The sequence below is a fragment of the Paraburkholderia sp. Ac-20340 genome, assembly GCF_017104965.1.
Taxonomy (GTDB): domain Bacteria; phylum Pseudomonadota; class Gammaproteobacteria; order Burkholderiales; family Burkholderiaceae; genus Paraburkholderia.
In genome coordinates this window covers 56,864-112,473 of the sequence record NZ_JAAGPR010000015.1, presented here as the reverse complement: position 1 = coordinate 112,473, position 55,610 = coordinate 56,864, and the positions used below count along the sequence as shown (strand labels likewise).

Annotated in this window: 51 protein-coding genes, 2 tRNA genes and 2 pseudogenes (2 of these 55 running past the window's edge); 21 read left to right on the top strand and 34 right to left on the bottom strand. The window is 65.4% G+C overall.

Going from position 1 to position 55,610, the window contains the following annotated elements; translation table 11 throughout:
- From G3N59_RS19410 to G3N59_RS37075, 8 genes are all read right to left on the bottom strand, one after another.
- On the bottom strand, nucleotides 1-1,251 hold the 5' portion of the coding sequence (locus G3N59_RS19410; RefSeq protein WP_346777906.1) for a sigma-54 dependent transcriptional regulator. The gene continues 501 nt to the left of window position 1, outside the view; the window shows 1,251 of its 1,752 coding nt (coding positions 1-1,251); its start codon is at nucleotides 1,249-1,251; its stop codon lies beyond the left edge, outside the window.
- A gap of 83 nt (nucleotides 1,252-1,334) precedes the next feature.
- Nucleotides 1,335-2,819 (bottom strand): hypothetical protein, encoded by a 1,485-nt coding sequence (locus G3N59_RS19405; RefSeq protein ID WP_241023599.1) that lies wholly within the window; start codon nucleotides 2,817-2,819, stop codon nucleotides 1,335-1,337.
- A gap of 189 nt (nucleotides 2,820-3,008) precedes the next feature.
- Nucleotides 3,009-3,866 (bottom strand): peptidase C39, encoded by an 858-nt coding sequence (locus tag G3N59_RS19400; protein WP_205984239.1) that lies wholly within the window; start codon nucleotides 3,864-3,866, stop codon nucleotides 3,009-3,011.
- Nucleotides 3,867-3,880: 14 nt separating this feature from the next.
- Nucleotides 3,881-4,567 (bottom strand): C39 family peptidase, encoded by a 687-nt coding sequence (locus tag G3N59_RS19395; protein ID WP_241023617.1) that lies wholly within the window; start codon nucleotides 4,565-4,567, stop codon nucleotides 3,881-3,883.
- Between the two features lie 127 nt (nucleotides 4,568-4,694).
- Nucleotides 4,695-6,278 (bottom strand): hypothetical protein, encoded by a 1,584-nt coding sequence (locus tag G3N59_RS19390; protein ID WP_205984237.1) that lies wholly within the window; start codon nucleotides 6,276-6,278, stop codon nucleotides 4,695-4,697.
- Between the two features lie 27 nt (nucleotides 6,279-6,305).
- Complete coding sequence (locus G3N59_RS19385; RefSeq protein ID WP_205984236.1) at nucleotides 6,306-6,917, bottom strand: hypothetical protein; 612 nt, start codon at nucleotides 6,915-6,917, stop codon at nucleotides 6,306-6,308.
- Nucleotides 6,914-7,426 (bottom strand): hypothetical protein, encoded by a 513-nt coding sequence (locus G3N59_RS19380; protein WP_205984235.1) that lies wholly within the window; start codon nucleotides 7,424-7,426, stop codon nucleotides 6,914-6,916. The genes G3N59_RS19385 and G3N59_RS19380 overlap by 4 nt, the downstream gene beginning before the upstream one ends.
- A 150-nt stretch (nucleotides 7,427-7,576) precedes the next feature.
- Nucleotides 7,577-8,095: a hypothetical protein gene (locus G3N59_RS37075; protein ID WP_241023598.1), complete on the bottom strand. Its 519-nt coding sequence runs from the start codon at nucleotides 8,093-8,095 to the stop codon at nucleotides 7,577-7,579.
- 597 nt (nucleotides 8,096-8,692) lie between these two features.
- On the opposite strand from G3N59_RS37075, the gene G3N59_RS19370 reads away from it, so the two are divergent.
- A complete protein-coding gene (locus tag G3N59_RS19370; protein ID WP_205984234.1) occupies nucleotides 8,693-10,084 on the top strand; it encodes a sigma-54 dependent transcriptional regulator in 1,392 nt (463 codons plus the stop codon).
- A 710-nt stretch (nucleotides 10,085-10,794) separates the two neighbouring features.
- Nucleotides 10,795-11,766 (top strand): thymidylate synthase, encoded by a 972-nt coding sequence (locus tag G3N59_RS19365; RefSeq protein WP_205984233.1) that lies wholly within the window; start codon nucleotides 10,795-10,797, stop codon nucleotides 11,764-11,766.
- A 69-nt stretch (nucleotides 11,767-11,835) separates the two neighbouring features.
- On the opposite strand, the gene G3N59_RS19360 is transcribed toward G3N59_RS19365, so the two are convergent.
- Entirely contained in the window at nucleotides 11,836-14,448 is a 2,613-nt protein-coding gene (locus tag G3N59_RS19360) for a DUF6600 domain-containing protein (RefSeq protein ID WP_205984232.1), read from the bottom strand.
- 247 nt (nucleotides 14,449-14,695) lie between these two features.
- Complete coding sequence (locus G3N59_RS19355) at nucleotides 14,696-15,403, bottom strand: helix-turn-helix transcriptional regulator (RefSeq protein WP_205984312.1); 708 nt, start codon at nucleotides 15,401-15,403, stop codon at nucleotides 14,696-14,698.
- A gap of 217 nt (nucleotides 15,404-15,620) precedes the next feature.
- Here G3N59_RS19355 and G3N59_RS19350 point away from each other — a divergent pair, with 217 nt between their 5' ends.
- The 3 genes from G3N59_RS19350 to G3N59_RS19340 all read left to right on the top strand — a co-directional run bounded on the left by G3N59_RS19350 (nucleotide 15,621) and on the right by G3N59_RS19340 (nucleotide 17,542).
- Nucleotides 15,621-15,758, top strand: coding sequence for a hypothetical protein (locus G3N59_RS19350; RefSeq protein ID WP_205984231.1), 138 nt, complete (start codon nucleotides 15,621-15,623; stop codon nucleotides 15,756-15,758).
- A 95-nt stretch (nucleotides 15,759-15,853) separates the two neighbouring features.
- The gene (locus G3N59_RS19345) at nucleotides 15,854-16,885 is read left to right on the top strand and encodes a helix-turn-helix domain-containing protein (RefSeq protein WP_205984230.1); all 1,032 of its coding nucleotides are present in this window, start codon (nucleotides 15,854-15,856) and stop codon (nucleotides 16,883-16,885) included.
- Between the two features lie 153 nt (nucleotides 16,886-17,038).
- Entirely contained in the window at nucleotides 17,039-17,542 is a 504-nt protein-coding gene (locus G3N59_RS19340; protein ID WP_205984229.1) for an acyl-CoA thioesterase, read from the top strand.
- Nucleotides 17,543-17,624: 82 nt separating this feature from the next.
- On the opposite strand, the gene fumC is transcribed toward G3N59_RS19340, so the two are convergent.
- Nucleotides 17,625-19,031 carry a class II fumarate hydratase gene (fumC, locus tag G3N59_RS19335; RefSeq protein WP_205984228.1) on the bottom strand — a complete coding sequence of 469 codons (1,407 nt, stop codon included), beginning with the start codon at nucleotides 19,029-19,031 and terminating at the stop codon, nucleotides 17,625-17,627.
- Nucleotides 19,032-19,216: 185 nt separating this feature from the next.
- The gene (locus G3N59_RS19330; protein WP_346777905.1) at nucleotides 19,217-20,827 is read right to left on the bottom strand and encodes a phospholipase D family protein; all 1,611 of its coding nucleotides are present in this window, start codon (nucleotides 20,825-20,827) and stop codon (nucleotides 19,217-19,219) included.
- Between the two features lie 274 nt (nucleotides 20,828-21,101).
- Here G3N59_RS19330 and G3N59_RS19325 point away from each other — a divergent pair, with 274 nt between their 5' ends.
- Nucleotides 21,102-21,449 (top strand): DUF2917 domain-containing protein, encoded by a 348-nt coding sequence (locus G3N59_RS19325; RefSeq protein ID WP_205984227.1) that lies wholly within the window; start codon nucleotides 21,102-21,104, stop codon nucleotides 21,447-21,449.
- A 48-nt stretch (nucleotides 21,450-21,497) separates the two neighbouring features.
- On the opposite strand, the gene G3N59_RS19320 is transcribed toward G3N59_RS19325, so the two are convergent.
- The 3 genes from G3N59_RS19320 to G3N59_RS19310 form a co-directional block, all read right to left on the bottom strand.
- Entirely contained in the window at nucleotides 21,498-22,466 is a 969-nt protein-coding gene (locus tag G3N59_RS19320; protein WP_205984226.1) for a bile acid:sodium symporter family protein, read from the bottom strand.
- 210 nt (nucleotides 22,467-22,676) lie between these two features.
- A complete protein-coding gene (locus tag G3N59_RS19315) occupies nucleotides 22,677-24,113 on the bottom strand; it encodes an MATE family efflux transporter (RefSeq protein ID WP_205984225.1) in 1,437 nt (478 codons plus the stop codon).
- 172 nt (nucleotides 24,114-24,285) lie between these two features.
- Nucleotides 24,286-24,507, bottom strand: coding sequence for an RNA-binding S4 domain-containing protein (locus G3N59_RS19310; RefSeq protein ID WP_205984224.1), 222 nt, complete (start codon nucleotides 24,505-24,507; stop codon nucleotides 24,286-24,288).
- 353 nt (nucleotides 24,508-24,860) lie between these two features.
- Between G3N59_RS19310 and G3N59_RS19305 the strand changes: the two genes are divergently transcribed.
- A complete protein-coding gene (locus tag G3N59_RS19305; RefSeq protein ID WP_205984223.1) occupies nucleotides 24,861-25,316 on the top strand; it encodes a hypothetical protein in 456 nt (151 codons plus the stop codon).
- A 231-nt stretch (nucleotides 25,317-25,547) separates the two neighbouring features.
- Entirely contained in the window at nucleotides 25,548-27,692 is a 2,145-nt protein-coding gene (locus tag G3N59_RS19300; RefSeq protein WP_346777904.1) for an ATP-dependent helicase, read from the top strand.
- Between the two features lie 51 nt (nucleotides 27,693-27,743).
- Here the strand turns inward: G3N59_RS19300 and G3N59_RS19295 are convergent, their stop codons facing one another.
- The 10 genes and pseudogenes from G3N59_RS19295 to fdxA form a co-directional block, all read right to left on the bottom strand.
- Nucleotides 27,744-28,493: a DUF4088 domain-containing protein gene (locus tag G3N59_RS19295; protein WP_205984222.1), complete on the bottom strand. Its 750-nt coding sequence runs from the start codon at nucleotides 28,491-28,493 to the stop codon at nucleotides 27,744-27,746.
- A gap of 242 nt (nucleotides 28,494-28,735) precedes the next feature.
- Nucleotides 28,736-29,059 carry an AzlD domain-containing protein gene (locus tag G3N59_RS19290; protein ID WP_205984221.1) on the bottom strand — a complete coding sequence of 108 codons (324 nt, stop codon included), beginning with the start codon at nucleotides 29,057-29,059 and terminating at the stop codon, nucleotides 28,736-28,738.
- 119 nt (nucleotides 29,060-29,178) lie between these two features.
- A pseudogene (locus G3N59_RS19285) lies at nucleotides 29,179-29,805 on the bottom strand (AzlC family ABC transporter permease); the annotation flags it as partial.
- A 195-nt stretch (nucleotides 29,806-30,000) separates the two neighbouring features.
- Complete coding sequence (locus G3N59_RS19280; RefSeq protein ID WP_205984220.1) at nucleotides 30,001-30,855, bottom strand: AraC family transcriptional regulator; 855 nt, start codon at nucleotides 30,853-30,855, stop codon at nucleotides 30,001-30,003.
- A 29-nt stretch (nucleotides 30,856-30,884) separates the two neighbouring features.
- Entirely contained in the window at nucleotides 30,885-31,361 is a 477-nt protein-coding gene (locus G3N59_RS19275; protein ID WP_205984219.1) for a CreA family protein, read from the bottom strand.
- Nucleotides 31,362-31,423: 62 nt separating this feature from the next.
- Nucleotides 31,424-31,765: a type II toxin-antitoxin system RelE/ParE family toxin gene (locus G3N59_RS19270; RefSeq protein WP_205984218.1), complete on the bottom strand. Its 342-nt coding sequence runs from the start codon at nucleotides 31,763-31,765 to the stop codon at nucleotides 31,424-31,426.
- Complete coding sequence (locus G3N59_RS19265) at nucleotides 31,762-32,064, bottom strand: type II toxin-antitoxin system ParD family antitoxin (protein WP_205984217.1); 303 nt, start codon at nucleotides 32,062-32,064, stop codon at nucleotides 31,762-31,764. The genes G3N59_RS19270 and G3N59_RS19265 overlap by 4 nt, the downstream gene beginning before the upstream one ends.
- Before the next feature lie 105 nt (nucleotides 32,065-32,169).
- Nucleotides 32,170-32,245 (bottom strand) — tRNA-Asn (locus G3N59_RS19260).
- Between the two features lie 68 nt (nucleotides 32,246-32,313).
- Nucleotides 32,314-32,389: transfer RNA gene (locus G3N59_RS19255), tRNA-Asn, on the bottom strand.
- 208 nt (nucleotides 32,390-32,597) lie between these two features.
- Nucleotides 32,598-32,921, bottom strand: a complete 324-nt coding sequence (gene fdxA / locus G3N59_RS19250) for a ferredoxin FdxA (protein WP_205984216.1) — start codon at nucleotides 32,919-32,921, stop codon at nucleotides 32,598-32,600.
- Nucleotides 32,922-33,309: 388 nt separating this feature from the next.
- Here fdxA and pncB point away from each other — a divergent pair, with 388 nt between their 5' ends.
- The 5 genes from pncB (at nucleotide 33,310) to rmuC (ending at nucleotide 39,263) form a co-directional block, all read left to right on the top strand.
- The gene (gene pncB, locus G3N59_RS19245) at nucleotides 33,310-34,512 is read left to right on the top strand and encodes a nicotinate phosphoribosyltransferase (protein WP_205984215.1); all 1,203 of its coding nucleotides are present in this window, start codon (nucleotides 33,310-33,312) and stop codon (nucleotides 34,510-34,512) included.
- Between the two features lie 98 nt (nucleotides 34,513-34,610).
- Nucleotides 34,611-35,282, top strand: coding sequence for a lactate utilization protein C (locus G3N59_RS19240; protein ID WP_205984214.1), 672 nt, complete (start codon nucleotides 34,611-34,613; stop codon nucleotides 35,280-35,282).
- Nucleotides 35,272-36,705 carry a sodium:proton antiporter gene (locus G3N59_RS19235; RefSeq protein WP_205984308.1) on the top strand — a complete coding sequence of 478 codons (1,434 nt, stop codon included), beginning with the start codon at nucleotides 35,272-35,274 and terminating at the stop codon, nucleotides 36,703-36,705. The genes G3N59_RS19240 and G3N59_RS19235 overlap by 11 nt, the downstream gene beginning before the upstream one ends.
- Before the next feature lie 63 nt (nucleotides 36,706-36,768).
- A complete protein-coding gene (locus G3N59_RS19230) occupies nucleotides 36,769-37,758 on the top strand; it encodes a D-glycerate dehydrogenase (protein ID WP_205984213.1) in 990 nt (329 codons plus the stop codon).
- On the top strand, nucleotides 37,755-39,263 hold the full coding sequence (gene rmuC / locus G3N59_RS19225; RefSeq protein WP_205984212.1) for a DNA recombination protein RmuC: 1,509 nt from the start codon (nucleotides 37,755-37,757) through the stop codon (nucleotides 39,261-39,263). The genes G3N59_RS19230 and rmuC overlap by 4 nt, the downstream gene beginning before the upstream one ends.
- A gap of 112 nt (nucleotides 39,264-39,375) precedes the next feature.
- On the opposite strand, the gene G3N59_RS19220 is transcribed toward rmuC, so the two are convergent.
- The 7 genes from G3N59_RS19220 to G3N59_RS37450 form a co-directional block, all read right to left on the bottom strand.
- Nucleotides 39,376-39,873, bottom strand: a complete 498-nt coding sequence (locus G3N59_RS19220; RefSeq protein WP_205984211.1) for a GNAT family N-acetyltransferase — start codon at nucleotides 39,871-39,873, stop codon at nucleotides 39,376-39,378.
- Nucleotides 39,873-40,148 (bottom strand): hypothetical protein, encoded by a 276-nt coding sequence (locus G3N59_RS19215; RefSeq protein ID WP_027817320.1) that lies wholly within the window; start codon nucleotides 40,146-40,148, stop codon nucleotides 39,873-39,875. Before G3N59_RS19215 ends, G3N59_RS19220 begins: the two co-directional genes overlap by 1 nt.
- Before the next feature lie 84 nt (nucleotides 40,149-40,232).
- A complete protein-coding gene (glp, locus tag G3N59_RS19210) occupies nucleotides 40,233-41,537 on the bottom strand; it encodes a gephyrin-like molybdotransferase Glp (protein ID WP_205984210.1) in 1,305 nt (434 codons plus the stop codon).
- 116 nt (nucleotides 41,538-41,653) lie between these two features.
- On the bottom strand, nucleotides 41,654-42,283 hold the full coding sequence (mobA, locus tag G3N59_RS19205) for a molybdenum cofactor guanylyltransferase MobA (protein ID WP_205984209.1): 630 nt from the start codon (nucleotides 42,281-42,283) through the stop codon (nucleotides 41,654-41,656).
- Between the two features lie 67 nt (nucleotides 42,284-42,350).
- Nucleotides 42,351-43,469 carry a GTP 3',8-cyclase MoaA gene (gene moaA, locus G3N59_RS19200; RefSeq protein WP_205984208.1) on the bottom strand — a complete coding sequence of 373 codons (1,119 nt, stop codon included), beginning with the start codon at nucleotides 43,467-43,469 and terminating at the stop codon, nucleotides 42,351-42,353.
- A 248-nt stretch (nucleotides 43,470-43,717) separates the two neighbouring features.
- Nucleotides 43,718-47,131, bottom strand: coding sequence for an Rne/Rng family ribonuclease (locus G3N59_RS19195; protein ID WP_205984207.1), 3,414 nt, complete (start codon nucleotides 47,129-47,131; stop codon nucleotides 43,718-43,720).
- Nucleotides 47,132-48,017: 886 nt separating this feature from the next.
- A complete protein-coding gene (locus G3N59_RS37450; protein WP_321817793.1) occupies nucleotides 48,018-48,146 on the bottom strand; it encodes a hypothetical protein in 129 nt (42 codons plus the stop codon).
- Here G3N59_RS37450 and G3N59_RS19190 point away from each other — a divergent pair.
- From G3N59_RS19190 to G3N59_RS19175, 4 genes are all read left to right on the top strand, one after another.
- The gene (locus G3N59_RS19190) at nucleotides 48,099-49,028 is read left to right on the top strand and encodes an RluA family pseudouridine synthase (RefSeq protein WP_321817786.1); all 930 of its coding nucleotides are present in this window, start codon (nucleotides 48,099-48,101) and stop codon (nucleotides 49,026-49,028) included. The genes G3N59_RS37450 and G3N59_RS19190 overlap by 48 nt on opposite strands.
- 114 nt (nucleotides 49,029-49,142) lie before the next feature.
- Nucleotides 49,143-49,802: an HAD-IA family hydrolase gene (locus tag G3N59_RS19185; RefSeq protein ID WP_205984205.1), complete on the top strand. Its 660-nt coding sequence runs from the start codon at nucleotides 49,143-49,145 to the stop codon at nucleotides 49,800-49,802.
- The gene (locus G3N59_RS19180; protein WP_205984204.1) at nucleotides 49,799-50,191 is read left to right on the top strand and encodes a Rieske 2Fe-2S domain-containing protein; all 393 of its coding nucleotides are present in this window, start codon (nucleotides 49,799-49,801) and stop codon (nucleotides 50,189-50,191) included. Before G3N59_RS19185 ends, G3N59_RS19180 begins: the two co-directional genes overlap by 4 nt.
- A 50-nt stretch (nucleotides 50,192-50,241) precedes the next feature.
- A complete protein-coding gene (locus tag G3N59_RS19175) occupies nucleotides 50,242-51,249 on the top strand; it encodes a S49 family peptidase (RefSeq protein WP_205984203.1) in 1,008 nt (335 codons plus the stop codon).
- A gap of 105 nt (nucleotides 51,250-51,354) precedes the next feature.
- Here the strand turns inward: G3N59_RS19175 and G3N59_RS19170 are convergent, their stop codons facing one another.
- Complete coding sequence (locus G3N59_RS19170) at nucleotides 51,355-52,077, bottom strand: SAM-dependent methyltransferase (protein ID WP_205984202.1); 723 nt, start codon at nucleotides 52,075-52,077, stop codon at nucleotides 51,355-51,357.
- The gene (locus G3N59_RS19165; protein ID WP_205984201.1) at nucleotides 52,074-52,724 is read right to left on the bottom strand and encodes a Maf-like protein; all 651 of its coding nucleotides are present in this window, start codon (nucleotides 52,722-52,724) and stop codon (nucleotides 52,074-52,076) included. The genes G3N59_RS19170 and G3N59_RS19165 overlap by 4 nt, the downstream gene beginning before the upstream one ends.
- 421 nt (nucleotides 52,725-53,145) lie before the next feature.
- Here G3N59_RS19165 and G3N59_RS19160 point away from each other — a divergent pair, with 421 nt between their 5' ends.
- The 4 genes and pseudogenes from G3N59_RS19160 to G3N59_RS19145 all read left to right on the top strand — a co-directional run.
- Entirely contained in the window at nucleotides 53,146-53,763 is a 618-nt protein-coding gene (locus G3N59_RS19160) for a DUF177 domain-containing protein (RefSeq protein ID WP_205984200.1), read from the top strand.
- A 140-nt stretch (nucleotides 53,764-53,903) separates the two neighbouring features.
- A complete protein-coding gene (gene rpmF, locus G3N59_RS19155; RefSeq protein WP_018441573.1) occupies nucleotides 53,904-54,083 on the top strand; it encodes a 50S ribosomal protein L32 in 180 nt (59 codons plus the stop codon).
- Between the two features lie 153 nt (nucleotides 54,084-54,236).
- A pseudogene (gene plsX / locus G3N59_RS19150) lies at nucleotides 54,237-55,238 on the top strand (phosphate acyltransferase PlsX); the annotation flags it as partial.
- Between the two features lie 173 nt (nucleotides 55,239-55,411).
- Nucleotides 55,412-55,610, top strand: the beginning of a protein-coding gene (locus tag G3N59_RS19145) for a beta-ketoacyl-ACP synthase III (protein WP_205984198.1). Its footprint extends 791 nt past the window's final position; 199 of the gene's 990 nt are visible here — the first part of the coding sequence; the start codon lies at nucleotides 55,412-55,414; its stop codon lies off the right edge, out of view.

The window sequence follows — 55,610 nt, the reverse complement described above, 5'->3', positions numbered from 1 at the left end:
CTCGTCCACGCGCAGCACGCACAGACGATGGAACAGGTCGGCGCGGAAACGTCCGTCGCGCATCGCCGATTCGAGATCCACGTGCGTGGCCGAAATGATGCGCACGTCGACGGGAATCTGTTCGTGGCCGCCGAGCCGTTCGATCTTGCCTTCCTGCAGGAAGCGCAGCAGGCTGGCCTGGCTTTCCAGCGGCAGATCGCCGATTTCGTCGAGGAACAGCGTGCCGCCGTTCGCGGCTTCGACCCGGCCGATCTTGCGCTGGTTCGCGCCCGTGAACGCGCCGCGTTCGTAGCCGAATAGTTCGGATTGCAGAAGATGATGCGGGATCGCGCCGCAGTTGATCGGCACGAACGGCGCCTTGCGGCGCGGCGAACGTTCGTGGATCGCCAGTGCGGTGAGTTCCTTGCCGGTGCCGGATTCGCCCGAGATGAACACGGTTGCGTCCGTGTTCGCCACCTTGCGGATGGTGCGAAAGAGCTGCTGCATCGCTTCGCAGGTGCCCACCATCTCGTCTTCGTCCTGATTCGCGCTGGCCGGCACTTCGTCGAGGTCGCAGAGCGTGACCATGCCGAAGGCGTGGCCCACGAGATAGTCGAGCGTGGCGGGCGCGACCGGCAGATTCACGTAGTCGAAGCAGTAGTGGCGGATCATGCGGCGCACTTCGGGATCGGTCAGGCGCTGCGCGTCGGTGAGCGCGATCCAGCCCACCTGTTGCAGGCGCAGCACGGCTTCGAGCCCGGCCAGATCGCGCGGCGCGAAGCCGGTCAGATCGACGATGCCGGCGCAGGTCGGCTCCTGCTTCACGAGCCGCGTGGCTTCGTGCGCGCTCTTGGCCGTGGCGACTTCCCAGCCGCGGCTTTTCAGATACGCGCCAAGCTGCGTGTCCGGCGTGCGGGCGACGTACAGAAGCATGCGGTCGATGTCGGCGATCGGACGGCCGTCGCCAGCGCGGCCGGTGGCGCGCTGCGTGGGCGAGGCGGCGTCCGCATCGGCGGTCTTCGTCGTTTTCGCTACATTCGTGATATTCGCCACGCCCGGTGCATCGCTGCCGCGCGCCGTCGTGGACGCTGCGTTGGCTGCCGCAGTGTCGACTGCCGCAGTGTCGACTGCCGCAGCATCGGCTGCCGCGGCTTCGGCTGCCGCGGCGCTCGCTGCTGCACTGGCTGCCGCAGCCGCAGCATCGGCCGCAGCCGCGACGGCTGCCGCAGCTTCCTCCGCCGTGAATGCGGCTCGTGGGGACTGCCCGACCACGGCGAGCCGCTGGCTCGCCCCGGCGAACGACGTCACATTGGCGCTCAGATGTGAGGATTCGCGCACGATTGACCTCGTATTCATCAGAAGGTGTAGGGGAACCGCACGCCGACCACGAAATTCGGCGCATCGGGCGTGAGGCCCACCGATACGGCGCCGTTGATCGTCAGGTGCTTGTTCACCACATGATTGAGCCCGAAGTTGAGCACCGAGGCCGTCGTCTCGCTGCCCGGCACGCCGGTCCAGCTGCCGCCCGGCGACTTGGTCTTCGACTGCGGTTCGATCGCCATCGTGTAGGAGATGCTGGCCGAATCCTTGTCGGAGAAGGCGAGTGCGACGCCGCCGCCGAACTGGATGATGTCGCCGAGCTTCACGTCGGCCGGCTGCGTCTGCCCGATCACCGAGGAGATGTCCGAGAACGAGCGCGAAATGTTGTACGTGTACGAGAGGCTGCCGAACAGCACGACCGGGTCATAGGTCTTCAGCACCGAGACGCCGGCCGTCACGTTCCAGAAACCCGTGCCGGTGGGCAGCTTGGTCGGCGCGACGAGGTTGGTGTTGTCCTGCGAGATCTGCTGCACCTTGATGCCGAACGGCGAGGTGCCGGTCGGCGTTTTCACGCGCAGGCTGCCGACCACGTCGGGCATATTGTTGGTTTCCTTCAGGAACTGGTAGTAGATCCCGAAGTTCACGTCGCCGATGGCGTTCGAGTTGACCGACGAATCGGACAGCGAACTGGCCGAGCCGCCCGCGCCGCCCACGATGAAGCTGCTGTGGCGGTAGACGTAGGGCACGTCGACGTCGATGCTCATGCGGTCGGTCAGGCCGTACCGCGTGTCCAGATCGGCCATGATCTGGTGCGACTTGGTCTCGCCCAGATTGATGTTGCCGAGGAAAATCGCGTCCAGCGCGAGGAAGCCCGAAAGCTGCAGCTGGCGCCGGTCGTAGTAGGTATCGCTGATACCCCAGTCGAGCGTGAGCTTGTGGTCGAAGAGCGGAGCATGTTCGCGCTGCACGACGGCCTGTTCGGCCTGGGTGCGCTCGGGCTCGGCGTTCTTCTGGGTTTCGCCCACGGTCGGATTGTTCGGATTCACGCCCACCGGCGCGCCTTGTTGCGGGCCGCTGGTGGCCGAGGTGCCGGTTGCGCTGCTGGTCGCGCCTGCGTCAGGCGAGGGCGGGTTCACCGGCACGCCGGTGGCGGTGCCCGTGAGCGAGCCGGGCGCGTTGGCGCCGGGCAAGGCTTGTGCGAGCGGCGGCAGCGGCACGGGCAAACCGTCCGCGCCCGGCTGCTCGGCGACGCTCGTGCCGGAGGACGCATCGGGCGCACCGGCGCCCGGCATGCCGCGACCGCGCTGCGACATTTCCAGGTTCGTCACCTGGCGTTCGAGAGACTGGATCTGGCGTTGCTGCTCGTCGACCACACGCATGAGCGTGTTGAGCCGGTCTTCGAGCGACTGGCCTTGCAGTGCCTGCGCGTGAGCGTTCTGCGCAAGCGTGAAAACCAGCACGGCTACAGGAATGGCGGCCAGCCGCATTTGCGGCGCTGCCGTCTTGAATATCGTGTTCATTTTTCTTCCCCCGGATCGAAATCGCCCGCCTGCCGGAACCCCCTGGTCCCGCGCCCGCGCACGTCGATGCACCTCCTCGATACGTCACGCAGGGCCTCGGCCTGCGTGTACTGGTCTCCTTCTTAGGTCTCCTCTGGGTTTTCTCGCGCCGCCCATGGCGGTGGGCGGCGCTCAAGGGTTAATCGGTTGTCAGCGGGTATTGCGCAGAGCCTGTAATACGCCGGCCTGCCGGATCATTTGCGCGCTCATCTGCTGCGTCTGCAGACTCAGTTGCAATTGATTGGCGACCTGCTGGTTATTGCCCGCGACCTGGAGCAGCTGGGCGATCGAGCCCGCCTGCGCCATGTTGCTCGGCATGATGTTTTGCGTGGCGACGCCCGCAGGGGTTTGCAACGTGACGGTGACCCCGTTGCCACCGAAGGCGATCCCGGCCTTGATGGTGCCGCTGGCGTTCGATGCTGCTGCGCTCGACGCATTCGAGCCGCCGGCGATCACGGCGGCGCCACCCGTACTGCTGGTGTAATCGATGGTCGCGGCGTTGGAGCCGACGTTGTTGTTGCCGGCCACCTGGGTGATCTGCGAGACGCCGTTGACTGCCACGTTTTGTCCGCCCGAGGCCGACGTGTTCGGTGTTGCGCCACTGTTGGCCGCCGTGGTGCCGCCTGCGACCGGGTCGGTGACCCTGGCGCTGGTCTGCACGCTGGCGCTGAGCTGGTTGGCGGTGTTCTGCACGACGGTAAGCGCGCCCTGGGCGGTGGCGGTGGCGCCGTTGGGCAGTTGCCATTGCGAAATGACGTTCAGGACCATGCCCGAAATCATGTCGTTGCCGGCGTATTTGCCGGTTTGATGAGCGAGCACGTCATCGTCGACGGCTTCGCAGTGCACGGGATGGGCATCGGCGCTGTCGGCGCCGAGGAAAGCGGGTACTGCAGGCAAAACGGGCAGCGTGGCAGCAAGGCTCTCTGCGGCGCACGCACCGTTCGAATAAGCGCAGGCGAGCGCGCAGATACCTGCAGCGATGCCAGTCTGTGAGAGGTTGCGATTCATGACTCTTGTGTACTTCAGAACATGACGGCCTTATCGAGGCCGTATTCAAAGAAGGGAGTCGGTGCCGCGCCGTTGAGCAGGGCGTTCTCGCGCAGCTTCAATGCGAGCGACTCGTTGTTCTGCAACAGCGGAGAGTCCTCCAGGAACGGTTTGCCGAGCACCGCGAAGACGAGTCCGTTCCATGTCTTCGCGAAATCGTCTTCAGCGACGATGCGGTTACCGAGCGCCGGGTCCGCAATGAAGATGCGGCCGTTCTCGGCGTGCTTGACGATCACGAAATGCTCGTAGCCATCGATATTCATCAGCACGAGCACGGGAATCTGCAGGTGATACAGGGCATCGGTATTGACGCGGAAGCCGCGCCCGCGCAGGCCGATCGTTTCGACGAACTTCTTCATGTCGAGCATGGAGAAGCCGTTCTTCACGACCACCTCGGGCGTGGAGTACACCATCATGCGGCGAATCAGTTCCGGTTCCGGGATGTCGATGCCATAGCCGTACTTGAGCAGCGTGGCGAGCGCGGCGGCGCCGCAGCTGTAGTCGTACTGCTGGTTGACGATGCTGCTGTAGCGGATATCGCGCATCGAACGCAACGGCAACTTGATCGGCACGCCGACCAGGTGGGTTGCATCGATCATCGATTGCGCATGGACAGGCACGAAAGCCGCGGTGGCGAAGAGCGCCAGCGCGACAGCACACATCCTTGACGCCGGGGACGATTCCGACCCGGACATGGTGGTCTCCTGCTTCTGGTTTATGCACCGGCCGCGTGTGGCGGCGACCGGTGCATCTGGGTACAGCCCTGTTTTGCGACTACTTCCGGACTGCTTAGTGGCCGTTGCTGATTGCGGCGATGGCCATGCCGTTGTGCTGCAGGTTGCCGATACCGCCGGCGATGTTCACACCGATGTTGCCGCTTGCGCCGGCGAGTGCACCTGCGCCCAGCGTTGCCGTGCCCTGGAACTGACCCGTAGCCGACATCGCTGCGTCCTGCACGTTGTTGTCGGTGGCGACCATGGCCGTCGTCTTGGCGGTGCCAGCGTTGCTCGACGTCGTGACCGAGCCGGCGAGGCTGTTGTTCTGCGCGTTGCCGATACCCGATGCGACGTTCACGCCCACGTTGCCCGAAACGCTGGCGAGCGAGCCATCACCCACCGACGCATTCAGGTTGAAGTTTTTCACGTTGGCGGAGCCGCCCGAAGCCTGATTGTTGAAGATCTGAGCGTTGCCGAACACATTGCCGACATCGACCGACGCGAGGGCAACGTTGTTGCTCTGTGCGTTGTTGATACCTTCGGCGATGTTCACGCCCAGATTGCCCGTCACGCCCGTTGCTGCATCGCTGCCCGTGGTGGCGTTCAGCGTGCCGGCGACTTGCGTGTTGTAGTGCTGCGTGACCGAACCGGTCGTCGTTTCGTTGACCGTGGTCAGCGAGTCGCTCACGCTATAGCCCCAGGACTTGCTTTCCTGCGTGGCCTTCGCATACGAGTGAGCCTGAGCGCTTTGGCTCGAGCTCGATTCGCCATACGAATGGTTGTACGTCTTGCTCGAATTGCTCGACTTCGAGCTCGTGCCGTTCTCGTAGGCCGAGACGGCTGCGCTGCCCGTGCCGTCGGCGTAGGCGGTGTTCGCGTTTTGCGAGGTGTGGCTCGAGCTCTTGTTGTCCTGCGACGTCCACGCGATACCTGCGCTGGTCGAATCGGTGTTGTTGTGCGAGTTGGTCTTCGTATGCGACGTAGCTTCGTTGCCGGCGACAGCGATGCCTGCCGTGCCGTTAGCCAGGTTGCCGCTGCTGTTCGTCGTCACTTGCACGGCTGCGCTGCCGTTGCCGCTCTGCGACTTCGTCGACGTGTTGTTGCCCGTGCTGCTGTACGTCGTGGCAACCGCTGCGTCGCCCGTGTTGCTGGACGCGCTGGTCTTCGACGAGCTGTGAGCGCTGCCGCTGTCGGTGGCAACGTGATAGTCAGCTGCGATGCCGGCGTTGTAGGTCTTCGAGAAGGCCTTGTTGCTGGCCGATGTCGTCGACGTCGACGAAGCGACGTTGTGCGTCTTCGACTGCGAGCTCGACGATGCCGACTGTTCAGCCGTCGCATACGACGAGTTCTTGTAGGTCGAGTTCGTGCCGGTGCCGTTCACGCTCCACGTGTTGTTGTCATACGTGGTCGTCACGTTGCCGGTGACATAGCTCTGTGCCTGGGGAATGAGCTTGCCGCCGCTCGTGGTCTGCGTGTTGTTGATGACGGCGCCGGCCGTGCTCGAGACGCTGACGCATCCGAACAGGCTGACCCAACCTTCAATGCCGACTTGCTCGCCAACTGCCGTGTAGTTGAACAGGTAGGCCGTCTTCGGGGCTGCAAAAGCGGAACTGGCTGCCGTTGCGAGGACTGCCGCTGCGATGAGGGTGCGCTTCATGTTTCGCTCCGATACTTGAGTGGTCAGTTAGAAAAGAGTGCCCGCCGGGGGACGGAGCACAAAACTGTTCGCCGTTGCATTACCGGCACCGGCCGTCTGGTTCACCTGCACGAGGCCCGTTGCATTCCTGAAGGCCGCACCATCGATGCGCACCTCACGAATGCCGCCTGCCTGGCCTGCCTGGCTTCCCTTGTTGCCGTTCTGAGCGGTGACCGCGGACAGCTCGCCGTCCGAGAGCATCGCCACTCCGAGCGCCCCAGTGCCGATCTGCGCACTGTTGCGTTGGATATTGCCCACGCCTGCCGCCTGATTCACCATCATGGCGCCGGACGTGTTGGAGAAAGCGCCCGATCCGATCAGCGCGGTGGCATTGGCCAGCCGTGCGCGGGTCGAGGTGCTTTGATCATCCAGATTTACATTGGCGACCGAGCTGCCATTGGTGATGGTCAACTGGTTGCCTTGAGCGTTGTCGAGCCCAGCCGCTTCGTTCACCGTCAGCGCGCCCGTCGTCGAGACCGCGGCATTCGGTGCGATCACAGCGATGGCGCCGACCGTGACCTGCGCCTGCGCGACCGTTGCGCACGCAACGGATGCGAGAGCGAGCGCAAGCGCGGACAGAAGGTTGGGACGACGAATCATTTCACTCCTCCAATGGAGCCCAGTGCGCTGGTGAGCGGCGCCAATGCGCCGGTGACCGTGCTGGAAATCGTGTTGCCGATGCCGCCCATCGCCGTCGCGCTGCCGCCCGCGCCGAGTGCGCTGTTCGAGCCGCCTGCCGGGTTGCCCACGAGGATCCGGTTGATGGCCTGCACGCCGGCTGCTTCGCCAGCCATCGCGCCAGTCGTGTTCACGCCGGAGTTGCCGCGTGCGTTGGTCAAATCTGTATCGTTGACGAGCGTGGCCATGGCCGGATCGAACGAATTCTTCGGGAACGTCGTGGCCCGCACGAGTACCGGGTCCTGACTCTTCGGTACATTGGCGAACGCGCTACGCGGGGTGATGTCACGCTCGACGATGATGTCGCCGGGGTTCACCACCTGCTGCGCGCTGACACCTGCTGCGAGCGCCGCCGCGCACGCGCCGCTCAGGACGGCTGCGATCCGCGCGGAACGCCGGCGCGAGCCTGGCGTCGTAAAGCGAACTGTCATGTCGGTCTCCGTCTTGCCCCTCGGGGCGGCGACTCGGGTTCGCCGCTCCCGCACCACGCCGCGTACGGCGTGGGTCCTGTATCTGGATTACTGCGTCTGGTCGACTGCGCTAATCTGTTTCATCTGCCGCTTTTGTTTCTGCTGCTGCTTTTACTTTCTCGTGTAGCTGGCGATGTTGCCTTGCGCCGCCTGGCCGCTATCGACCGGAATCGGCAGTGGCGCGGGTGGGGCGATTTCGTCCCAGAGCGTCACGTTGTTGCCGCCGCGCATCAGCTGCGGGGTCGCGGCCACCATCAACATGCCGACCGCGCCGCCGCGCTGGCGCGAGAGCGTCTGGTCGTCGATCGAACCGACACCGGCAACCGCCTGGTCGTCGCCGGCCGGCACCGGATCGGCGGCCAGCGGCGCGGCGCTCAGCGAACTGGCCGATGCTGCTGCGCCGGACGTGTTCGTGTCGGTTGCATCGCTGACAGCCACGGCAGCCGTCGTTACAGGAACGACATCGGCATTCACGCTTGCGACCACCAGCGGGGCGCCGGCCGCATCGCTTGCGGTCTGGGCGTACACCGACGGCGCAACAGTGAAAAGCGCAGCGGGAATCAGCACGGCCGCGAGGGCGGTGGTGTGGCTGACTGCGCTGAGCTTGACGTTCGAAGGGATGAGTCGCATGGCGTGTCTCCTGGTGCGACTCATTTAGCGAAACGTGTGCCATGTCCCGCAAAACGTTGATACGACGGGGGTCCCGTTATTTTCAGCGGATTTTGAATAGCGGATTTTCGAGAAAATGTTTCAGCGCTGAAACGTTGGACTCTTTTAACCCCTGGAAATGATTCAGGAGTTTCAACGGAGAACGTTTGCGCGATTTTTTTGTTACGTAATGCCGTTACGTAATGTCTGTTGCAAGCCTTTCTTTGCCCGCGCGCCCGGAATTGATACGTTCGTAATCTTTTTCTTCTTATGATTCAGGGCAAACCTCTAATGGAAACCTTTCCATTGAGCCCTAATCCATTCACGCCGCATATTTCCTATCCAATTCCTGGGTGCATATAGTAAGCTTCAGAAAAAAGCGTAAAGCCGATAAGAAAAAGCCCAGTTCATGGGCAGATTGTTGACATACACACGTCGCAGCTCGGGGATTCACTGTCAGCAAATGCTTCTGTGTCGTCTGGTCCAAAGGTGCCGGGCGCAGGGTGCGTTTGCTGCGTGTCTGTACATCAGGAGCGTGCCGTCATTCCGCAACGATGTGTTGGCAAGAGGATCTGAATAATGGAATCCGCAACGCGGCAGTTGGTTTACGTGACGCGCAGTCCCAACGAAGCGCTGAACGAGCGGTTCCACGAGCGCGGCTGGCAGGTGGAGATCGTCGGCAATGCCCGGGACGCCCGGCGCGCATTGCGCGCGGGCACGCCTGCAGGCGGCCTGCTCGATCTGTCGAGCCAGTTTCATCTGCATGAGATCGGCGCGTTCGAGCCGTGTCTGACGTTGCCGAACGTGGGCTGGGTCGCCGCGACCACCACGGGCCAGTTGCAGGACGCCAATCTGCGCCGTCTGGTGCGCGATTACTGTTTCGATTACGTAACGGTGCCGTGGAGCGGCGAGCGCATCGTCGATTCCGTCGGCCACGCCTACGGCATGGTCTCGCTGGTCGAAGCCGCCTCGAACGACACCACGGGCGGCGCCGAAGGCGAAATGGTGGGCTCGTGCGAGGCGATGCTCGCCTTGTTCCGCTCGATCCGCAAGGTGGCGATGACCGACGCCCCGGTGTTTATCTCGGGCGAATCCGGCACCGGCAAGGAACTCACGGCAGTGGCCATTCACGAGCGCTCGTCGCGCCGTAACGCGCCGTTCGTGCCGATCAACTGCGGCGCGATTCCGCCGCATCTGCTGCAATCCGAACTGTTCGGCTACGAGCGCGGCGCCTTCACGGGCGCGAGCCAGCGCAAGATCGGCCGGGTCGAAGCGGCCAACGGCGGCACGCTGTTCCTCGACGAAATCGGCGATCTGCCGATGGAAAGCCAGGCCAGCCTGCTGCGCTTCCTGCAGGAAGGCAAGATCGAACGCCTCGGTGGCCATCAGTCGATGCCGGTGGATGTGCGGATTATCTCGGCGACCCACGTCGATATGCGCGCGGCCATGGTGGAAGGGCGTTTCCGGCAGGATTTGTATCACCGCCTGTGCGTGCTGCAGATCGACGAGCCGCCGCTGCGCGCGCGCGGCAAGGACATCGAACTGCTCGCCCGCCACATGCTCGAACGTTTCAAGAAGGACGGCGCGCGCCGCCTGCGCGGCTTTTCGCCGGACGCCATCGCGGCGCTGCATAACTACAGCTGGCCCGGCAACGTGCGCGAGCTGATCAACCGCGTGCGCCGCGCCATCGTCATGTCGGAAGGGCGCGCGATCACGGCGCGCGATCTGGAACTGGGCGATTACGTCGAAGTCGTGCCGGTGTCGCTCGCGCAGGCGCGCGAAGCGGCGGAGCGTCAGGCGATCGAACTGGCCTTGCTGCGTCATCGCGGCCGGCTGGGCGACGCGGCGCAGGAACTCGGCATTTCGCGGGTGACCTTGTACCGGCTGCTGTGCGCGCACGGCATGCGGCATATGGAAAGCGATCCGCTTGCGCCGCATCCGGGCGGACTGGTTTCGGGGGGCGGAGCCTGACGGGCTTCGCAGGTGGGGACCAACGACAGCCGTGCAGCTCCCGATCGCTGCCGGCCGTCTGGGCGTGATCAGGACGTGCGGCATCGAGACGTTTTTGAAGCGCTGACGAAGAGCCTGAAATGGCCATGAGGGTGTCAGGGGTGCAAGCGGGCTTGCGCGGGGGCGCAGACTCGTGCGGATGGCGGCCCGCACAGGCGGGCCGCCACGTCCGCCAGATTGTCTTCCTTCCCATTCTTCTTTTTCCCGAATCGCGATAACGGCGTTGCGCTGGGTCTCGCCCAATAGTCTTGTTATTTTCTCCGCGATTTTTCACGCCTTTAAAATCGGCGACTTTGCGATGTTACGTGTCGCGCAAATAGTTTTTTCAGCGATTATCAAAGGCAATTGCCAAGGCAGTTATCGGCATTAATTGCCGTTTCGTATGAAGCAAGGCAGGGCGCAAAAATCGCTTGCGCAAAAGGCGTTCCTATACGAATACGTGTTCCTCCCAGGATTGAAGTATTTGGGCTGAATGTTCTGCAGCGCCGAACGCGTGCGAGATTTAAATGGTCTGCAAATGGTTTTACCGGTTTTGCCGCCGCCGCAGCAAAGCGCGCGTGCAGACGGCCGGATTGCGGCGAAATGGCCCCCGATCAGCGAACGCCCGCTTGCTATAGAATCTCGCTTTTGAATCCGCACGGGGCGCGGGCGCCCCCGTTCAGGAACTCCGCATGAAACAGTATCTCGAGCTTGTCCGCTCGATTCTCGACACCGGCAGCTGGCAGGAAAACCGCACCGGCATCCGCACGATCAGCATGCCGGGCGCCATGTTGCGCTTCGATCTCCAGCAGGGCTTTCCGGCTGTCACGACCAAGAAGCTGGCGTTCAAGTCGGCCGTGGGCGAGTTGATCGGCTTCATGCGCGCTTCGCGCAGCGCCGCCGATTTCCGCGCGCTCGGCTGCAAGGTCTGGGACGCCAACGCGAACGACAACGCCCAGTGGCTCGCCAACCCCTACCGTCAGGGCACCGACGATCTCGGCGATGTCTACGGCGTGCAATGGCGCCAGTGGCCGGCCTACAAGGTGCTCGACGCGGGCGCGAGCGCGCAGATCGCCGATGCCGAATCGCGCGGCTATGCGCGCGTGACGGAATTCAGCGAAGACGGCCAGCCCAAAGTGCTGCTTTACAAGGCGATCGATCAGCTGCGTCAGTGCCTGGACACCATCATGAACAACCCGGCGGATCGTCGGATTCTGTTTCATGCGTGGAACCCGGCCGTGCTCGAAGAGATCGCGCTGCCTGCCTGCCACCTGCTGTATCAGTTCCTGCCGAACCCGGCGAAGCGCGAAATTTCGCTGTGCCTGTACATCCGCAGCAACGATGTGGGTCTCGGCACGCCGTTCAATCTGACCGAAGGCGCGGTGCTGCTGAGCCTGGTCGGGCGGCTGACGGGCTACACGCCGCGCTGGTTCACGTATTTCATCGGCGACGCGCACATTTACGAGAATCAGCTCGACATGCTCAACGAGCAGTTGCGCCGCGAGCCCTTCGAAAGCCCGCGTCTGGAAATTTCCGGGCGCGTGCCCGATTACGCGAAGACGGGCGTGTACGAGCCGGAATGGCTGGAGAAGGTCGAGCCTTCGGACTTCTCGCTGGCCGGTTATCGGCATCACGAGCATTTGACGGCGCCGATGGCGGTGTAACGTTTTTGTTGCGTCAGATGGAAAAAGCCCGCGAACAGCGATGTTCGCGGGCTTTTGTTTTGGCGACGATCAGCCGTGGTGGTGTTCGTCGTGGTTGCCGCCCGCGTGTTCCTGCGGATGCGGCTGGGGTTGCGGTTGCGGGCGCGGTTCGGCGCGCGGTTGGGGTTGCGGCTGTGGATGGAACTCCGCGCGTGGCTGCGGTTGAGGCTGCGGCTGTGGGTGGAATTCCGCGCGTGGCTGCGGTTGAGGTTGCGGCTGCGGATGGAATTCCGCACGCGGCTGCGGTTGGGGTTGCGGCTGCGGGTGGGATTCCTGGCGCGGCTGAGGCTGAGCCTGCGGATGGAATTCCGCACGCGCCTGTTGTTGCACTTGCGGTTGCTGCTGAGCCTGCGGTTGAGGTTGCGGGTGGAATGCCTCACGCTGCGGCGATTGCTGCGGCTGCGCGCGGACGTCAGCGTGGGCTTGCGGTTGCGGCACCTCGCGCGCTTCAGGACGCTGTTCAGGCCGTGCCTGGGTTTGCATCGCATGTTGCTGCGGTTGCGATGGCGCCTGCGCCTGAGGCTGCACCTGAGGCGCGCGCTCCCCAGCGCCTTGATGCGGCGGCTGCATCGCCAGCGCCTGCGGGCGGCCAGTTTCGTTCGCGCCCGGTTGTCCGCGCATCGCCATCGGCGTATGCGCCTGGGTCCATTCGGGCTGATGCGCAGGCTGGCGCGCGTCGCCTGGCTGACCGGCTGCCGGCGCACGTCCGTTCATCGCGGCCTGCGGCTGGCCCGCTTCCGCATGACCGCCGAACTGCGGCGGGCGCGGCACGCCGTGCGGCTCATTCGGCTGCGCACCAGCCGGACCGTGCATATTGGCCACCGCCGCACCCGTGGGCGCGAAATTCGGCTGCCCGTGCTGGCCCAAGGGCTGATTCGGCTGACCCGCCACATTCGGCGCATGCGGCGCATTTTGCATCGCCATGCCTGGCGCACCGTTCGGGCGGCCCGCCGCGCTCATTTCAGGCGAGTGGGGCGGCACGACCCGCACGTTCTGCTGCGGCCAGCCGCCGTGCGCAGCTGCCGAGGACGGCGCAAACGACGCATGAGTCGGCGCCGACACGCGCACCACCGGCGCGCCAGCACCCGGCACCGTACCGCCGCTGTGCGCAAAACGTTGCGCGAGGTTATCGCGGAAGGCGGGCGGCGCGACCGGCGCGCGCGTCGCTACGACCTGACGCTGGTTCAGCGTGGCCGGCGGACGATAATCGGCGCGGCGCATACTCGAGCCGAAGCTACCCTGAACCGGCGCGATGCCCGGCGTGCCCGGCTGGATGCGCGCGTTCTGCCATTGACGCGGATCGACGCGCTGCGCAAAGCGCGCGGTCGGCTGACCGTGCATGAAGGCTGTCGCGGGCACGGCCGTCACGGCGCCCGGTACGCGGTAGTTCACATAGGTGTTGTGAACGTTGATGTTCTGGCGGTAGTTCTGGCGATAATTATTGACCACCACCGTCTGATTCACGCGCTGATAGTAATGCGGGCTCCAGCCGCCCCAGCCCGGATGCCACGCTTCGCCCGGCCCGAGCGCGAACCACGCGACGCCTGCCGCCGCCGCCCCGCCGATGGCGAGATTCACGCCCCAGTCCGAACCGCCGCCACCGCCGCCCACGAAGGCGACCAGTGCCGGCGCGTAGACCGGCGGCGCGCTTTCGGCCATCGGGCCCGGCACCCACGCCCAGGAATCGTCGACCTGCGCCCAGCGGCCATAGTGATAAGGCGCGAAACCCCAGGGCGCGTCATCCACCCACGTCCAGCCCCAAGGCGCCTGCCAGACCCAGTGACCGTCGTGATACGGCGCCCAGCCGGCCGGCTCCGCGTTCGGCACCCAGACTTCGCCGTACTGCGGGCTTTCGCGCCACGTGCCGTTGGCGTCCAGATCCTGATAGCCGGGCATATCGCGCGAAACGTAACGCGCCGACACCGAGCGGTCTTCCGCCGAATCGCGCGCGAGCGCCCACTGGTCGAACGCGTCGGGCGGCGGCGCGGCGTCGCTGGCGACCTGTTGCAGCGCGGTGCCCGTGAAGCGAATCTGCTGGCCGGCCTGCATCGGCATCTGGCCGCTTTCGCCGTAGACGGTCACGCTGCCGCTGCGCACGGTGACGGTGGTGGCGCTGCCGTCGGGCGCGACATCGACGCGATAGTCGCCCGGGCCATTCAGGCCGAGCGCGAGATTCGGGGTATCGATTTCGTACGCGGTGCCAGCGGGCAGCGAGCGCACGCGCGTCGACAGCGTGCCTTGCGCGACCTTGAGCTGGGCGCTGGCATCGTCAAGATTGAGCACGTCGAGGCTGGTCTGCGGGCCCATGCGCACGGCCGTCGAGCCGATGTGCAGTTCCGAGCGCGCATTGGCGTCGTTCCAGAGCTGGTCGCCGGTCGTGAGCGGGCGGTTCAGCTGGGCGTAGGACCAGTCGCTGGCGCCCGCGGGTTCGGTGGTGACGTCGCCGGCCATGTAGTCGAGGCGCGCGATACGCGAGGGCGGATCGCCTGCGGTCTGGGGTGCGGCCTGACGTGCGGCCTGAGGCGCGGACTGCGCAACGGCTGCGGGACTGGCGAGGTTGAACGCGAAGGCGGCGAGCACGGCGCCGGCGACGAGCGTGTGGCGGCTGACGAAGTAGCGGTTGGTTTGTGTGGGCGATTTCATGGTGATCTCCTGTCGACAGCACGTGCGGCTTTAGCCGCGAGTGCTGCCCCATGCACAGCTGACGATCCCGAGGAAAGATTTGGGAAGGTCATGTGGCCCACTTTATCCAACGCCCGTGTTTCCATGCGCACGCATTTGTTGCCGCTTATGCACCTTCTGTAACAGAACGTGTGACAGTCGCCCAAAACGCCGATTTTGCGGATGTTTTAAATGAATTTGTCGGCGATTTGTCAGGTGATTCGGCGTTTCAGGCGCGTTCGAACGCGTCGAATTCGCGCTGCCCGAGCGGCGTGATGCGCAGCACGCGCGGACGGCTCGTGCGCTCGACCCAGCCGTTCGAGGTAAAGCGTTCGAGCAGCGCCGCGCCCAGCGCGCCGCCCAGATGCGGACGCCGTTCGCTCCAGTCCAGACACGTGCAGGCAAAGCGTCGCCGCCGCGCGCGCAGGGCGCCGAGGTCGACGCCCCAACTCGCGAGCCGGGCGATCCCGCTTTCGGTCGCTTCCAGATCGTCGCCTTCGCGCACCAGCAGGCCGCCGGCCACGAGCCGGTCGAAGACGCGCACGGCCACTTCGCCTGCCATGTGGTCGTAGCAGGTGCGCGCGTGGCGCATCTCCACGGGCACGGTGCGCGCCGGCCGCGTGACTGGCCGCGTGGGCGCGGTGGCGTGCGCGACGTTCATCAGCGCCTCGATGGTCTGGGCGATTTCGGGCGTGGCGATGCGGTAATAGCGGTGCCGCCCGCGCACCTCGGGCGCGAGCAAGCCGCCTTCGGCGAGACGCGCCAGATGCGCGCTGGCGGCCGAAGGCGAAAGACCGGCGATCAGCGTGAGTTCGCCGGCCGGCCGGGCGCTGCCGTCCATCAGCGCCCACAGCATGGCGGCGCGGCCCGGATCGGCCAGCAGTGCGGCGACGCGCGCGAGACCGGGGAAGTGCGCGGATTCATCGGCGGTAGGCAGCGGCATGACAGGTTCTCCCAGAGATAAGTACGGGCGACGACCCATACCGATACTCTAACGAAGTGCCGCATTCGACGTTTCAGGCTGGCGTGAAATGTCGCGTGCGTTCGGGTGTGATCGCGTGTGATCGAACGCGCAAGGCGCCTTGCTGGCGAAACCGCGCCGCCCCATGCCGCAGGGCTAGAATGACCGCTCCTTTGAAAGCACACAGGCAGTCATGAAACGGATTCTGGCCCTTGCAGCGCTCACGCTGCTCTGCGCCGCCTGCGCGGGCGGCTCGCCCCCGTCGGGCGGCAGCGCGAGCGGCATCACCATGTACGGTACGATCGACGAAGGCATTTCGTTTCACAAGTAAGCGAAGGCTGGCAGGAATTGATGGCAGATTGACGTAACTGCCAGTCGCGCGCGTGCGATCATGCGGCGGTCGAGTCTCAAAGACTGCTCCCCGCCATGCACGCCGAAACCACCCACGCACGCCATATCGTCTTCGCGGTCGCCCCCGATCTTGTCCTGCTGGACGCCTGCGGTCCCATCGAGGCGTTCTGGCGTGCCGAACTCACGATGCGCGCGCAATCGCCGCACGCGGCGAATTTATCGACGCAGCCGGGCGCTTACCGCGTGACGCTCGCGTCGATCGAAGGCGGCGTGCTGCCGACCTTCGCGGGCCTGCCCGTGGTCGCGGAAAAACTCGCCACCCTCGATCCGGCCAGCATCGACACGCTGATCGTCCCCGGCGTGCCGATCGACGATCACACCGCGCTGCAACCCGAACTCGTCGCCTGGATCGCGGCGCATGCGCCACGCGCGCGCCGCGTCGCTTCGGTGTGCACGGGCGCGTTCTATCTGGCGGCGGCCGGGCTGCTCGACGGCCGCCGCGCGGCCACGCACTGGCGCAATGCAGCGCAGCTCGCGCGGCGTTTCCCGCAAGTCGATGTCGACGACGAACCGATCTTTATCCGCGACGAACGCGACGGCCGCGTGGTCTGGACCTCGGCGGGCGTGACGGCGGGCATCGATCTCGCGCTGGCGCTGATCGAAGAGGACTGCGGCCACGCCGTCGCGATGCAGGCCGCGCGCCGCCTCGTGGTCTTCATGAAGCGCCCCGGCGGCCAGGCGCAGTTCAGCGAGGCGCTGGCGGCGCAAAGCGCGGCGGGCGGTGCGTTCGACGCGCTGCATGGCTGGATGGCCGCGAACCTGCACATCGAATTGAACGTCGAGCGGCTCGCCGAAGCCGCCTGTATGAGCCCGCGCACCTTCGCGCGGCGTTATGTGGAAGCGGTGGGGCGCACGCCCGCGCGCACGGTCGCGGCGATGCGCGTGGAGGCCGCCGCGCACGCGCTCGCGCAATCGCGCCTGCCGTTCAAACGGATTGCCGCCGACTGCGGCTTCGGCACCGAGCAGAATCTGCGGCGTGCGTTCGAACGCCGCTATGGCGTGCTGCCCGCCGACTATCGCGCCAGATTTTCCGCGCTGAATGCGTGAAGCGGCGGGGAGCGACGCGCGCTTCGGGCGTGGCATCACTGACGATATCCGGTATGACATTCGGCGCTCGTATAATCGACGGCACCTAAAACGACGCCCACGCGCAAGCGCGCCGGGCCCGCATCCCACACTACGCCACGAGCCGGAGCCGATATGAGTACGCCTTCCCAACCGCTGGACCGTTCGGAAACGACGTTCCGTTTTCTCGCCGAGCCGACTTCGGTGAACTTCGGCGGCAAAGTCCACGGCGGCGCGCTGATGAAGTGGATCGACGAAACGGCCTACGCCTGCGCCGCGGTCTGGTCGGGCCGCTATTGCGTGACGGTGAGCGTGGGCAATATCCGTTTTCGCCGGCCGATCCTGGTCGGCAACATGGTCGAACTGCGCGCGCGCGTGGTGGCCACGGGCCGCACCTCGATGCACATCCACATCACCGTGCACGCGGGCGACCCCAAGAGCGGTCAATTGCGCCTGACGACCGACTGCCTGATCGTGTTCGTGGCCGTCGACGAAAACGGCAACCCGATTCCCGTGCCCACCTTCACGCCGGAAACCGAGGAGCAGAAGCGCCTGGCGAAATACGCGCTCGACGTGAAGGAAGCGCTCGATGCGATCGTCGAACTCAAGCCCGATGAAGTCGCGAAAGGGCAGGTTTGAGACACTGAAAAGCCAATAGCAAACGGGCGGCGAAGCCAGAAGCTTCGCCGCCCGTTTTGCGTTTCAGCCCTTTGCCAAAGGCTTATTTCGTGTTGCCGACCATCTCGCCCGGCTTCACCCATTCGTCGAATTGCTGTTCGGTGACGTGGCCGAGCGCGAGCGCCGCTGCCTTGAGCGTGGTGCCTTCCTTGTGCGCCTTCTTGGCGATCTGCGCGGCCTTGTCATAGCCGATGTGCGGATTGAGCGCCGTCACCAGCATCAGCGATTCGTTGAGCAGCGTGTCGATGCGCGCACGGTTCGGCTCGATGCCCACGGCGCAATGATCGTTGAACGAGAGCGCGCCGTCCGCGAGCAGGCGGATCGATTGCAGGACGTTGTGCGCGATCATCGGGCGGAACACGTTGAGTTCGAAGTTGCCGCTCGCGCCGCCCATATTCACGGCCACGTCGTTGCCGAACACTTGGCAGCAGAGCATCGTCACCGCTTCGGACTGCGTAGGGTTCACCTTGCCCGGCATGATCGAGCTGCCCGGTTCGTTCTCGGGAATCGACAGTTCGCCCAGACCGCAGCGCGGGCCGCTTGCGAGCCAGCGCACGTCGTTGGCGATCTTCATGAGGCTGGCGGCCACGGTCTTGAGCGCGCCGTGCGCGAACACCAGCGCATCGGCGGCGGCCATCACTTCGAACTTGTTGGGCGCGGTCACGAAGGGCACGCCGGTGAGCTTCGCGATGGTTTCGGCCACTTTCTGCGCGAATTGCGGATGCGCGTTCAGACCGGTGCCCACCGCCGTGCCGCCTTGCGCCAGTTCGTACAGATGCGGCAGCGACGATTCCACATGCTTGATGCCGTGATCGAGCTGCGCGACGTAGCCCGAAAATTCCTGGCCGAGCGTGAGCGGCGTGGCGTCCTGCAGGTGCGTGCGGCCGATCTTGACGATATCGGCGAATTGCTTCGATTTGTCCGCGAGCGTTTCGCGCAGCGTCTTGAGCGCCGGCAGCAGATGTTTGACGATGCCGACCGCCACCGCCACGTGCATGGCCGTGGGGAACACGTCGTTGGAGGACTGGCCGCGGTTGACGTCGTCGTTCGGATGGATCTTGCGCGCCTCGCCGCGCTCGCCGCCCAGAATCTCGCTCGCGCGATTCGCAATCACCTCGTTCAGGTTCATGTTGGTCTGCGTGCCCGAGCCGGTTTGCCAGACCGCGAGCGGGAATTCGCCTGCATGCTTGCCATCGACGATCTCGTCGGCGGCCTGCACGATCGCGTGCGCCTTGGCTTCGTCGAGCACGCCAAGCTGCTGGTTCACTTCGGCGGCGGCGCGCTTGATCCACGCGAGTGCGGTGATCAGTTCGGGCGACTGCTTTTCGGTCGAGATACGGAAATTCTGCAGCGAGCGCTGCGTCTGCGCCCCCCATAGCTGCGCGTCAGGTACGGCGATCTCGCCGAACGTGTCGCGTTCCATTCTGACGTTTTCATGACTGGCGGTCATCTTGACACTCCGATGTTGAGGCGGCGCCGGTGTTTCGGCGCGGCGCCGCATATGACGGGTCGGGTCCGCGAGGTGGCTGGGCAGCGGCGCAGCGTGGCGGCGCCTGCGTGAGCGCCCGCGAAGGACGTCACGCTGAGCTAGGTCTGGCTAAAGGGCGGACTTCCGGTTTGCCTCGGCCGATGCGTCTACAACTGGCTATCGACCGGCAACAGCAAGAATAGCCCGGTTAGCAGATTCCGGTAAAAACCCGCACCAGGATCGAGGTTGTAGGTGCGGATCATGCCGTTTTCCTCATCGGTCCAGACGAGCGGCGAATTCGTCACGGTGCCGCGCTGCTGCGCGAGTTGCTCGGGCGTCGCGAGCGTGACGTGATAGCTCACCGCGGGCGCGGTCGCGTGGGCGAAATAGCCGGTCACTTCGTGCGCGATCGGCTGGCTGTCGATGGTGAGCGCGAGTTCGGTGTTCAGCTTCGCGGAGCGCGGATCGAGATTGAGCGAGCCGATCACGAGCGTGCTGTCGTCGATCACATAAGCCTTCGCGTGCAGGCTCGCCCGCGATTGCGAGCCCGTGATGCCGAAGCGCCGCTCGCGCGTGCCTTCGTGCTGGATCGGCTTGAATTCGTACAGTTCGACGCCCGCCTTGAGAAGCGGCACGCGATACGGGCTGTAGCCGGCCTGCACGGCGACGGCGTCGGTGGCGGCGAGCGAGTTAGTGAGGATCGCCACGCGCACGCCGCGCGCCGTGAGCTTCGTCAGTTCCTGCACGCCTGCGTCGTGCGGCACGAAGTACGGCGAGAACACCAGCACGCTGCTCTTTGCCGTGCGAATCCGGTCGAGCAGCGAGCGCATCGCGTCGCCCAGTTCGCCTTGCTCCGGCCCGCCGATCTTGCCCGGCGAATCGGCCACGAACTGCCATTTGGCCCAGACGAGGCCCAGCTCGTTGCGCGTGATCTGCTGCGCAAGCGGCGTGGCGTTGAGCGGCTTCGCGTTGTAGGGATCGGCGGTTTCGCGCCAGTGTTTGCGCAAGTCGTCGCGTGCGGCGTCGAGATCGTGCGCGTCGAACTTCTGATGATTGAGCACGCCCAGCGGGTAGGCAACGCTGCTGTTCCAGTACTCGTCGAAGCTCGCGGAGACGCTCGCCGCAACCGGCCCCGCGCCCAGCACATCGAGATCGCGGAACTGCAGCGTGGGGCTCGCGCTGAAGTATTCGTCGCCGAGATTGCGCCCGCCCACGATCACCAGTTCGTTGTCGATGATGGTCGACTTGTTGTGCATGCGGCGCGTGAACTGATCGACGTTCGAGAAGAAGTTGCGCGTGCGCGTGAACATGCTCTCGGTGGTGCTGCCGTACGGATTGAACACGCGGATCTGGATGTTCGGATGGCTGTTGAGCGACGCCATCAGCCGGTCGATGTCGTGGAAGTTCAGGTCGTCCACGAGCATGCGCACGCGCACGCCGCGATCGGCGGCATAGAGCGCGGCGCCGAGCAGCAGCTTGCCGGTCGTGTCCTCGTTGGCGATGTAGTACTGCATGTCGAGCGTCTTCGTCGCCGCGCGGGCGAGGGCGACGCGCATCTGCAGCGAATCGGTGCCGGTGGCGAGCAGGCGAAAGCCCGACTCGCCCGGATGCGCGGCTTCGGGCGCGGCCAGCGCGGTGCCGAGCGCGGTGGCGCTGGCATCGGCGGCGGGCAGCGCGGAGGTGGACTGGCGCGGGTAATCGGTGGCGGGCGGGCGCGTGGCGCAGGCCGCAACGAGCGTCACGCACGCGAGCGCGAGGCAGAGGCGTCGGGCGGCGATCCGTTGGGCGGCAAACCGTCGGGCGGCGCTCCGTCGGACGGCGATCCGTCGGGCGGCGTTCAATGCATTGAAGGCGTGCAAGCGGGTTCTCCTCTCCGTTTGGCGCAGGGCGTGTTTTGTTCGCTGACGTTGCGCGCCGTTTTGCGTCGATTCTATCGGCAAGCGGCGCAACGTGATGCGCGGGAGCGAACGCGCCGTCGTTTCACGTCGGGCGGAAACGTTGCCGGTGCTGCGCGCGCAACACTGCTTCCATCATCAACAGCAGGAGACGGCGATGGAACGGCTGACGCGAGCGGACGAAGCGAAGGTGGAGCGGCTGGATGTGGCAAGACGCGCCTGCCGCCTCGTGCGGCGGGCACAGGGCGGGGTGATCGGCGTGCTCGAAGGGCGCGTGCTGATGACCGTCGAGGGCGACGCGCAGGACTATTGGCTCGAACCAGGCGAGGCGCTGCCGTTCGCGCCGGGCGAGCGCGTGTGGATCGGCGGATGGGATGAGGCCGTGAGTTGCGAGGTGAGCGTGCCGATGGCGCCGGAGCTTGCGTGGCTGAGGTGGTGTCAGCGGCTGGCGGCCAGCGTGCTCAGGCGGCCCGCGCGTGCACGGTTACGCGTGCAGCGCGGGTGATCGACCTGATACGCGAGGGCAATACGCGAGGGCAATGCGCGACGGCGCTTAACCGCGCGGCGCGGACGAAGCTGCCGCGCGTGCTTCGTCGGCGTCGCGCTCGCTGCCGCGTGCGGGCTTGCCTGCCCAGTAACCGGCCAGCAGCGAGCCGGACAGGTTGTGCCAGACCGAGAACAGCGCGCCCGGCAGGGCGGCCAGCGGCGAGAAGTAGAGCTTGCCGAGCGTCGCGGCGAGCCCCGAGTTCTGCATGCCGACTTCGATGGCGAGCGTGCGGCACACGGATTCGTCGAAGCCCAGCAGGCGGCCGCCCCAGTATCCGCCCAGCAGGCCGATGCCGTTATGCAGCACCACGCCAAGCGCGACGATCGGCCCGACCGTGGCGATGCTCGCATGCGTGCCGCCCACTACAGCGGCGATGATCGCGAGGATCGACACCATCGACACGAGCGGCAGCACCGGTTCGACGCGGCGCACGAGGCCGCCGGCGAGACGGTTGACGATCAGGCCGACCACGATCGGCAGCGCGACGATCTGCAGGATGCTCATGAGCATGCCGTGCACATCGACGGTAATCGAGGCATCGACGTAAAGGCGCGTCAGCAGCGGCGTGGCGAACACGCCCACCAGCGTCGAGAGCGCGCTGATCGTCACGGACAGCGCCACGTCGCCGCGCGCGAGGTAAATCATGACGTTCGAGGCCGTGCCGCTCGCCACGCTGCCGACCAGCACCATGCCGGCGGTCAGATCGGCGGGCATGTGCAGCGCGTGGGCGATCGCCCAGGCGGCCAGCGGCATCACCAGATAGTGCAGGACGATGCCGGCCAGCACGGGCGCGGGGCGCGTGAAGACGCGCCGGAAATCGGCGAACGAAAGCGTCACGCCCATGGCCAGCATGATGATCGTCAGCAGTGTGGTGACGTGCGGCGTGACGGGCGCGACCGCGCCCGGATTGAAGTAGGCGAACAGCGAAACGAGGACGGCCCACAGCGGGAACAGTCGGGTGATCGGGGCGAGCATGAGCGGGTGGTCCGTGAGCGGAGGCGTTTTGGGAGCGGTTCGGGTGGGCGATGCGCCGGTTCTACCGGATTGAATTCTCAAGCGCCCTCGTGGGACGGCTGGCGGGCGGCGGGTAGCCGTGTTTGCCAGCCGCGTATTCTAACCGCCCGCCAGAATGCGCCCGAATGGTGCCCGGACGCCCGCCGGGCTGCGTCACGTGCAGCAAGCCGCTTATGCGTCCGGGCCCGCATGCGCTGCCGCTTCGCGCTGCACGCGGCGGCTGATGTGATGGAAGCGCCAGGTCATCAGCACGGCCACGCTCGCCAGACCCGCCGCGAGTCCCCACCAGAGGCCGAGCGCGCCCATCCCGAAGTGGAATGCCAGCGCATAGCCGAACGGAAAGCCGATGCCCCAGTAGCCGAGCGTCGCGGCCAGCATCGGAATGCGCGTGTCCTTGAGGCCGCGCAGGCAGCCCGAGCCCACCGTCTGCATGCCGTCGACGATCTGGAACAGCGCCGCCACGCCCAGCAGCGAAGCCGCCAGCGCGACCGTCTGCGCATTCGCGGGATCGTCCAGCCGCAGATACAGCCCGACGATCCAGTGCGGCGCGAGCACCATCACGAGCGCCGACATCGTCATGAAACCCACGCCCAGCCCGAGCGCCACGAAGCCCGCATGACGCGCCGCGCCCGGCTGGCCCGCGCCGATCCAGTAGCCCACGCGCACATTGGCGGCCTGGCCGATCGAGAGCGGCACCATGAACATCACCGACGCCACGTTCAGCGCGATCTGATGCGCGGCCAGCGGCGTCGCGCCGAGCAGTCCCATGACGATGCCGGTGGCGAGGAAAAGCGTCGCCTCGACCGCGAAGGTAATCGCCACAGGCCAGCCGATCGTGAACAGTTCGCCCATCAGCGGCGCGGTGGGGCGGCGCGCGCTCACGAAATGCTGATGCGAAGGGCGCAGATGCAGCAGCGCCATCAGTAGCAACGTGGTCAGCCAGATCGTGATGCTGGTGGCCGCCGCCGAGCCGAGAAAGCCCATGTGCGGCAGGCCCCACGCGCCGTGAATCAGCCCGTAATTGAGAAAGCCATTGAAGAACACGCTGCCGATCGACACCCAGAGCAGGCGTTTCGCCGCGCCGATGGCGGGCAGGAACGAGCGCATCAGCCCCACGCCGATCAAACTCGCGGGTGCGCCCCAGCGCAGCACGGCCGCGTATTCGCCGACCTGATGCGCGAGCACGGACGGCTCGCCCAGCGCGAGCAGCACGGGTGTGGCGAACGACATCAGCACGAACGCGGGCAGCGACAGCAGCAGCGAAAGCGCGAAACCGGTCCAGTAGATGTGCGGCACGCGATGCAGATCGTCGGCGCCGCGCGCCTGCGCGACGCTCACGCTGACCGAGGTCAGCACGCCTTGCAGCACGGTGACCACGACGAAGAACAGATTGGCGCCGAGACCGCCGGCCGCGAGTGCGCCCGCGCCCAGCGAGCCGAGCAGCACGGTATCGGTGACGCTCATGGCCATCTGCGAAAGCTGGGCGATGGCGAGCGGGGCGGCGAGGCGCGCGGTATCGGCGGCGTGGCGGCGCAGCGAGGGTGGAGCGAAGGCGCGGCGCGAATCGTGGTCGCGGTGGGCGCGCGTGGGGGCGGTGGATCGGGTCATGAAAGCAGACGCGGCGCGAAAAATCGCGCCGCGTGTCCTTGTGTGCGTTCGAGTTGGGCCAGAAGCGGAGGCTTGGGCCTAAACGCAGATTACGCCTGTTTGGGACAAAAAGCACCTATATGGTGCATTTGCTTTCGAATCGGTTGCGTTGGGTGGCGTTCCTGGGCTTCGGCTATTGCGCCTCGTGGATCGCGATCCGCGTGTCGCCCAGCAGCACGGATTGGCCCGCGCGCACCTTGCAGGTCTTGCGCAGTTCGACTTCGCCGTCGACCTTGACGGCGCCCGAGGCGACGATCTGCTTGGCCGAGCCGCCGCTATCGGCAAGACCCGTGATCTTGAGGAGGTTGTGCAGTTCGACGTAGTCGCCGGTCAGGGTGAAATCGAGATTGGGCATGGCGAATCCAGAGGCAGAAGCAGAAGCTGAAGCGCGCCAGTGAGGCTGCGCGAAGGGTGAGCATGATAAGCGATCGCGGCGGCCTGGGCGGCGGATACATCTCGGGGCCAGATGTTATGAAATCGTCAGAAAGTGAAACCTTGAGTAACGTTGCGGGACTTCATCGGCATCCTCAGACAAAAATGGATTCACCCCAGCCGAGAACGCCGCTTCAGCCGATTCACAGGCACAAGGCGCTGTGAACGAAGCGGATGGATCGAGCGGGACCGCGCAACGACGACGCAAACTGGCCACTTTCGACAGGAATGCGTGTTGCTGTCCGGTTCCCGGAACTACTGCAAAGAGGATATGCCATGACTCAGATTCGCAAGCTGCTTACCGGTACCGCTCTCGCCACTGCCGCCATCTTCGCTCAGGGCGCGTTCGCCCAGACCGAAGCGCCGTCGGCCGCGCCCACGCTCGCACCGGGCGCGGCGCCCAGCCAGGCGCCCGCCGCAGCCGGCGTCGCGCAACCCGCGCCCGCGCCGCAGAACCTGACCGCGCCGCAGTCCACCGACCCGCTGGTGCAAAAGCGCGACGCCAACGCGAAGGCCAGCGCCGAGTACCGCAGCGCCAAGAAGTCGGCGAACGCGGAATACAAGGACGCGAAGAAGCAGGCCAAGACGCAGTACAAGTCGCAGGTCAAGGACGCCAAGATCAACCGCAAGGCGGACCGCCAGGCCAACGATTCGGAAATGAAGGATCAGATGAACGGTCAGTCGGCCCAGCAGGCTGGCGCGCAGCAGCAGGGCACGACGGGCCAGCAGTAACGCTGGCTCGATCACCGCAGTAACCTGCGGTGACCATGAAGCGGCGACGCCTGGAAACGGGCGTCGCCGTTTTTGCGTGATTTTCCGGGCGTTCGCGGTTGACGGTCATTTGCCGGTAAATATCGCCAGATCACAGCAGAATCAGGCGCTTGCCGGGCCGGGGTGTATGGATATACAGTGTGCGTCGGCGCTTTGTCCGAGGCGCTTTCCCGACTCTTGCCCACTGCCGCCGTGTCTACCGTCTCCCTCGCCGATTCTTCTCCAGCCGAAGCGGGCTTCGATGCCGCGGCCTATCTCGCGAAGCTCAACGAGGCGCAGCGCGCAGCGGTCGAGCATGGCGGGCCGCAGGCCTTCGCGCCGGGCGCCGTACTGCCGGAACCGCTGCTCGTGATCGCCGGTGCGGGATCGGGCAAGACCAATACGCTGGCCCATCGCGTCGCGCATCTGGTCGTCAATGGCGCCGATCCGCATCGCATCCTGCTGCTAACTTTCTCGCGCCGCGCGGCGCAGGAGATGACGCGCCGCGTTTCGCGCATCGCTCAGGGCGTATCGGGCGCGGCAGCCACGCTGTCGAAAGGCCTGACGTGGGCGGGCACGTTTCACGGCATCGGCGCGCGTTTGCTGCGCGAATACGCCGAGCAGATCGGCCTGTCGCCCGCATTCACAATCAACGACCGCGAAGATTCCGCCGATCTCATGAACCTGATTCGCCATGAGTTGGGATTGTCGGCGAAAGAGAAGCGATTTCCGGCTAAATCGACCTGTCTGGCGATCTACTCGCGCGTAGTGAACACGGGCGATTCGCTCGCCAACGTGCTGGCACGCTCGTTTTCGTGGTGTCTCGAATGGGAGCCGCAACTGCGCGCGCTGTTCGCCGCCTACACCGAGGCCAAGCAGAAGCAGAACGTACTGGATTACGACGATCTGCTCTTATATTGGGCGCATATGGCGGCAGAACCGGCTATCGCCGCCGATCTTGCTGCGCGCTTCGATCACATTCTCGTCGACGAATACCAGGACACGAACCGGCTGCAGGCGTCCATCCTGCTCGCGCTCAAGCCGGACGGACGCGGGCTCACCGTTGTCGGCGACGATGCGCAGGCAATTTACTCGTTTCGTGGCGCAACGGTGCGCAACATCCTCGATTTCCCCGCGCATTTCGATCCGCCGGCGCGCCAGGTGACGCTCGAGCGCAACTACCGCTCGACCGAGCCGATTCTCGCCGCTTCGAATGCTGTGATGGACGCCGCCGCCGAGCGCTACACCAAGAATCTCTGGACCGACAAGGCCTCGCAGCAGCGCCCGCGCCTCGTGACCGTCGCCGATGAAAGCACGCAGGCGCGTTACGTCGTCGAGCAGATTCTGGAGGCGCGCGAAGGCGGCATGAAGCTCAAGCAGCAGGCCGTGCTGTTTCGCGCCGCGCACCATAGCGCGACGCTCGAAATCGAACTCGCGCGTCGCAATATCCCGTTCGTGAAGTTTGGCGGCCTGCGTTTCCTGGACGCCGCGCACGTCAAGGACGTGCTGGCGGTGCTGCGCTGGGCCGAGAATCCGCTCGATCGCGTGGCGGGTTTTCGCGTGTCGCAGTTGATGCCCGGCGTCGGGCCGGCCACGGCGGCGCGTTTGCTCGATCAGGTTGCGGCCTGCACGGGCGCTTATCGCGCGGCGCAGGCGCTGGCCGCGTTCGCGCCGCCGCCGCGCGCCGCCGAAGACTGGCCGGCGTTCACCGCGCTGATCGACAATCTCGGCGCGCGCGCCACGCCCTGGCCCGGCGAATTCGAGCGCGTGCGGCGCTGGTACGAGCCGCATCTGGAGCGCAATCACGAAGACGCCCAGGTGCGCATGGCCGATCTGCTGCAGATGGAAAGCATCGCCAGCACCTATGCTTCGCGCGAGCGCTTCCTGACCGAGCTGACGCTCGATCCGCCCGACGCCACCAGCGCCGAATCGGCCGATCCGCTGCTCGACGAGGATTACCTGATTCTCTCGACGATCCACTCGGCCAAAGGGCAGGAGTGGCGCAACGTGTTCGTGCTCAATGGCGTGGACGGCTGCATTCCCTCCGATCTGGGCGCGGGCAGCGACGAGGAACTGGAAGAGGAGCGCCGCCTGCTCTACGTGGCGATGACGCGTGCGAAGGAAGATCTGCACATCGTCGTGCCGCAGCGCTTTTATGTGCACAACCAGGCGGCGTCGGGCGACCGGCACGTGTGGGCGTCGCGCACGCGGTTTATCGGTGCGCCGATGCTGCCGCTGTTCGAATCGTGCGCCTGGCCGGCGCCGCCCGTGGTGACTGCGCCGAGTGCGGCGGGGCTGGCCGCCGCGGCGCGCGCGAAGGTGGAAATCGGCGCGAAGCTGCGCAAGATGTGGGAGTAAGCGTGCCGCCGATGTCGCGGCCGCAGGGGCCGCGTCGGGGTCGAAGGTGGCTTAGCGCGGCTGGTTCTTCGGCGGCGGTACGAAGAAGTTGCGCAGCCAGGCGGCGAGGCGCGTGAACACGTCGTCGGGTTCTTCGAGGAAGATTTCCGGCTTCAGCAGACGCAGGTATTCCATGATCTGCTGCGCTTCCTGCTTCTGGAACGTGCCGTGCGTGATGCCCATGCGCAGCAGGCCGCGCAGCTCGCCCAGACGCTCGCGCGCCAGACTGCCGGTGGACTGTTCGCAGCCGATCTTCGCTTCGTAGACACGCTGGCGCAACGATTCCGCGAGGCGCCACGCGGGCGTCTGCATCGTCTCTTCGAGCGTCTGGATGTCCTGCACGCTCGACTTGATCTGGGCGGCGAGCGGGTCGATCAGCGCTTCTTCGCCTTGGGCCTCGGTCACGATCGCCGCGGCCCAGTCACGGCACTGCTTGGTCAACTCGTCGGGCGTCCATTCGGGGCGCGATGCGACACCGAAGCCGAACTCGCTCGCCTGGCGCAGCAGGATCGCAACGACTTGCGGAAATTCCTTGTCGAGCGTGCGCTTGGCCCATGCGTACTGGCCACCCTGCAACAGACGCTGCACCGCCTGCTCGGTGAGCGGCGTCATGTTGTCGAGCAGCTTCGCGCGCAGGAAATCCTCAAACGACGGCGTCAGAAACTGCGGGTCGAGCTTGAGCGAGACGCGCAGGAACGCGTCGAAATCCTTGCGCAGCGACGCAAGCGTTTCATCCTTGAGATTGAGGGTGATGTGCCCCATTGTGGTTGCCCCGGTGTATTCCTGGCCGTGCCTGGTGTTGCCGTACCTGACGGTGCCGGGCAGGTGCCTGGCATTGCTTGGCGGTACCTGGCCTGCTTCGTCGCCGCTGGCGCCAAAGCAGGCCTCGTCGGTTTAACGGCTTACGGGGGCGAAACTTGAGCGTTGCCAGTCGATGGACTGCTCGAAATCCCCAGGCGCTTGCGTTGGCGCGCTGGTGCGTTCGTGCGTCAGGGCGTCGGGCGTTAGCGCAACACCACGCCTTGCCAGAGAAAGAACACGCCGAGCCCGGCAGCGATGGTCAGCAGCGGCCGTCTGGTGAGCAGACTCGCCGCAATGGCCGCCAGCGCACCGACAAGCTGCGGATTGCGCCAGGTCAGCTCGGCGTTCTGGCCATGCGGCGAAACGGCCATCGGCACGATGATGGCGGTGAGCACGGTGACCGGCACGAAGCCCAGCGCGGTGCGCACGAGCGGCGGAAACACCACGCGTTCGCCGAGCACGAAGACGGCGGCGCGCACGACCCAGGTGATCAGCGCCATGCCGAGAATCAGGGCGACGTAGTTCATTGACGGCCTCCGGCGATGGCGTGCGGGTTTTGGGGTTGGTGCGCGGCGGGGGGCGACGCGCGGTTCGTTTGCGCGCCGGCATCGCTCGAATCGGCCGATTCCAGCGGCTTGCGCGGCCGCGACAGCGCGACGCCAACCGCCACGCCCGCCAGCACCGCGCCCAGCAAGCCGAGCTTGTACGGCCAGGCCTGCCAGAAAAAGGCGAGCGCGCCCGCCGTCACGGCCGCGGCGACATAACGCAAGGCGACTAGCTGCGGCACGACGATCGCGATAAACGTGGCGACCATCGCGAAATCGAGTCCGAGCGACTGCAAACCGGGAAAGGCCGCGCCGAACAGCAGGCCCAGCGCCGTCCAGATCTGCCAGTTCAGGTACATCGACAGCCCCGAGCCGAGGAAATACCACGGCGAGACCTCGCCCGGCGCATGGCGGCGGTAGTGCGCCCAGACCACGGCGAACACTTCGTCGACGAGCACGCCGCCAAGCGCGAGGCGCCAGCGCAGCGACAGGTGCGAGATATAAGGCGCGAGCGTCGCGCTATAGAGCACGTGCCGCAAATTGACGATGAAGGTGGTGGCCAGGATCACCGTAAAGCTCGCGTGCGAGGCGATCAGCCCGAGCGCGATGAACTGCGCGGAACCGGCGAACACGGCGAGCGACATCAGCTGGCCGTGCCAGAGCGCGAGCGGGCCCGTCACGACGAGCGTGCCGAAAATCATGCCGAAGGGCGCCGCGCCGACCAGCATCGGCAGCGTGTCGCGCGCGCCCGCGACGAATTCCTTGAAACGGTGGGGATGCGTGGTCAAACCGGTCTCCTGATAGGGAGAGCCAGCTTAGCGGGTGGCGACGGGCGTGGCTTGTACGTTCTTGCGGTGCTGGGGCGCGATCAGCGCTGGTCCGGCACGGTTCGGGCCGGGTTCAAGCCCGGTTTAAGTCCGGTTTTAAGCCATCTGCCAGCGCCCGGGCGGCACGCCGAACATGCGGCGGAAGTGGCGCGTGAAGTGACTCTGATCCGTGAAGCCCTGTGCGGCGGCCACATCGGCGACCGATACGCCCGCGCGCAAGGGCGCGAGCGCGCGCTGCAGCCGCAGTTGCGTGCGCCAGGCGTGCGGCGGCAAACCGGTGGCCTGGGTGAAAAGCCGCGTCGCATGAAAGGGCGAAAGACCGACGGCCACGCCCAGATCGGCGACCCGCAACTGCGTGGTGAGATCGGCGGCGAGCAGCGCTTTCATGACCTCGACGCGCGGCTCATCCGGCGCACCGGCAAGCGGGGCGGCGCGGGTGCGCGCGTGACGGGTGAGCAGAGTGGACAGCGCGTCGATCAGCGCGTCTTCGGCGGCGAGCAGATCGGCGGGCGCGGGCGCCGGGCCTTCGGCCGCCTGCGCTTCCATCAGGCGATGCGCCCGCGAGACGCGGCGCGCGAGATCGATGTCGCGGATCACCTCGGCATCGAACCACGGCAGCGGCTGCGCGCGGCCCGCGATCTCGCTGGCGAGATCATGCAGGTAATCGACCGGCACATACATGACGCGGTAGCGCCAGCCTTCATCGACGGCGCGCGCGCCGTTATGGATCTCGCCGGGATTGATGACGGGCACGCTGCCCGCTTCCGCAACGTGGCGCGTGCCGCTGTAGCGAAACCACTCGGCGCCTTCCTCGATCACGGGGACCGTGTAGGTATCGTGCCAGTGCGACGTGAACTCGTGATCGTGATACTCGGCCGTGAGCAGCTCCGCGCCGGGCAGGAGCGGCGAGCGCCAGTAACGGGCGGAATCGCGAAAACGGGAGAGGGCCATGACACAGATCCTGCGACGATCCCTGCAGTTTAGCGCACCGGAATGGTGGTGCCGGCGGGCATCGGGACGGCGGTGACGCTGTTCTTCGCGCTGCCGCTGACGACGCGGTCGCTGTAGGTCAGATAGACCAGCGCGTTGCGTTTCGTGTCGACCACGCGAACCACGTGTAGCGTCTTGAACAGGAAGGACATGCGCTCGCTGAAGACATCGGCCTGTTGCTTGAGCGGGGCGGCGAAGCTGATCGGCCCGACCTGACGGCAGGCGATGGATGCTTCGGTCGGATCTTCGGCGATGCCGAGCGTGCCTTTCACGCCGCCGGTGCGCGCGCGCGACACGTAACAGGTGACGCCTTGCACCGCGGGGTCGTCGTAGGCCTCGACGACTACCTTGTCGGAGCCGGTCATGCGGAAGTTGGTGTTCACGCTGCCGATCTGCTCGGCGTGGGCCGCGCCCATGACAAGCACGCTCGCGCAAAGGGCTGACGCAAGTTGGCGGATCGTTTTCATGCGGATTCCCGAGAATGTTGAAGCTGTATTATCGGGCAGGGTGGGGCGATTGGCTGTGACGGCTAGACGTGTGCCGGCAAATCCATGGCTTCATGCAGAATGCGCAGCACGTCGATGCGCTGTTTTTCTTTTTCCGAAACGCGAAACACCACGAAATGCCGGCCTCGACGACGATTGCGGGCGACGTGCAATGTCATGATGCCGGGTCCGATTTCGTTGCGTTGGCGAACACCGGGCATGTCTGGTCCGAAAGACAAATCCTGCAGCGTTGTCGAGATCGTCAGCGCGTAGTCACGCGTTTGCGCCTGACCGAATTTTTCGGCCGTCCAGCGCAAAATATTGCGGAAGTCCTGTTGAGCCAGATCGGCGAGTGCGATGTGCCAATCTCCCTTGACCGTGCTCATCGCGTGCGTTTCGTCGCGTCAGGTGCAGCAAGGACATCATCGGTGATTGCATCGAGAAATTCACCGAGCGCCGCAGCGGACGAGAAGTTCTTCGAACGTCCATCATCGATATCTGCGATGCCCGCACGAGTAGCGTCGCGCAGCGCTTCGAGCTTTTCCTGCATTTCCACTTCTTCGCGCTCGATCAAACGCAATCCAGCCCGCAGAACTTCGCTTGCGTTCTGGAATCGGCCGGAATTGACGAGGGAGTCGACGAGATGGGCTTGCCGGTCGGTGAGGACGACATTGCGGGTGGGCATGGCTGCAGCCTTCGGCATGAGTTGATTGGCAGATTATGCCATCAAACACCTTGCGCCACCCCAAAAGAAAAAGCCGTTGCGTGAGACACGCAACGGCTTCGATTTTGGCTCCCCGACCTGGGCTCGAACCAGGGACCTACGGATTAACAGTCCGGCGCTCTACCGACTGAGCTATCGGGGAACAGCAGTACATCTACAGCTTTAACTTCTTTAAAAAGTCCGTTGTGATTAACGGGCTTTTGAAAATTCTGGCTCCCCGACCTGGGCTCGAACCAGGGACCTACGGATTAACAGTCCGGCGCTCTACCGACTGAGCTATCGGGGAATCAACAAAAGCAGAGAACGAGATTCTATGGGGTCTGGCGCAGTCTGTCAACACCCATTCGTCATCTTATTTTTCTTCCCGATAAAAAACCGTTTCGGGAGTGGGTGACGATACCGCAGAGGCTGCAGATACGGCGCCGGACTGCACGTAGGTCACTATCGGGACGTACAGCCGATACGTGCAGCCGGCGCGCGCCGACTCATCCAGATTAACGAGCCAGCAGTGCGAGCTTGTCCTTCACGTCCTTGAATTCTTCGGCTTCCGGCAGCGCGGGCTTGGTCTTGGTGATGCTCGGCCAGCTCTTTGCCAGTTCGGCGTTGAGTTCGGTGAAGTGTTGTTGATCGCCAGGGACGTCTTCTTCAGCGTAAATGGCGTTCACCGGGCACTCGGCCACGCACACAGCGCAGTCGATGCACTCGTCCGGGTCAATCGCGAGGAAGTTGGGACCTTCGCGAAAGCAGTCCACCGGGCACACATCGACGCAGTCGGTATAGCGGCACTTGATGCAGCTTTCGGTCACAACGTGGGTCATTCAGGCAGCTCCTGCAAGCTTTTGTATTGGGGATGGCGCTGGGTTGGGGCGCGCCAAAAGCGGTATTGTAACTGAATGGGAAATTCCCTATCCACACCCTCGCGGCACCGTTTATATCGTTTCGTGATTAGTTTATGCGGTGTTGCGTGGGCTTCGCATACTCACGCGCGCAAGTGCAACGCAAGACCGATCGGCCGGTTTTTTGCGCAATATCCCTGCGCGCGCCACGGTCGTGCGAGTCGCACCGCGTCCGAATGCCGCATTCGGGTAACATGGGCGCACCGCTGATGCCCGCCGCCCGCCGGCGTCGCCGCTTGCCCCACGAGGCGCGGCAGTCGCTCGGGAAGGAGAGGTGGGCGCCCTCCGATTGCAGTCCGGCTAGTCAATCATGGTCATAACTTCGCTGCTCGATACCGATCTGTACAAATTCACGATGATGCAGGTGGTGCTGCATCATTTCCCCGCGGCCAACGTGGAATATCGCTTCCGCTGCCGCACGCCCGATGTCGATCTCGTGCCTTATGTGGATGAAATCCGCAGCGAGATCTCCAAGCTTTGCCGTCTGCGCTTTGCCGAGCCCGAGCTCGAGTATCTGCGCAAGATGCGCTTCATCAAGGGCGATTTCATCGACTTTCTCGCGCTGTTCCATCTGAACGAGAAGTACATTTCGGTCACGCCTTCGCCGAAGAACAACGGCGAAATCGACATCGAGATCAAAGGGCCGTGGCTGCACACGATCCTCTTCGAAATCCCGGTGCTGGCGATCGTCAACGAAGTCTATTTCCGCAACACGCAGCATCATCCGCAGTACGAGGAAGGCCGCGAGCGTCTGCGCCGCAAGATCGAACTGCTGGGCGCGAAGCCCGAATTCGCCGATTGCAAGATCGCCGATTACGGCACGCGCCGCCGTTTCTCCAAGCGCTGGCACGAAGAGGTGATCCTCACGCTCAAGGAAGATCTGGGCGAGCAGTTCACCGGCACGAGCAACGTGTACTACGCGATGAAGCACAATCTCACGCCGCTCGGCACGATGGCGCACGAGTATCTGCAGGCGTGCCAGGCACTCGGGCCGCGTCTGCGCGACTCGCAGATTTACGGCTTCGAGATGTGGGCGAAGGAGTATCGCGGCGATCTGGGGATCGCGCTGTCGGACGTCTATGGCATGCAGGCCTTCCTGCGCGACTTCGACATGTACTTCTGTAAGCTCTTCGACGGCGCGCGCCACGATTCGGGCGATCCCTTCGAGTGGGGCGAGCGCCTGCTCAAGCATTACGAAGACAATCGCGTCGACGCGCGCACCAAGACCATGATCTTCTCGGACGCGCTCGATATTCCGAAGGTGCTGAGTCTTTACGAGCGTTTCGGCGACCGCTGCCGTCTGGCCTTTGGCGTCGGCACGAATCTGACTAACGATCTTGGTTATCAGCCGCTGCAGATCGTCATCAAGATGGTTCGCTGCAATGGCCAGCCGGTTGCCAAGCTGTCCGATTCGCCGGGCAAGAACATGTGCGACGACAAGGCGTATCTCGCCTATCTGCGCCAGGTGTTCGGCATCGAGCAGCCGACGGAAGTGGAGATCGCGGGCGCCTAAGCGCCGCGCCCGAGCCGTCAAAACACGAGGCGGTGCGCCGGTATAATCGGCGCGCCGCCTTTTTTCTTGGGCCTTTCTTCTTTTTGACGAGGACGTTCATGGATACCACGGCCGCTCGACGCAGCATCCTCGCGCGCATCCGCGCGGCGCAGGGCCGTGCGGTGACGTCGCCCACGCCCACGCCGCACGAGCGCGAAGCCGTCGCCGATTACCTCGCGCGTCATCCGGAAGGTCCGCGTCCGCCGCTCGAAGGCGACCTCGTCGCGCATTTCGTCGAGCAGGCGCAGAAGATGGCCACGACCGTCGACGAAGTCGCGCAACTCGCCGACGTGCCCGCCGCCGCGGCGCGCTATCTCGCCGCGCGCGCGTTGCCGACGCAGGCGGTCGCGTGGCAAACGCTCGAATCGTTCGACTGGGCAGGCGCGGGCTTGAGCGTCGCATTCCGCAAACCCGAAGATCGCGATCTCGTCGGCCTGACGGGCTGTTTTTGCGCGACGGCGGAAACCGGCACGCTGGTGCTGCTTTCCGGTGCGCAGACGTGGGCATCGGGTGCGCTGCTGCCTGAAACGCACATCGCCGTGGTGCCGGCTTCGCGCATCGTCGCCGGTCACGAGGATGCCTTCGCGCTCATGCGCGCCGAACGCGGCGAGCTGCCGCGCGCGGTCAACTTCGTGTCGGGGCCGTCGCGCACCGGCGATATCGAACAAACGATCGTTCTGGGGGCGCATGGGCCGTATCGCGTGCATGTCGTGGTTGTGCATGGCGCGTGAGGGCTTGCAACGCGTATTGAAGGGCGGTGCGCTGGCTTTGGCGGTATTCGCCGCGCCAGGCGCACACGCGGCCAGTGTCGATGGCGCGACGCTCAGCGCTTTCTGGGGCTTGCCGTTCGCGCTGATGCTGCTGTCGATCGCGCTCCTGCCGATGTTCGCGGCGACGTTCTGGCATCACCACTTCGGCAAGATTTCGGCGTTCTGGGCGCTGGCGTTTCTGCTGCCGTTTGCCGCGACGCACGGTGTATCGGCGACGTATCCGCTCTTTCTGCACGCGCTCGTCGATGAATACGTGCCGTTTATCGTGCTGCTCGGCGCGCTCTATACGATCGCGGGCGGCATCTGCATCTACGGCAATCTGCGCGGCTCGCCGCGCACGAATACGGTGATTCTTGCGCTGGGCACCTTGCTCGCAAGCGTGATGGGCACGACCGGCGCGGCCATGCTGCTGATCCGGCCGCTTCTGCGCGCCAACGACAACCGGCGGCATAACGTGCATGTGGTCGTGTTCTTCATCTTTCTCGTCGCGAATGCGGGCGGTTCGCTCACGCCGCTCGGCGATCCGCCGCTGTTCCTCGGCTTTCTCAATGGCGTGAGTTTCTTCTGGACTACGCAACATCTTGCGTTGCCGATGCTGTTCGTCTGCGCCGTGCTGCTGGCTGCGTTCTGGCTGATCGATACGTGGTACTTCCGCCGCGAAGGCGAAACGCGCGCCGCAGTGCTCGACCCGACGCCCGATACGCGCAGCCTCAGCATCGGCGGCAAGTTCAACTTCGTGCTGCTCGCGGGCGTGATCGCGCTGGTGCTGATGAGCGGCGTCTGGAAGCCGGGCATCGCCATCGATCTGCCGGGCGCGCGACTCGAACTGCAGAACCTCGTGCGCGACGCGGGTCTGCTTGCGCTGGCGGCGATCTCGCTCTTTTGCACGTCGCGCGAAGCCCGCACGGACAACGGTTTCGACTGGGCGCCGATCGCCGAAGTCGCCAAGCTTTTCGCGGGCATCTTCGCGACCATCACGCCGGTGATCGCGATGCTGCGCGCGGGCGAGGCGGGCGCGTTTGCGGCGCTGATCCAGTTCGTCAACGATGCGCCGGGCCAACCCAACGACGCGCTCTACTTCTGGGCGACGGGTTTGCTGTCGTCCTTCCTCGACAACGCGCCGACCTGGCTCGTGTTCTTCAATCTCGCGGGCGGCGATGCGCCCACGCTCATGACAAGCGGCGCGCGCACGCTCGCGGCGATCTCCGCGGGCGCGGTGTGGATGGGCGCGATGACCTATATCGGCAACGCGCCGAACTTCATGGTCAAGGCCATCGCACAGCAGCGCGGCGTGCGCATGCCGGGTTTCTTCGGCTACCTCGGCTGGTCGTGCGTGGCGCTCACGCCGGTGTTCGCCGTGGCGACCTGGCTGTTCTTCGTTTAGCCTGATCGCGCGACAATGTAGCCCGGCGGTAACGAACCAACCTCAGCAGTGTGGAGAGCAACGATGCAAAAGATTCTCGTGGCGCGCCCGATCTTTCCGGACGTGATCGACCGGCTCAAGCAGTATTTCGACGTCGACTGGAACAACGGCGAAACGCTGTCCGCCGACGCCCTCAAGGCGCGTCTGGCCGACAAGGACGGCGCGCTCACCATGGGCGAGCCGATCGATGCATCGGTGCTGGCGGCCGCGCCGCGTCTGCGTGTGGTCTCGAACATGGCGGTGGGCTACAACAACTTCGACATGACGGCCTTCAACGCGGCCAACGTGCTCGGCACCAACACGCCCGACGTGCTCAACGAAACCACCGCCGATTTCGGCTGGGCGCTGATGATGGCGGCCGCGCGCCGCGTCACCGAATCGGAACACTATCTGCGTGCGGGCCAATGGCAGAAGTGGTCGTTCGACATGTTCCTCGGCGCGGATATTCATGGCGCGACGCTCGGCGTGATCGGCATGGGCCGCATCGGCCAGGCGCTGGCGCGCCGCGCGAGCGGCTTCAACATGCGCGTGATCTATCACAACCGTTCGCGCGTCGCGCCGGAGATCGAGCGCGAACTGAACGCCGAATATCGTTCGAAAGCGGACCTGCTCAAGGAAGCCGATCACGTCGTACTGGTGCTGCCCTACACGCCGGAGAACCATCACACGATCGGCGCGGCCGAACTCGCGCTGATGAAGCCCGCGGCCACGCTCACCAACATCGCGCGCGGCGGCATTGTCGACGATGCGGCGCTGGCCGACGCGCTGCGCACGCGTCGCATCGCATCGGCGGGCCTCGACGTGTTCGAGGGCGAGCCGGCTCTGCATCCGGCGCTGCTCGAAGTCGATAACGTGGTGCTGACGCCGCACATCGCCAGCGCGAGCGAAGGCACGCGCCGCGCGATGGCCAATCTCGCCGCCGACAACCTGATCGCCGCACTCGGCGAAGGTCCGCGCGCCGGTCAGCCGGCCAATCCGATCAACCCCGACGTGCTGGGGCGCGCGCGTTCATGAGCGTCGAGTCGTTGATGGCGATCGCCTTGCTGGTGCTGGCGATCGCTCTGGCGGTTTCGATCGTCGCGTTGCTGCGCGCGCGGCAGGGCGCGCATGGCCATGACGATGCGACGCTCGACGCGCTCGATCAGTTGAGCGATCGGCTGTCGGGCGCCAGCGAAACGCAGGCGCGCGCGGCCGAGCGTATCGAGCGCGAATTGCGCAACGAAATCGCCCGCACGGCGCAGGCGTCGCGCAGCGAATTCGGCGGCGGCTTCGGCCAGGTGCAGCAGGCGCTGGCGGCGCATCTCACCAGCATCGCGACGGTGCAGAACGGCCAGCTCGACAGCTTCGCGCAGCAGCTCGCCAAGCTCAGCGAGACCAACGCGCAGCAACTCGACGCCGTGCGCCAGAGCCAGCAGGTGCAGGCGCAGCAGGCGCGCGAGGAGCAGGGCGCGGCGCTGCGTCAGTTCGGCACTTTGCTCGGCCAGCAGGTCGCGCAGATGATCGAGGCCAACGACCGGCGTCTGACCGAGGTGCGCGCGACGCTCGAACAGCGTCTGAAGGATATCGAGGCGAACAACGCGGCCAAGCTCGAAGAGATGCGCCGCACCGTCGACGAAAAACTGCACGCGACGCTGGAGCAGCGTCTGGGCGAGTCGTTCAAGCTGGTGTCGGATCGTCTCGAACAGGTGCATCGCGGCCTGGGCGAAATGCAGACGCTGGCGGCCGGCGTGGGCGATCTCAAGAAAGTGCTGACCAACGTGAAAACGCGCGGCACCTGGGGCGAAGTGCAGCTCGAAGTGCTGCTGGAACAGATGCTCACGCCCGAGCAGTACGCGAAGAACGTCGCGACCGTGCCGGGCAGCAGCGAGCGCGTGGAGTTTGCGATTCGCCTGCCGGGGCGCGGCGTGAAAGCGGGCGATTCGAGCGCGGTGACGGACGCGCCGGTCTGGCTGCCCGTCGATGCCAAGTTTCCGCGCGAAGACTACGAGCGTTTGATCGATGCGCAGGAGCGCGCCGATCTCGCCGGGATCGAGGAAGCGGGGCGGGCGCTGGAGGCACGCGTGCGCGCCGAAGCTCGCACCATCGCCGAAAAATACGTGTCGCCGCCGCACACGACGGATTTCGCGCTGCTGTTTTTGCCGACCGAAGGGCTGTACGCGGAGATCCTGCGTCGCCCGGGTCTCACCGATCTGTTGCAGCGCGACTATCGCGTGAGCGTGGCGGGGCCGACTACGCTCACGGCCTTGCTGAACAGTTTGCAGATGGGTTTCCGCACGCTGGCCATCGAGAAACGTTCGAGCGAAGTCTGGCAGGTGCTGGGCGCGGTGAAGACGGAGTTCGGCAAGTTCGGCGATGTGCTCGCGCGTACCAAAACGCAACTGGAAACGGTGACGCGTTCGATCGAAGCCGCCGAGGTGCGCACGCGCGTGATGAACCGCAAGCTGCGCGACGTCGAGGCGCTGCCGGGCGAGGAAGCGTCGGATCTGCTCGGCGATGGCTTGCGCACCGGGGACGAATAGCGCGGATGAATCGCGCAGCTTCCAGCAGCGCAGCTTCCAGGCGCGCAGCCAAAGCAAACGGGCCGTCCGCAACACTGCGGACGGCCCGTTTTTTCGTTTGGCCTGAATCGGCTTAAGCGATGGCCGCTTGGTCCGGCGCGGCGAGCTTGTCGAGTGCGTCGCCCGTCACGCGCACGATGCGCCAGTCGGAATGGATGGTCGCGCCCATCTTCTCGTAGAAGCGGATGGCCGGCTCGTTCCAGTCGAGCACGCTCCACTCGAAGCGCGCACAGTTGCGCTCGACCGCGATGGCCGCGAGCGCGCGCAGCATCGCCGTGCCCAGACCCGTGCCGCGTTGCTCCGGCTTGACGTAGAGATCTTCCAGATACATCCCGCGCCGACCGATAAAGGTCGAGTAGTTGTGGAAGAACACCGCGTAGCTCACGATCTGCCCCGCGTCTTCGGCGACCAGCGCCTCGGCGGCCGGATGCGCGCCGAACAGCGCGTCGCTCAGCAATTCGGGCGTGCCGGTGAACAGATGCGTGAGCTTCTCGAACTCGGCGAGCTCGTACATCAGCGCGTGAATGGCGCCGACGTCGGCGGGTGCTGCGGCGCGGATCGTCGCGGACATCAGGCTTCCTCGGGGACGTCGGAGAGATGGATCTCGATGCCGCCGAAGCGCGACGCCACCCAGTTGTACAGATGGCAGGCGATCCACAGCAGCACGAAGCCGACGATCGCATTGAGGATCAGCGCGCTGAACACGGTGCCCAGTTCGAAGGTGCCGTAGCGGAAGAACGCGACCACGGCGACGAGCAGCACCACCGGCACGCTGAAGGTGAGGTACACGAGGATGAGCGCCTTGGCGGTTTGCCCCGCGGCGATGAACGAGATCTGTTTTTTCATGTGAGTCGGTCCGTAGGTCGAGTGGACGTAGCGTGTCGTTGCTGTGTCGTTGACTGATAAAAAGCGGCTGGTAGGGGCGCTGCGCTAAACGAGACCGTCGAACAGCATGATGTCGACGGCGTCGCCGGCATCGAGACTGTCGGCCTCATGGGCGAGCACGATAAAGCAGTTTGCTTCGCTCATGGTGCTCAGCGCGCCAGAACTTTGCGAGCCTGTAGGCGTGACGCGCCACTGGCCCTGCGCGTCGCGTTCGGCGATACCGCGCTGGAATTCGGTGCGGCCGGGGCGTTTGCGGATCGGCGCATCGCAGCGCGCGGGAATCAGCGGTACGGGCTGCGGCTGCGCGCCCGACATCGCGATCAGCGCGGGGCGCACGATCTGGTAGAAGCTCACCATAGTGGCGACCGGATTGCCCGGCAGGCCGAACAGCAGCGCCGCGCGGCCCGCGCCGGGACGGCCGCCCGACCAGATGCGGCCGAACGCGAGCGGGCGGCCCGGACGCATGGCGAGACCCCAGAAGGTCACGTCGCCGAGCGTCTGCAACTGGGTGCGCGTGAAGTCGGCTTCGCCAACCGAAACGCCGCCCGACGTAAGCACGACATCGGCGCTTTCGGCGGCTTGCAGCAGCGTGGCGGCGAGCGCATCGGGATCGTCGCGCACGACGCCCAGATCGATCGGCTCGACGTTCAGGCGTTGCAGCATCGCGCCGAGCGTATAGCGGTTGCTGTCGTAGATGCTGCCCGCGTCGAGCGTCTGGCCCGGCGAGCGCAATTCGTCGCCGGTCGAGAAATACGCCACGCGCAGACGCCGCTTGACCTTCACATCGACGAGACCGAGCGAGGCCATCAGGCCGATGTCGCTGGCGCGCAGCACGCGGCCCGCACGCAGCGCCGCGCTGCCGCGCGCGAGGTCTTCGCCCTGGCGGCGGCGGTTCGCGCCAGGTGCGACGGCGTTGGCGGCAAAGGTGATCGCATGCTGGCTGGCGGTGACGCTTTCCTGCGGCACGACGGTGTCGCAGCCTGCGGGCATCGGCGCGCCCGTCATGATGCGCACGCATTCGCCCGCGGCCACCGCGCCCGTGAACGGATGACCGGCGAACGCCTTGCCCGCCACCTGCAAGGTCAGCGCGCCTTCGCGCTGCGCGAGCACGGCGCTGTCGAAGGCATAGCCGTCCATCGCCGAGTTGTCGTGCGCGGGCACATCGATCGGCGAGATCACGTCTGTCGCGAGGACGCGTGCGAGCGCGTCGCGCAGCGGTACGCGTTCGCCTTGCGCGAGCGGCGTCACCCATTGCAGCACGATGGCCTGGGCGGCACTGACGGGCAAGGCTTGAGGATCGAACTGGCCGAGGCTTCCGGCGCTCGCGGAGAAAATGTTAGGCGTGGTCATGGGGTGAAGAAGCGTCGCGTTCGCACGCATTCGCACAACGGCTGCGGCGATCGTCCTGGGAGGTGCCTGAAGCCCGCGTCATGCAGAGCGCATGGAGCGGCGGTGGACTGTGCCGGTCAGGCACGGTCGAAGTCGGCGAGTTCCTGCAGGGAGTTGACATTGTAAAACGCACGTTCGTCGGCAAAGCTTACGACGGCCGCCGTGTGGCGCGCGTACCACGCGCGGACCTTGCGCTCGCCGGCGTCGAGAAAGGCGGCGAGGTCGTCGGCGAGCGAGGTGCGCAGCAGGGCGAAGACCGGGTGCAGGCTGACTTCGCCGGCGGCGTCCGTGGTCTGGGCCGTGACGATGGCGGCGCCGTGTTCGCTCGCCGCTGCGCTCAGGCGCGTGGCGAGATCGGCGGGCAGCCACGGCGAATCGCAGGGCGCGCTCAGCAGCCAGCCGGTGCGCGCGGCACGCAGGCCGGCGAGCAGACCGGCGAGCGGGCCGGGGTAGTCGGGCAGCGTATCGGCGAGCACCGTGGCTTGCCAGGGCGCGCCGAGCGTCGCGTACACGTCCTGATTGCGGTTCGCGCTGATCGCGAGCGTGCCGACCTGAGGCGCGAGACGCGCGAGCACGTGGGCCGCGAGCGGCTGGCCGTGCAGCAACTGCAGGCCTTTATCGGCGCCGCCCATACGCTGGCCGCGGCCGCCCGCGAGCACAAGACCGGTGATATCGGAAACGGGGAGAGCGGCGCGGGTGTCGGGCATCGGCAAAACGGGTGAAGGGAGCGCGAGGCGCTCAAGCAGGAAGCGGACGGCCTGTCCCGCGAAGGGATCAGCCGCCGATATACGACATTTCGATACGGCGCTCGTCGCTCGAAGCCGGGGCTTCGGCGCTGCCGCGCAGTTGCGAGTAGCGGTCGGCGCGCTGTTCCCAGATCTGCGCGATGGCGGCGGAAATGGCCGCGTCGCTGGCTTCGCCGCGCACGAGCGCGCGCAGATCGTAGCCCATCGAGGCGAACAGGCACAGGTACAGCTTGCCTTCGGTCGACAGGCGCGCGCGCGTGCAGTCGCCGCAGAAGGCGCGTGTGACGCTGGAAATCACGCCTATTTCGCCTGCGCCGTCGGCATAGCCCCAGCGCTGTGCGGTTTCGGCCGCGCTGTGCGCTTCGAGCGGCACGAGCGGGAAATGCTCGGCGATACGCGCGACGACGTCGGCGGACGGCAGCACTTCGGCCATGTTCCAGCCGTTGGTCGCGCCCACGTCCATGTATTCGATAAAGCGCAGCGCCACGCCCGAGCCGCGGAAGTGGCGCGCGAGCGGCACGATCTCGCCGTCGTTGGTGCCGCGCTTGACGACCATGTTGACCTTGAGCGGCGCGAGACCGACCGCCTGCGCGGCGGCGATGCCGTCGAGCACGTCGCCGACCGAAAAGTCGGCGTCGTTCATGCGGCGGAACAGGGTGTCGTCGAGCGCGTCGAGACTCACGGTCACGCGCGTGAGCCCGGCGTCGCGCAGCGCGCGCGCCTTGCGGGCCAGCAGCGAACCGTTGGTCGTGAGCGTGAGATCGAGCGGCGCGCCGTCGAGCGTGCGCAACGCGGCAAGCCGCTCGATCAGGAATTCGATGTTTTTACGCAGCAGCGGCTCGCCGCCCGTGAGGCGGATCTTGGTCACGCCCTGCGCGACGAAAAGCCGCGCGAGACGTTCGATTTCCTCGAGCGAGAGCAGGGCGGAATGCGGCAGGAACGGATAGTCCTTGTCGAAGACCGCGCGCGGCATGCAGTAGACGCAACGGAAATTGCAGCGGTCTGTCACCGAGATGCGCAGGTCGCGCAGCGGCCGCGCGAGCGCATCGACCACTTCGCCGGACGGCGCACGCGCGCCAGCCGCCGCCGGTTTGAGACTCGGCGGCAGGGAGCGGGCATCGGCAACAGGGATGATGCGTCGGGACATGTTTTCTACGTTCTGCGTAAGACTTGCGCTACAAATTTCAGCCTGGACTTTGGCGGCAGCCTTGGCTGCAACTTCGCGCGATGTTTCGATTTTAGCCGAAGGACCCACTGCTCACCGACGAGGGTGAACGCTGATATATCAAAAAAAAGCCCGCCAATATATGGCGGGCTTTTTGCTGCAATGCGGCGATCAGGCTGGCACCGGAACTATCCGCGAGGAAGGTATCCGGTGCCTGAACGCCATCAGGCTTACGCCTGACGGTCGGTTTCGACCTGTTGCATCGGCGTGGCGTCGACGGCCGGCAGCGCCTTGCGCTCGCGCGGCACGCGCGCGGGCTTCACCAGCTGGGCGGCAGCGTCCTGCGCAGCGCGCAGCTTGGTCGTGTCGGTATTCACCCACACGAGGCCAACCGATTCGAGCATCGGGGTCAGGTCGGCAGCGGGGGCTGCGGCAGCCGTTGCTGCGGTTTCGACTTGAGCCGGAGCTGCGGTTTCGACTTGAGCCGGAGCTGCGGTTTCGACTTGAGCCGGAGCGACTGCTTCGACCGGGGCCGGAGCGGCTGCGGTTTCAACCTGCGTCTGCACCGGCGTTGCCACCGGAGTTGCCACCGGAGTTGCCACCGACGTTTCCACCTGAGCCAGTTCGACGCGCGTTTCGACCGGAGCCGGTTGCGCGACTTCGGCTTGCTGCGCTTCGACGCGGTCTTCGCGCACCGGGATCTCGGCGACAGGCGCCTCGACCGGTGCCGCAGCGGCTTCGACCGGCGCTTGCGCGACGGGTTCGGCGGCTACCGGCGCTGCTTCGACCGGAGCGGTGGTCTCGACTGCCTTCAAGGTTTCAACCGGCGCGGCGGTTTCGACTGCGACCGGCGCAACCGGAGCCGAAGCAACGGTCTCGACCGGCGTTGCAGCCTCAACCGGAGCGACAACCGGAGCGACAACCGGAGCGACAACCGGAGCAACCGGAGCAACCGGCGCTTCCGGCGCCTTTTGCACTGCCTGCACGGCTTCTGCTGCTGCAGCCGCTGCGACCGGCAGTGCCGTCACCACGACCGTCTCGGCAACGGCGCTGTGGACGACGGCTTCCTGCGCGGGGGCTTCGGCTTGCGTTTCGGCTTGCGCTTCAACTGCTGCGCCTTCTTCGCCTTCCGCACCTTCCATCACTGCCGAACCGTCTGCATCGCGCTCGCGACGACCACCACGACGGCCGCGACGACGACGACGACGCTCTTCACCTTGCGGCGCTGCGCCATCTTCATCGAAACCTGCCTGGTTCACGCCATCGGTGAGGGCGGCTTGAGCGGCGTCAGCGGTTTCCGCATCGGCGCCGGCACTGGCGGCTTCGAGGCGGGCTTCCTGCGCCTCGGCGGCTTCGCCCGGCTGCTGCTGACGACGGCGTTCGCCGCGTTCCTGACGCTCGCCGCGCTCGCCACGTTCTGCGCGCTCACCGCGTTCACGGCGCTCGCCACGTTCCTGGCGTTCGCCGCGCGGTGCGGCTTCGGCTGCTTCGTTGCGGTCCTGACCACGTTCGACGCGCTCGATGCGCTGCTCACGCGGTTCGCGCTCGCCACGGCCTTCACGTGCTTCACGCGGCTCGCGTTGCTCACGCGGTGCGCGCGGCTCACGGGCTTCACGCGGCTCACGTTGCTCGCGCGGCTCGCGGGCTTCGCGTTCCGGGCGGCCTGCCTGTGCCGTTTGGCCGGCTTGACCTGCCTGCGCCGACTGAGCGCCACGCGTGCCGGTCGCGCCTTCGCCACGGCCTGCGCCGTCACGGCCGCCGCTACGGCGGTTGCGGTTGCGGTCGCCCGAAGCGGACTTGTCGCCGCGCTCGCCGCCGCGCTCAGCGCGTTCACCACGCTCGGCGCGTGCCGGACGTGCAGCCTTGTCCTGCTGGACAGCCGGTGCCGGTGCGGGTGCCGCAGCCGGTGCGCCGCCAAACAGACGCTTGATGAAACCGAAGAAACCACCGCCGGCCGGTGCAGCTGCAACCGGTGCGGCCACGGGCGCTGCCGCCACCGGCTTGACCGGTGCGGACGGCGCCGGACGCTCCGGCGTGATGCCCTTCACAGCGGCTTCCTGCTTCGGCTTGGCTTCGGCGTTGCGCTTGCTGTAACCGGTTTCCGATTCCAGTTCGCGAGCCGCTTCTTCGGCCAGCTTCCACGAAGCGCGCGGATCGTCCAGACGTGCATCGTCGTGACGCAGGCGCTCGAGCTTGTAGTGCGGCGTTTCGAGGTGCTTGTTCGGGATCAGCACGACGCCGACCTTGAAGCGCGACTCGATCTTGTTGATTTCCGCACGCTTTTCGTTCAGCAGGAAGGCGGTCACTTCGACCGGCACCTGGCAATGGATTGCCGCGGTGTTTTCCTTCATCGCTTCTTCCTGGATGATGCGCAGGACCTGAAGCGCCGACGATTCCGTATCGCGGATATGACCCGTGCCGTTACAGCGCGGGCAGGTGACGTGGCTGCCTTCCGAGAGAGCCGGGCGCAGACGCTGGCGCGACAGCTCCATCAGGCCGAAGCGCGAGATCTTGCCCATCTGCACGCGTGCGCGGTCGTGGCGCAGGGCGTCCTTCAGGCGTTGCTCGACTTCGCGCTGGCTCTTGGCCGACTCCATGTCGATGAAGTCGATCACGATCAGGCCGCCGAGGTCGCGCAGACGCAGCTGGCGCGCGACTTCGTCGGCGGCTTCCAGGTTGGTGCGTGCGGCCGTTTCCTCGATGTCGGCGCCCTTGGTGGCGCGCGCCGAGTTCACGTCGATGGCGACCAGCGCTTCGGTGTGGTCGATCACGATCGCGCCGCCCGAGGGCAGCGGAACGGTGCGCGAGTAAGCCGTCTCGATCTGGTGCTCGATCTGGAAGCGCGAGAACAGCGGCACATCGTCGTGATACCGCTTCACCTTATTGACATTGTCCGGCATCACGATATCCATGAAGGCGCGTGCCTGGTCATAGATTTCGGTGGTGTCGATAAGGATTTCGCCGATATCGGGCTGGAAGTAGTCGCGGATCGCGCGGATCACGAGGCTCGATTCCAGATAGATCAGCATCGGCTGACCGGTCGTGCCGGCCTGCGAGGCGGCTTCGATCGCGCGCCACAGTTGCAGCAGGTAGTTCAGGTCCCACTGGAGCTCTTCGGCGGAGCGGCCGATGCCGGCCGTGCGCGCGATGATGCTCATGCCTTCCGGCAGTTGCAGCTGCGCCATGGTTTCGCGCAGTTCCTGACGGTCATCGCCCTCGATGCGGCGCGACACGCCGCCGCCGCGCGGGTTGTTCGGCATGAGCACGAGGTAGCGGCCGGCGAGCGAGATGAACGTGGTCAGGGCTGCGCCCTTGTTGCCGCGTTCTTCTTTTTCGACCTGAACGATCAGTTCCTGGCCTTCCTTGAGGGCGTCCTGGATACGCGCACCGCGCATGTCCACGCCGTCGCGGAAGTATTGGCGGGCGACTTCCTTGAACGGCAGGAAGCCGTGACGATCTTCGCCGTAGTTCACAAAACACGCTTCGAGCGACGGCTCGATGCGGGTCACGATCCCCTTGTAGATGTTGCCTTTGCGCTGTTCGCGACCGGCGGTTTCGATGTCGATGTCAATCAGCTTCTGTCCATCGACGATGGCGACGCGCAGTTCTTCCTGCTGCGTCGCGTTGAACAGCATTCGTTTCATTGAACGACTCCAGTGCGGCTTCGCGCGCCACCCTGACCTGAAAGGCGCCCGGCGCTTCGCCGGGCTGCACAGGAGGGGCGGGCAGCGGCAAGCCGCGCCTTATTGTGTTTTCACAAGCACGCTGGAGCGGGAAAGATGGCGGGGAGAATTGCCGTTGGAGCGGCCGCCGGCGTTGTGTTGCCAGGAACGGGCCGCGTGGGCACATGCGAAATACGTCTTCAAGAAGCGAAGAGACGTGCCGCCGGGGCACGGTTTTTCCTGCGCTTCCAACTTCCGGTCCGGCTGCTGCGTGCACCGGCGGCAAACTGCGCCACGCACGACCGCAACAGGATAAAAAACCGCAGCCGCGAACTACGCGCGCTGCTGGCTGGACCGGCTTCACGGCCTTCGCTGGAAAGCAGAAGTGCCGCGTATGGGAAGCTAACAGGAACGCCCGTCTTCCCCCTCGGGTGTCTCAACACCTTTGACGTCGCCATGTCCCGCACATTGCCGGGACGCTTCGGGCGCTCGCCGTATTTTCGCCACCGTCGTGTCGTACCGCGGCCACACAGAAATCGTTCAGGGCACGCGGCGCGACGCGCCGGATGAATTCTTTATACCAACCTTCCGTTACCGTCGGAGCCCGGTGCGACCGAACGTGCCTGTGGGCGCCGTCCCTGCCGTCGGGTGTTCCGTGCGTGCAACTCGTTGCTTCTCGTATGAACAGGGTGAGCAACCAACCCCGGGCGCAAGTAAAATAACGGTTTATCGCTTGCTGCCTGCGCATTTCGCGTGGTCCAGGTCCGGAAGATCCCCCTTGGATAGCCATCGGGCGGATCGGGAACTTTATGGCCGTTGGGCCTACCTTCGCGTCAGCGTTGGGCAAATTATATTCAGAATGAAAGGGTTAGGCAAAATATCCCAGAATCAGGTCGCAGCCGACCAGGTTTCTATCGTCGAAATCGATGACGGCGCCGCCGGTCAGCGGATCGACAATTTCCTCCTGCGCGTCTGCAAAGGCGTGCCGAAAAGCCACATCTATCGCATTTTGCGCAGCGGGGAAGTGCGTGTGAATAAGGGCCGGGTCGATGCGCAGTATCGGCTCGAGCTGGGCGATCTGGTGCGCGTGCCGCCCATCCGTATCGCCGAGAAAACCGCGCCGGAGTCGGCGCCGGTGCCTGCCGCCGAGTTCAAGGTGCTCTTTGAGGACGAAGCGATGCTGGTGATCGACAAGCCGGCCGGCGTGGCCGTGCATGGCGGCAGCGGCGTGGCCTTCGGCGTGATCGAGCAGTTGCGCGAGGCGCGGCCGCAGAGCAAGTTCCTCGAACTCGTGCACCGTCTCGACCGCGAAACCTCGGGCGTGCTGATGCTGGCAAAAAAGCGCGCGGCGCTGGTGGGTCTGCACGAGCAGATCCGCGAAAACAAGACCGACAAGCGTTATTACGCCTGCGTGCACGGCGACTGGGCCAGCGACTGGGGCCGCCGCCGCGCGGTCAAGGAACCGCTGCACAAGTATCTGACCCCGGAAGGCGAGCGCCGCGTGCGCGTGCAGCCGGACGGTCTGCCGTCGCATACGGTGTTCAATCTGGTCGATCGCTGGCCGCAGTACGCGCTGCTCGAAGCCGAACTCAAGACCGGCCGCACGCACCAGATTCGCGTGCATCTGGCGCATCTGGGCCTGCCGATCGTCGGCGATGCCAAGTACGGCGATTTCGCCCTCAACAAGGAACTCGCGCGCGCCAATGCGAAACCCGGCGTCAAGCGCATGTTCCTGCACGCGCACCGTCTCAAGATCACGCACCCGATCACCGGCGCGCCGCTGCAGTTCGAAGCGCCGCTGCCGCCGGAGCTGCGCCGCTTCGTCGATCAACTGCGTGCGCAGCGCGAAGCCGGTGGCGAGGACGCCGCCGCGCCCTGACCCCAATGAGGGTTGGAACACGTTGCGGCCGCGTTGTGCGCCTGAAAGGCACAATGCGGCCCGACGAATGAAATACACCGTACTCAAGAACAACAGTGTTTGGAGAAGGACCGAATGGCCCGACAGCAATTTGACCTGATTGTGTTCGACTGGGACGGCACGCTGATGGACTCGACCGCCCACATCACGCGCAGCATCCAGGCCGCCTGCCGCGACCTGGGCCTGCCCGTGCCCGGCGACGAGGCCGCGAGCTACGTGATCGGCCTTGGCCTGCGCGAGGCGCTGCAGATCGCCGCGCCGACGCTCGATCCGGCCGACTACCCGCGTCTGGTGGAGCGCTATCGCATCCACTATCTGCTCAAGGATCAGCAGACCGAGCTGTTCGCGGGCGTGCGCGACATGCTCACCGAACTGCGCGACACCGGCTATCTGCTCGGCGTGGCGACCGGCAAGAGCCGCGTGGGCCTGAACCGCGCGCTCGCCGACTCGAACCTCACGAGTCTTTTCGACGGCACGCGTTGCGCCGACGAAACCTTCTCGAAGCCGCATCCGGCCATGCTGCACGAACTCACGCGCGAACTGGGGCAGGATCTGGGCCGCACCGTGATGATCGGCGATACCACGCACGACCTGCAGATGGCCGCGAACGCGGGCGCAGCGGGCGTGGGCGTGGGCTATGGCGCGCATTCGGCCGCGTCGCTCGAGGCGCTTGCGCCCCAATACATCGCCGCCGACGTGGCCGGACTGGCGGCCTGGCTGCGGGAGCACGCATGAGCGAAACGCGGCATGCTCCGGTGCGCGTCTGCGCCGCTGAGGCGCTCGCCGAAGGCGGCGCGGGCCAGCGCATGGACGCGACCTACGCGGGCGGGTCGGCCGTGGTGTTCTTCGTGCGCTTCGGCGGCGAGGTCTACGGCTACCTGAACCGCTGCGCGCATGTGCCGATGGAACTCGACTGGGTCGAAGGACAGTTCTTCGAATCGTCGGGGCTCTATCTGATGTGCGCGACGCACGGCGCGATCTATCAGCCCGAAACCGGCAAATGCGTAGGCGGCCCTTGCCGCGGCGGGCGTTTGCGTGCGGTGAAGGTCGAAGAACGCGACACGCCCGAAGGCCGTGCGGTATTCTGGCTGCCGGACGACGACCTGCATCCGGCCCCGATCTGATTTCCCGCCGTTTCCCTTGGCGCTTCCTTCGCTGATTTCACCGCTCAAGCATGTCAGATAATCCGACCCCTGATTCGAACGTGCCGCCGCGCCCCATGCATTCGGGCAAGGTGGATGCCGGCAATGGCGGCTGGGAGCGCGAAGCGCTCGAACGCATCGCCATGGCCGCCATCAACGAGCAGCGCGCGGCGCGACGCTGGAAGATCTTCTTCCGGTTCGCCTTCCTCGCGGTGCTGGTGCTGATCGCGTGGAGCGTGTTCGACTTCTCCGGCGCGCGGGTGGATGGCGGTGGCCGCCATACCGCTCTGGTGTCGCTCGACGGCGAGATTGCCGCCGATACGCCCGCCAACGCCGAAGACATCAACAGCGCCCTCGACAGCGCCTTCGACGACGACGGCACGGCTGGCGTGATCCTGCATATCGACAGCCCGGGCGGCTCGCCCGTGCAGGCCGGCATCATCAACGACGAAATCCATCGCCTGCGCGCGAAATATCCGGCCATCCCGCTTTACGTGGTGGTGGGCGATATGTGCGCATCGGGTGGTTATTACGTCGCCGCGGCCGCCGACAAGATCTACGTGAACAAGGCCAGCATCGTCGGTTCGATCGGCGTGCTGATGGACGGCTTTGGCTTCACGGGCCTGATGGACAAGCTCGGCGTCGAGCGCCGTCTGCGCACTTCTGGCGAAAACAAGGGCTTTTTCGACCCGTTCTCGCCCGATACGCCCAAGATGGACGCGCACGCGCAGGAAATGCTCGACCAGATCCACCAGCAGTTCATCGACGCCGTGAAGGCGGGACGTGGCCAGCGCCTGAAGGATTCGCCGGATATCTTCTCGGGTCTGTTCTGGACCGGCCAGAAGAGCGTCGATCTGGGTCTCGCCGACGGTTATGGCGATACCGATTACGTCGCACGTGAAGTCATCAAAGCGCCGGATGTGGTCGATTACACGGTCAAGCAGAGCATTTCCGACCGCGTGGCCAAGCGTTTTGGCGCAAGCGTCGGCTCGGGCGCCATGCATTCGCTGATTTCGGGCGCGAAGCTCTCGCTGCGGTAAAGCGTCGCAAGCTTCGGTGCAAATTAAAACGGCCGCTGCGGATTTCGCAGCGGCCGTTATCACTTCTGGCGACCGATTTCAGTTCGCGATTTCAGTTTGCAAAAATCAGTTCGCGAGAATCAGGAAGATCGCCGGGCGCTTGTGCAGGTCGGGCGCGGGCTTCTTCTTCCAGTCCGAGACCGCGCGGCTGAGGATCGTCTCCGTCGGCAGCGTGAGGTCGGCGGCCACGCACACGAGCGTCGAGGGCGCGCAGGTCGAGAGCAGAGTATCGAGCATCGACTTGTTGCGGTACGGCGTCTCGATAAAGATCTGCGTCTGCTTCGCCTTGCGCGAGCTTTGTTCGAGTTCGCGCAGTTTCTTGATGCGCTCGTTCGCGTCCACCGGCAGGTAGCCGTGAAACGCAAAGCTCTGGCCGTTCAGGCCCGACGCCATCAGCGCGAGCAGGATCGAGCTCGGCCCGACCAGCGGCACGACCTTGATGCCGCGTTCGTGCGCGCGGCGCACCAGCAGCGCGCCGGGATCGGCCACGGCCGGCACGCCCGCCTCCGAAACCAGACCCGTATCGATGCCCGCCAGAAGCGGCGCGAGCAGTTTGTCGATCTGGTTCGCGGGCGTGTTCACGTTCAGTTCGTGGATCTCGATTTCCTGGATCGGCCGCGTCGTGCCCACGCGCTTGAGAAAGGCGCGCGTGGTCTTGGCGTTTTCGCCGATGTAGCTCGCGAGCGTGCCCGCGCGTTCGCGCACAGGCGCGGGCAGGACGTAGGCGAGCGCGGCTTCGTCGCCGTCGCCGAGCGTGTTGGGGATCAGATAGAGGGTGCCTGTGCTCACGATTGCGTCTCCAGCAGCGGGTAGCCAGCGTCCAGCAGCATGCGCGTAAGCGCGATGAGCGGCAGGCCGATCAGGGCGGTGGGATCGTCGGATTCGATCGCTTCGAGCAGCGCAATGCCGAGGCCTTCGGACTTGGCGCTGCCTGCGCAGTCGTAGGGTTGTTCGGCGCGCAGGTAGGCGTCGAGCGCGGCGTCTGACAGATCGCGAAAGCGCACCTTCGTCACGACATCGACACTGGCCGTTTGGCCAGTCGACGTGTCGAGCAGGCTGAGGGCACTATGGAACAGCACTTCGCGGCCACGCATGGCCTGCAGCTGGGCGAGCGCGCGTTCGTGCGTGCCCGGCTTGCCGATCTGCAGACCGTCGAAGGTGGCCACCTGGTCGGAGCCGATCACCAGCGTGCGGCCGGTGCCGGCGGGCAGGGCGGCGGCCACGGCGCGCGCTTTTTCCACCGAAAGACGCAACGCCGTGGCTTCGGGCGTTTCGCCGGCGTGCGGCGTTTCGTCGATGTCGGGCACGGCGGTGCCGAACGGAATGCGCAAGCGTTCGAGCAACTCGCGGCGGTAGCGCGAACTGGACGCGAGAATCAGCGTGGGCGCCGGTGTGGGCAGGCCCGGGGCGCGGGCGGTCGAAGAATCTGGCTGCATGTCAGGAATCTGGACTAAAACACTTTAGGGAGCGGTCGCTGGCGCGGCGGCGGCAAAATTGCAAAAGCGGGGACGGATTTCATCGTCTGGCGCCCGGGTATCGCCAAAGATCGCCGAAAAACTCGTGCCACACGCCAGCTTATGGGCGTGAGCATAAGTGTTTGACTGACAAAGATAAAGGCGATATGATTTTGGGCTTTTCATCGGTACGTTCGCCTCCCACGTCTTTGCACGGTCTTTGCACGTTTGGCGGGGAAGATTGAAACGTAGCCGGTGCAGTGGGGATCAAGCAGCACGATCATGGCCGTTTAGCGACGTTCGAACGTTTGACGTTCCGCGTGAACTTTCAGCGCGTTTCGACGCGTGCGCGAACCGCCTTGCATCGCGTGCAGGTCGCATGTCTGAAGCAGGAGAGGCTCACATGACCGAACAGCTCAACCCACGCGATATCGATATTTTTGAATTCGCGCGCAGTGCACGCGATGCCGCCGGAGTGGTGCGCATTTCGCAGTTGCCGCGCATATTGAATGAAGTTCCGGCCGATGCGCCCGATCGCGACACCGCGTTCAACTGGCAGGCCGAAGGCTTCACGCAGCCGGAATTGCAGGATGACGGCACCCATGCTCCGCAGCCGTATCTGCGGGTCGTGATCCACGGCGGCGCCTGGCTCACGTGTCAGCGGTGCCTCGCTCCCTATGAGCAGGCCTTCAATGCCGATGCGGTCTTCCGTATCGTCCAGACGGAAGAAGAGGCGGATGAGTTTCCGCTCGACGACGATGAAGTCGAAGTGATCGTTGGCTCGCGCCATTTCGATCTCGTCGACTTGATCGAAGAGGAGTTGTTGCTCGCCTTGCCGCTCGTGCCGAAGCACGAAGTCTGTCCGGAAATTCACGAAAGCCTCGCCTCGGGTCCCGATGGCGCGGACGGCGTGGATTCCGTAGACGACGTGCCGGAGCAGGAGATCGAGACGGAAGAGCGCATCAACCCTTTTGCGGCGCTCGAATCGCTCAAGAAGGACGGTCCCGGCAGCAAGCACTGATCGTCAGCATCTGACAATCAGGCTGTCGCAGGGGCAGCAGTATCAGATACGTGGGCCTGAGCCCGGAGTCCGGCCATCCCCCAGGGTGGCGGCGGCCGGATCGGGCTGTGTTAGAATTCGGAAAATTTTCAGGAGTTATCATGGCAGTTCAACAAAACAAGAAGTCGCCGTCGAAGCGCGGTATGCACCGCTCGCACGATTTCCTCACGGGCGCTCCGCTGGCTGTCGAGCCGAGCACGGGTGAAGTGCATCTGCGTCACCACATCAGCCCGAACGGCTACTACCGCGGCAAGAAAGTCGTCAAGACCAAGAACGACTAATCGTTCCAGCGTGTGGCGCGGCGGTCCTGGATGCTTCCGGGGCCAGCCATCAGCGCTGCACATGGCGATTCCGTTCGCTTGACAATTGTTCGGCTCGGCAAAAAAGGCGGCATTCAACTGCCGCTTTTTTGTGCCTGAAATCCGTCGCATTCCATGACTGTTACGCTCACGATAGATTGCATGGGAGGCGACCACGGCCCGTCTGTGACGGTGCCCGCCGCAGTCCATTTCGTCCGTTCCCACCCCGACGCACACCTGCAGCTCGTGGGTATCGAAACGGCGATCCGCGCCCAGCTCAAGAAGCTGAAGGCGCTGGAACTCCCCGCACTTTCCATCGTTCCCGCCACCGAAGTCGTCGAAATGGACGATCCGGTCGAAGTCGCTCTTCGCAAGAAGAAAGACTCGTCGATGCGCGTCGCCCTCAATCGTGTGAAAGAGGGCGCGGCGCAGGCCTGCGTGTCCGCCGGCAATACCGGCGCACTGATGGCCGTGTCGCGCTACGTCCTGAAGACGCTGCCCGGCATCGAACGTCCGGCTATCGCCTTCGCGCTGCCCAATCCGCGCGGCTACACGACGATGCTCGACCTTGGCGCGAACGTTGATTGCGAACCGCAGCATCTGCTGCAGTTCGCCGAGATGGGCCACGCGCTCGTCGCTGCGCTCGAAGGGAAGGAGCGCCCGACCATCGGGCTCCTGAACATCGGCGAAGAAGTTATCAAAGGCAACGAAACCATCAAACGCGCCGGCGAACTGCTGCGCGCGAGCACGCTGAACTTCCGCGGCAACGTCGAAGGCAACGACATCTACAAAGGTAGCGTCGACGTGATCGTCTGTGACGGTTTTGTCGGCAATGTCGCGCTCAAGACGTCAGAGGGCCTCGCACAGATGCTCAACGACATGATCAAGGAAGAGTTCGGCCGCTCGTGGCTCACCAAGCTGATGGCGGTGGCCGCTTTGCCCGTGCTCATGCGTTTCAAGAAACGCGTCGATCACCGCCAGTACAACGGCGCGGCGCTGCTTGGCCTGAAGAGCCTGGTCATCAAGAGCCACGGCTCAGCCGATGCCTACGCGTTTGAGTGTGCGATCAATCGCGGGTATGATGCCGTCAAAAATGGCGTGCTGGAGGGTCTTGCCCGCGCCATGGCAGACAACGCCGGTTCGATCGAACAGGCGGCCGGCAGCCAGAACGGCGCTGCCGCTGGCCAGAGCGCCGGCAGCCCGGCCCCCGACAGCCCCGCCGCAACCGCTGGCGAGCCGGCTACGGACGCCACCCAGCCCGTCCCGCCCGCCGCGACACCCACCTCGAAGGCATCATCCTCGAAGGCATAATGGCTCAATCGACTCTTTATTCCCGCGTGCTCGGCACGGGCAGTTTCCTTCCGCCTGAGCGCGTCACCAACCAGGATCTGGCCGAGCGTCTCGCCGCCAAAGGCGTCGAAACCAGCGACGAATGGATCGTCGCCCGCACGGGCATCCACGCGCGCCACTTCGCGGCGCCGGACGTCACCACGAGCGACCTCGCGCTGG

What these genes read in the sequence shown, in the direction of transcription:
- G3N59_RS19340 (WP_205984229.1), top strand. Translation starts at nt 17,039, where the DNA reads ATGAGTACGCCTTCCCAACCGCTGGACCGTTCGGAAACGACGTTCCGT.
- moaA (WP_205984208.1), bottom strand. Translation starts at nt 43,469, where the DNA reads ATGTCCCGACGCATCATCCCTGTTGCCGATGCCCGCTCCCTGCCGCCG.
- G3N59_RS19270 (WP_205984218.1), bottom strand. Translation starts at nt 31,765, where the DNA reads ATGAGCACGGTCAAGGGAGATTGGCACATCGCACTCGCCGATCTGGCT.
- G3N59_RS19295 (WP_205984222.1), bottom strand. Translation starts at nt 28,493, where the DNA reads ATGGGGCACATCACCCTCAATCTCAAGGATGAAACGCTTGCGTCGCTG.
- G3N59_RS19395 (WP_241023617.1), bottom strand. Translation starts at nt 4,567, where the DNA reads ATGTGTGCTGTCGCGCTGGCGCTCTTCGCCACCGCGGCTTTCGTGCCT.
- G3N59_RS19275 (WP_205984219.1), bottom strand. Translation starts at nt 31,361, where the DNA reads ATGAAAACGATCCGCCAACTTGCGTCAGCCCTTTGCGCGAGCGTGCTT.
- G3N59_RS19220 (WP_205984211.1), bottom strand. Translation starts at nt 39,873, where the DNA reads ATGTCCGCGACGATCCGCGCCGCAGCACCCGCCGACGTCGGCGCCATT.
- G3N59_RS19325 (WP_205984227.1), top strand. Translation starts at nt 21,102, where the DNA reads ATGGAACGGCTGACGCGAGCGGACGAAGCGAAGGTGGAGCGGCTGGAT.
- G3N59_RS19380 (WP_205984235.1), bottom strand. Translation starts at nt 7,426, where the DNA reads ATGACAGTTCGCTTTACGACGCCAGGCTCGCGCCGGCGTTCCGCGCGG.
- G3N59_RS19175 (WP_205984203.1), top strand. Translation starts at nt 50,242, where the DNA reads ATGTCAGATAATCCGACCCCTGATTCGAACGTGCCGCCGCGCCCCATG.
- G3N59_RS19385 (WP_205984236.1), bottom strand. Translation starts at nt 6,917, where the DNA reads ATGATTCGTCGTCCCAACCTTCTGTCCGCGCTTGCGCTCGCTCTCGCA.
- G3N59_RS19305 (WP_205984223.1), top strand. Translation starts at nt 24,861, where the DNA reads ATGACTCAGATTCGCAAGCTGCTTACCGGTACCGCTCTCGCCACTGCC.
- G3N59_RS19365 (WP_205984233.1), top strand. Translation starts at nt 10,795, where the DNA reads ATGAAACAGTATCTCGAGCTTGTCCGCTCGATTCTCGACACCGGCAGC.
- G3N59_RS19390 (WP_205984237.1), bottom strand. Translation starts at nt 6,278, where the DNA reads ATGAAGCGCACCCTCATCGCAGCGGCAGTCCTCGCAACGGCAGCCAGT.
- G3N59_RS19195 (WP_205984207.1), bottom strand. Translation starts at nt 47,131, where the DNA reads ATGAAACGAATGCTGTTCAACGCGACGCAGCAGGAAGAACTGCGCGTC.
- G3N59_RS19235 (WP_205984308.1), top strand. Translation starts at nt 35,272, where the DNA reads ATGGCGCGTGAGGGCTTGCAACGCGTATTGAAGGGCGGTGCGCTGGCT.
- G3N59_RS19350 (WP_205984231.1), top strand. Translation starts at nt 15,621, where the DNA reads ATGAAACGGATTCTGGCCCTTGCAGCGCTCACGCTGCTCTGCGCCGCC.
- G3N59_RS19185 (WP_205984205.1), top strand. Translation starts at nt 49,143, where the DNA reads ATGGCCCGACAGCAATTTGACCTGATTGTGTTCGACTGGGACGGCACG.
- G3N59_RS19345 (WP_205984230.1), top strand. Translation starts at nt 15,854, where the DNA reads ATGCACGCCGAAACCACCCACGCACGCCATATCGTCTTCGCGGTCGCC.
- G3N59_RS19240 (WP_205984214.1), top strand. Translation starts at nt 34,611, where the DNA reads ATGGATACCACGGCCGCTCGACGCAGCATCCTCGCGCGCATCCGCGCG.
- G3N59_RS19160 (WP_205984200.1), top strand. Translation starts at nt 53,146, where the DNA reads ATGACCGAACAGCTCAACCCACGCGATATCGATATTTTTGAATTCGCG.
- fumC (WP_205984228.1), bottom strand. Translation starts at nt 19,031, where the DNA reads ATGACCGCCAGTCATGAAAACGTCAGAATGGAACGCGACACGTTCGGC.
- G3N59_RS19370 (WP_205984234.1), top strand. Translation starts at nt 8,693, where the DNA reads ATGGAATCCGCAACGCGGCAGTTGGTTTACGTGACGCGCAGTCCCAAC.
- rmuC (WP_205984212.1), top strand. Translation starts at nt 37,755, where the DNA reads ATGAGCGTCGAGTCGTTGATGGCGATCGCCTTGCTGGTGCTGGCGATC.
- G3N59_RS19405 (WP_241023599.1), bottom strand. Translation starts at nt 2,819, where the DNA reads ATGAACACGATATTCAAGACGGCAGCGCCGCAAATGCGGCTGGCCGCC.
- G3N59_RS19315 (WP_205984225.1), bottom strand. Translation starts at nt 24,113, where the DNA reads ATGACCCGATCCACCGCCCCCACGCGCGCCCACCGCGACCACGATTCG.
- G3N59_RS19180 (WP_205984204.1), top strand. Translation starts at nt 49,799, where the DNA reads ATGAGCGAAACGCGGCATGCTCCGGTGCGCGTCTGCGCCGCTGAGGCG.
- G3N59_RS19215 (WP_027817320.1), bottom strand. Translation starts at nt 40,148, where the DNA reads ATGAAAAAACAGATCTCGTTCATCGCCGCGGGGCAAACCGCCAAGGCG.
- G3N59_RS19400 (WP_205984239.1), bottom strand. Translation starts at nt 3,866, where the DNA reads ATGAATCGCAACCTCTCACAGACTGGCATCGCTGCAGGTATCTGCGCG.
- G3N59_RS19360 (WP_205984232.1), bottom strand. Translation starts at nt 14,448, where the DNA reads ATGAAATCGCCCACACAAACCAACCGCTACTTCGTCAGCCGCCACACG.
- G3N59_RS19230 (WP_205984213.1), top strand. Translation starts at nt 36,769, where the DNA reads ATGCAAAAGATTCTCGTGGCGCGCCCGATCTTTCCGGACGTGATCGAC.
- rpmF (WP_018441573.1), top strand. Translation starts at nt 53,904, where the DNA reads ATGGCAGTTCAACAAAACAAGAAGTCGCCGTCGAAGCGCGGTATGCAC.
- G3N59_RS19265 (WP_205984217.1), bottom strand. Translation starts at nt 32,064, where the DNA reads ATGCCCACCCGCAATGTCGTCCTCACCGACCGGCAAGCCCATCTCGTC.
- G3N59_RS19290 (WP_205984221.1), bottom strand. Translation starts at nt 29,059, where the DNA reads ATGAACTACGTCGCCCTGATTCTCGGCATGGCGCTGATCACCTGGGTC.
- pncB (WP_205984215.1), top strand. Translation starts at nt 33,310, where the DNA reads ATGGTCATAACTTCGCTGCTCGATACCGATCTGTACAAATTCACGATG.
- G3N59_RS37075 (WP_241023598.1), bottom strand. Translation starts at nt 8,095, where the DNA reads ATGCGACTCATCCCTTCGAACGTCAAGCTCAGCGCAGTCAGCCACACC.
- G3N59_RS19280 (WP_205984220.1), bottom strand. Translation starts at nt 30,855, where the DNA reads ATGGCCCTCTCCCGTTTTCGCGATTCCGCCCGTTACTGGCGCTCGCCG.
- fdxA (WP_205984216.1), bottom strand. Translation starts at nt 32,921, where the DNA reads ATGACCCACGTTGTGACCGAAAGCTGCATCAAGTGCCGCTATACCGAC.
- G3N59_RS19310 (WP_205984224.1), bottom strand. Translation starts at nt 24,507, where the DNA reads ATGCCCAATCTCGATTTCACCCTGACCGGCGACTACGTCGAACTGCAC.
- G3N59_RS19320 (WP_205984226.1), bottom strand. Translation starts at nt 22,466, where the DNA reads ATGCTCGCCCCGATCACCCGACTGTTCCCGCTGTGGGCCGTCCTCGTT.
- G3N59_RS19165 (WP_205984201.1), bottom strand. Translation starts at nt 52,724, where the DNA reads ATGCAGCCAGATTCTTCGACCGCCCGCGCCCCGGGCCTGCCCACACCG.
- mobA (WP_205984209.1), bottom strand. Translation starts at nt 42,283, where the DNA reads ATGCCCGACACCCGCGCCGCTCTCCCCGTTTCCGATATCACCGGTCTT.
- glp (WP_205984210.1), bottom strand. Translation starts at nt 41,537, where the DNA reads ATGACCACGCCTAACATTTTCTCCGCGAGCGCCGGAAGCCTCGGCCAG.